At 74.5% G+C, this 57,671-nt stretch carries 44 protein-coding genes and 2 pseudogenes; 19 read left to right on the top strand and 27 right to left on the bottom strand.

Annotated features, from left to right (window positions below):
• Positions 1 to 82 precede the first annotated feature (82 nt).
• The 5 genes from ABZ444_RS24005 to ABZ444_RS24025 form a co-directional block, all read right to left on the bottom strand.
• Positions 83 to 2,047, bottom strand: coding sequence for a glycosyl hydrolase family 8 (locus ABZ444_RS24005; protein ID WP_358000749.1), 1,965 nt, complete (start codon positions 2,045 to 2,047; stop codon positions 83 to 85).
• A gap of 378 nt (positions 2,048 to 2,425) precedes the next feature.
• A complete protein-coding gene (locus tag ABZ444_RS24010) occupies positions 2,426 to 3,031 on the bottom strand; it encodes a DUF305 domain-containing protein (RefSeq protein WP_358000752.1) in 606 nt (201 codons plus the stop codon).
• An 86-nt stretch (positions 3,032 to 3,117) separates the two neighbouring features.
• Complete coding sequence (locus ABZ444_RS24015; RefSeq protein WP_358000755.1) at positions 3,118 to 3,501, bottom strand: DUF6153 family protein; 384 nt, start codon at positions 3,499 to 3,501, stop codon at positions 3,118 to 3,120.
• 132 nt (positions 3,502 to 3,633) lie between these two features.
• Positions 3,634 to 3,996: a hypothetical protein gene (locus ABZ444_RS24020; RefSeq protein WP_358000758.1), complete on the bottom strand. Its 363-nt coding sequence runs from the start codon at positions 3,994 to 3,996 to the stop codon at positions 3,634 to 3,636.
• Positions 3,997 to 4,031: 35 nt separating this feature from the next.
• Positions 4,032 to 4,502 (bottom strand): hypothetical protein, encoded by a 471-nt coding sequence (locus ABZ444_RS24025; RefSeq protein ID WP_358000761.1) that lies wholly within the window; start codon positions 4,500 to 4,502, stop codon positions 4,032 to 4,034.
• Between the two features lie 86 nt (positions 4,503 to 4,588).
• Here ABZ444_RS24025 and ABZ444_RS24030 point away from each other — a divergent pair, with 86 nt between their 5' ends.
• Positions 4,589 to 4,840, top strand: coding sequence for a hypothetical protein (locus ABZ444_RS24030; protein ID WP_358000763.1), 252 nt, complete (start codon positions 4,589 to 4,591; stop codon positions 4,838 to 4,840).
• A gap of 47 nt (positions 4,841 to 4,887) precedes the next feature.
• On the opposite strand, the gene ABZ444_RS24035 is transcribed toward ABZ444_RS24030, so the two are convergent.
• Positions 4,888 to 10,386: a carboxyl transferase domain-containing protein gene (locus ABZ444_RS24035; RefSeq protein ID WP_358000766.1), complete on the bottom strand. Its 5,499-nt coding sequence runs from the start codon at positions 10,384 to 10,386 to the stop codon at positions 4,888 to 4,890.
• A 348-nt stretch (positions 10,387 to 10,734) separates the two neighbouring features.
• Here ABZ444_RS24035 and ABZ444_RS24040 point away from each other — a divergent pair, with 348 nt between their 5' ends.
• A complete protein-coding gene (locus tag ABZ444_RS24040) occupies positions 10,735 to 11,541 on the top strand; it encodes a hypothetical protein (RefSeq protein WP_358000769.1) in 807 nt (268 codons plus the stop codon).
• 146 nt (positions 11,542 to 11,687) lie between these two features.
• Here ABZ444_RS24040 and ABZ444_RS24045 read toward each other — a convergent pair whose 3' ends face one another.
• Both ABZ444_RS24045 and ABZ444_RS24050 read right to left on the bottom strand, forming a co-directional pair.
• Positions 11,688 to 12,104: a CBS domain-containing protein gene (locus ABZ444_RS24045; protein ID WP_358000772.1), complete on the bottom strand. Its 417-nt coding sequence runs from the start codon at positions 12,102 to 12,104 to the stop codon at positions 11,688 to 11,690.
• 77 nt (positions 12,105 to 12,181) lie between these two features.
• Positions 12,182 to 13,498 carry a HAMP domain-containing sensor histidine kinase gene (locus ABZ444_RS24050; protein ID WP_358000775.1) on the bottom strand — a complete coding sequence of 439 codons (1,317 nt, stop codon included), beginning with the start codon at positions 13,496 to 13,498 and terminating at the stop codon, positions 12,182 to 12,184.
• A gap of 441 nt (positions 13,499 to 13,939) precedes the next feature.
• On the opposite strand from ABZ444_RS24050, the gene ABZ444_RS24055 reads away from it, so the two are divergent.
• From ABZ444_RS24055 to ABZ444_RS24065, 3 genes are read left to right on the top strand one after another with little or no spacing between them, the layout of a single operon-like run.
• A complete protein-coding gene (locus ABZ444_RS24055) occupies positions 13,940 to 14,917 on the top strand; it encodes an ABC transporter substrate-binding protein (protein ID WP_358000778.1) in 978 nt (325 codons plus the stop codon).
• Positions 14,914 to 15,690, top strand: coding sequence for an ABC transporter permease (locus ABZ444_RS24060; protein WP_352359971.1), 777 nt, complete (start codon positions 14,914 to 14,916; stop codon positions 15,688 to 15,690). Before ABZ444_RS24055 ends, ABZ444_RS24060 begins: the two co-directional genes overlap by 4 nt.
• Positions 15,687 to 16,493, top strand: coding sequence for an ABC transporter permease subunit (locus ABZ444_RS24065; RefSeq protein ID WP_358000781.1), 807 nt, complete (start codon positions 15,687 to 15,689; stop codon positions 16,491 to 16,493). The genes ABZ444_RS24060 and ABZ444_RS24065 overlap by 4 nt, the downstream gene beginning before the upstream one ends.
• A gap of 3 nt (positions 16,494 to 16,496) precedes the next feature.
• Here the strand turns inward: ABZ444_RS24065 and ABZ444_RS24070 are convergent, their stop codons facing one another.
• The 5 genes from ABZ444_RS24070 to ABZ444_RS24090 all read right to left on the bottom strand — a co-directional run bounded on the left by ABZ444_RS24070 (position 16,497) and on the right by ABZ444_RS24090 (position 22,069).
• Positions 16,497 to 17,489 (bottom strand): nitrilase-related carbon-nitrogen hydrolase, encoded by a 993-nt coding sequence (locus ABZ444_RS24070; RefSeq protein WP_358000784.1) that lies wholly within the window; start codon positions 17,487 to 17,489, stop codon positions 16,497 to 16,499.
• A gap of 1 nt (position 17,490) precedes the next feature.
• On the bottom strand, positions 17,491 to 17,934 hold the full coding sequence (locus ABZ444_RS24075) for a hypothetical protein (protein WP_358000787.1): 444 nt from the start codon (positions 17,932 to 17,934) through the stop codon (positions 17,491 to 17,493).
• 3 nt (positions 17,935 to 17,937) lie between these two features.
• Complete coding sequence (locus ABZ444_RS24080) at positions 17,938 to 19,347, bottom strand: aldehyde dehydrogenase family protein (RefSeq protein WP_358000790.1); 1,410 nt, start codon at positions 19,345 to 19,347, stop codon at positions 17,938 to 17,940.
• Between the two features lie 132 nt (positions 19,348 to 19,479).
• A complete protein-coding gene (locus ABZ444_RS24085; RefSeq protein WP_358000793.1) occupies positions 19,480 to 20,934 on the bottom strand; it encodes a serine/threonine-protein kinase in 1,455 nt (484 codons plus the stop codon).
• A 136-nt stretch (positions 20,935 to 21,070) separates the two neighbouring features.
• On the bottom strand, positions 21,071 to 22,069 hold the full coding sequence (locus ABZ444_RS24090; RefSeq protein ID WP_358000796.1) for a hypothetical protein: 999 nt from the start codon (positions 22,067 to 22,069) through the stop codon (positions 21,071 to 21,073).
• A gap of 152 nt (positions 22,070 to 22,221) precedes the next feature.
• Here ABZ444_RS24090 and ABZ444_RS24095 point away from each other — a divergent pair, with 152 nt between their 5' ends.
• A complete protein-coding gene (locus ABZ444_RS24095; RefSeq protein WP_358000799.1) occupies positions 22,222 to 25,179 on the top strand; it encodes a S8 family serine peptidase in 2,958 nt (985 codons plus the stop codon).
• Here the strand turns inward: ABZ444_RS24095 and ABZ444_RS24100 are convergent.
• Positions 25,172 to 25,450 (bottom strand): hypothetical protein, encoded by a 279-nt coding sequence (locus tag ABZ444_RS24100; protein WP_358000804.1) that lies wholly within the window; start codon positions 25,448 to 25,450, stop codon positions 25,172 to 25,174. The genes ABZ444_RS24095 and ABZ444_RS24100 overlap by 8 nt on opposite strands.
• A gap of 29 nt (positions 25,451 to 25,479) precedes the next feature.
• On the opposite strand from ABZ444_RS24100, the gene ABZ444_RS24105 reads away from it, so the two are divergent.
• Together ABZ444_RS24105 and ABZ444_RS24110 are read left to right on the top strand one after the other, a co-directional pair.
• Entirely contained in the window at positions 25,480 to 26,214 is a 735-nt protein-coding gene (locus tag ABZ444_RS24105) for an HAD-IA family hydrolase (protein ID WP_358000807.1), read from the top strand.
• On the top strand, positions 26,211 to 26,549 hold the full coding sequence (locus tag ABZ444_RS24110; protein ID WP_358000810.1) for a hypothetical protein: 339 nt from the start codon (positions 26,211 to 26,213) through the stop codon (positions 26,547 to 26,549). Before ABZ444_RS24105 ends, ABZ444_RS24110 begins: the two co-directional genes overlap by 4 nt.
• A gap of 9 nt (positions 26,550 to 26,558) precedes the next feature.
• On the opposite strand, the gene ABZ444_RS24115 is transcribed toward ABZ444_RS24110, so the two are convergent.
• Positions 26,559 to 28,124 (bottom strand): FAD-dependent oxidoreductase, encoded by a 1,566-nt coding sequence (locus ABZ444_RS24115; RefSeq protein WP_358000813.1) that lies wholly within the window; start codon positions 28,122 to 28,124, stop codon positions 26,559 to 26,561.
• Between the two features lie 91 nt (positions 28,125 to 28,215).
• Between ABZ444_RS24115 and ABZ444_RS24120 the strand changes: the two genes are divergently transcribed.
• The gene (locus tag ABZ444_RS24120) at positions 28,216 to 28,806 is read left to right on the top strand and encodes a helix-turn-helix domain-containing protein (protein WP_358000816.1); all 591 of its coding nucleotides are present in this window, start codon (positions 28,216 to 28,218) and stop codon (positions 28,804 to 28,806) included.
• A gap of 22 nt (positions 28,807 to 28,828) precedes the next feature.
• Here the strand turns inward: ABZ444_RS24120 and ABZ444_RS24125 are convergent, their stop codons facing one another.
• On the bottom strand, positions 28,829 to 29,284 hold the full coding sequence (locus ABZ444_RS24125; RefSeq protein ID WP_358000818.1) for a VOC family protein: 456 nt from the start codon (positions 29,282 to 29,284) through the stop codon (positions 28,829 to 28,831).
• A gap of 77 nt (positions 29,285 to 29,361) precedes the next feature.
• Positions 29,362 to 30,318, bottom strand: a complete 957-nt coding sequence (locus ABZ444_RS24130; RefSeq protein ID WP_358000820.1) for an iron-siderophore ABC transporter substrate-binding protein — start codon at positions 30,316 to 30,318, stop codon at positions 29,362 to 29,364.
• Between the two features lie 60 nt (positions 30,319 to 30,378).
• Here ABZ444_RS24130 and ABZ444_RS24135 point away from each other — a divergent pair, with 60 nt between their 5' ends.
• Genes ABZ444_RS24135 through ABZ444_RS24145 form a run of 3 tightly spaced genes read left to right on the top strand, consistent with a single transcriptional unit; the run spans position 30,379 to position 34,668 of the window.
• Positions 30,379 to 32,463 (top strand): iron chelate uptake ABC transporter family permease subunit, encoded by a 2,085-nt coding sequence (locus ABZ444_RS24135; protein ID WP_358000823.1) that lies wholly within the window; start codon positions 30,379 to 30,381, stop codon positions 32,461 to 32,463.
• 1 nt (position 32,464) lies between these two features.
• Positions 32,465 to 33,556, top strand: a complete 1,092-nt coding sequence (gene fes / locus ABZ444_RS24140) for an enterochelin esterase (protein WP_358000826.1) — start codon at positions 32,465 to 32,467, stop codon at positions 33,554 to 33,556.
• Entirely contained in the window at positions 33,553 to 34,668 is a 1,116-nt protein-coding gene (locus ABZ444_RS24145) for an amidohydrolase (protein WP_358000829.1), read from the top strand. Before fes ends, ABZ444_RS24145 begins: the two co-directional genes overlap by 4 nt.
• Here the strand turns inward: ABZ444_RS24145 and ABZ444_RS24150 are convergent.
• The 10 genes and pseudogenes from ABZ444_RS24150 to ABZ444_RS24195 form a co-directional block, all read right to left on the bottom strand.
• Complete coding sequence (locus ABZ444_RS24150) at positions 34,658 to 35,995, bottom strand: MFS transporter (RefSeq protein WP_358000832.1); 1,338 nt, start codon at positions 35,993 to 35,995, stop codon at positions 34,658 to 34,660. The genes ABZ444_RS24145 and ABZ444_RS24150 overlap by 11 nt on opposite strands.
• The gene (locus ABZ444_RS24155; protein WP_357982212.1) at positions 35,992 to 36,186 is read right to left on the bottom strand and encodes an MbtH family protein; all 195 of its coding nucleotides are present in this window, start codon (positions 36,184 to 36,186) and stop codon (positions 35,992 to 35,994) included. Before ABZ444_RS24155 ends, ABZ444_RS24150 begins: the two co-directional genes overlap by 4 nt.
• Positions 36,183 to 43,061 (bottom strand): amino acid adenylation domain-containing protein, encoded by a 6,879-nt coding sequence (locus ABZ444_RS24160; RefSeq protein ID WP_358000835.1) that lies wholly within the window; start codon positions 43,059 to 43,061, stop codon positions 36,183 to 36,185. The genes ABZ444_RS24155 and ABZ444_RS24160 overlap by 4 nt, the downstream gene beginning before the upstream one ends.
• A complete protein-coding gene (locus tag ABZ444_RS24165) occupies positions 43,058 to 43,276 on the bottom strand; it encodes a phosphopantetheine-binding protein (protein WP_358000838.1) in 219 nt (72 codons plus the stop codon). Before ABZ444_RS24165 ends, ABZ444_RS24160 begins: the two co-directional genes overlap by 4 nt.
• Positions 43,269 to 43,916, bottom strand: a complete 648-nt coding sequence (locus tag ABZ444_RS24170) for an isochorismatase family protein (RefSeq protein ID WP_352329906.1) — start codon at positions 43,914 to 43,916, stop codon at positions 43,269 to 43,271. Before ABZ444_RS24170 ends, ABZ444_RS24165 begins: the two co-directional genes overlap by 8 nt.
• 1 nt (position 43,917) lies before the next feature.
• Complete coding sequence (locus tag ABZ444_RS24175) at positions 43,918 to 45,459, bottom strand: AMP-binding protein (RefSeq protein WP_358000841.1); 1,542 nt, start codon at positions 45,457 to 45,459, stop codon at positions 43,918 to 43,920.
• Positions 45,460 to 45,527: 68 nt separating this feature from the next.
• Positions 45,528 to 46,622 carry an isochorismate synthase gene (locus ABZ444_RS24180; RefSeq protein WP_358000845.1) on the bottom strand — a complete coding sequence of 365 codons (1,095 nt, stop codon included), beginning with the start codon at positions 46,620 to 46,622 and terminating at the stop codon, positions 45,528 to 45,530.
• A gap of 90 nt (positions 46,623 to 46,712) precedes the next feature.
• The gene (locus ABZ444_RS24185) at positions 46,713 to 47,468 is read right to left on the bottom strand and encodes a 2,3-dihydro-2,3-dihydroxybenzoate dehydrogenase (protein ID WP_357982232.1); all 756 of its coding nucleotides are present in this window, start codon (positions 47,466 to 47,468) and stop codon (positions 46,713 to 46,715) included.
• A 219-nt stretch (positions 47,469 to 47,687) separates the two neighbouring features.
• Positions 47,688 to 48,029: a hypothetical protein gene (locus tag ABZ444_RS24190; RefSeq protein WP_358001045.1), complete on the bottom strand. Its 342-nt coding sequence runs from the start codon at positions 48,027 to 48,029 to the stop codon at positions 47,688 to 47,690.
• Positions 48,030 to 48,051: 22 nt separating this feature from the next.
• A pseudogene (locus ABZ444_RS24195) lies at positions 48,052 to 48,312 on the bottom strand (alkene reductase); the annotation flags it as partial.
• A 125-nt stretch (positions 48,313 to 48,437) separates the two neighbouring features.
• Here ABZ444_RS24195 and ABZ444_RS24200 point away from each other — a divergent pair.
• The 7 genes and pseudogenes from ABZ444_RS24200 to ABZ444_RS24230 all read left to right on the top strand — a co-directional run.
• Positions 48,438 to 49,838, top strand: a pseudogene (locus tag ABZ444_RS24200) (BTAD domain-containing putative transcriptional regulator); the annotation flags it as partial.
• Positions 49,839 to 50,695: 857 nt separating this feature from the next.
• The gene (locus ABZ444_RS24205) at positions 50,696 to 51,418 is read left to right on the top strand and encodes a tetratricopeptide repeat protein (protein WP_358000848.1); all 723 of its coding nucleotides are present in this window, start codon (positions 50,696 to 50,698) and stop codon (positions 51,416 to 51,418) included.
• A gap of 187 nt (positions 51,419 to 51,605) precedes the next feature.
• Positions 51,606 to 52,715 carry a S1 family peptidase gene (locus tag ABZ444_RS24210; RefSeq protein WP_358000850.1) on the top strand — a complete coding sequence of 370 codons (1,110 nt, stop codon included), beginning with the start codon at positions 51,606 to 51,608 and terminating at the stop codon, positions 52,713 to 52,715.
• 265 nt (positions 52,716 to 52,980) lie between these two features.
• Positions 52,981 to 53,991 (top strand): hypothetical protein, encoded by a 1,011-nt coding sequence (locus tag ABZ444_RS24215; protein WP_357982244.1) that lies wholly within the window; start codon positions 52,981 to 52,983, stop codon positions 53,989 to 53,991.
• Complete coding sequence (locus tag ABZ444_RS24220; RefSeq protein WP_358000853.1) at positions 53,988 to 55,097, top strand: FAD-dependent oxidoreductase; 1,110 nt, start codon at positions 53,988 to 53,990, stop codon at positions 55,095 to 55,097. The genes ABZ444_RS24215 and ABZ444_RS24220 overlap by 4 nt, the downstream gene beginning before the upstream one ends.
• 128 nt (positions 55,098 to 55,225) lie before the next feature.
• Entirely contained in the window at positions 55,226 to 56,362 is a 1,137-nt protein-coding gene (locus ABZ444_RS24225; RefSeq protein WP_357982250.1) for a hypothetical protein, read from the top strand.
• A 32-nt stretch (positions 56,363 to 56,394) separates the two neighbouring features.
• The gene (locus ABZ444_RS24230) at positions 56,395 to 57,612 is read left to right on the top strand and encodes a cytochrome P450 (RefSeq protein WP_358000856.1); all 1,218 of its coding nucleotides are present in this window, start codon (positions 56,395 to 56,397) and stop codon (positions 57,610 to 57,612) included.
• Positions 57,613 to 57,671: the final 59 nt, after the last annotated feature.

The raw sequence follows: 57,671 nt of genomic DNA on the forward strand, positions 1-57,671 counted from the left end.
GGCGGTTTTCTGGGGGTCCGTGCGTGGGGGGGGCGGGGCCGGGGCCCGCCGGGCGCCCCCACGGCTCGGGTTCCGCCGCCGGTCAGGGCACCCAGTGGTTGCCGGTCACCGTGATCATGACCTGGAGCTGGATGCTGGCCGAGTAGTAGCTGCTCGCGTCGATCGGGGTACCGAGCATCTTGTTCCACAGCGCGTCGAGCCAGGCCTGGCTGCCGGAGTCCGTCATCGCCGCCACCGCGAACGGGGCGAAGAAGGCGGCCTCGCTGCCGCTGGAGATCTGCGTGCCGTTCAGCTTGTAGCCGATGGCGATCTTGCCGGGGTCGCCGCCGGTCTTGCCCTTGATCCAGGAGTTGAGCTTCCTGGCCGAGGCGAGCGACTTGGCGTCGCCGCTGGTCACGGCGTCGTCGGCGATGCGCCACGGGGTGCGGCAGGCGTTCCACCAGTACTGGCCGTCGTTCGGGTCCTCCAGCACCTGGCCGGGGGCCGGCTTGGCGGTGGTGTTGGTGTTGACCACGAAGTCCGGCAGCAGGCCGGTGGCGGAGGCGTAGTTGGCCTGGAGGGTGGTGATCAGGTTCTGGTGGGCGGTCCTGATCGTGTCCCAGGCGCTGTTGCCGGTCGCCTTCCTGAAGGCCCTGAAGTGGTCGACCATCCAGTCGGAGGTACGGGTGATGTAGTAGTACTGGTCGCCCGAGCTGCTCCAGTCGCCCAGCTTGAGCAGGTTCGTGGACGGGTTGATCTCGTCCTTCTTGATGGCGTTGATGTGCTTGATCGCCAGGTCGAGGTAGTCGTACGTGCCCGAGCTGCCCCACTGCCGGTGGGCCAGGAGCAGGCCGTAGGCGACGTCCATGTCGCCGTCGGTGGCGCCGTCGCTGCCGTCGACGCTCTTGCAGGCGGTGTCCTGCTCGGCGGCCAGCAGGTCCGGGTTGACCGACGACGGGTGGGCGATCATCCACTTGACCATGCCGTCGAAGATCTTCTTGGCGTCGGGGTCGGCCCCGGCCATGGTCGCGACGACCACCATGCCGTAGCCCTGGGCCTCGGCCACGTACGGGTGGTCGGCGTCCGGGGAGATGACCTCGTACCAGCCGTTCCCGCAGTTCTGCCGGACGAAGGCGGCCTTCCACCGCTTGTAGTAGTCGACCACCCGCGCGTCCAGCGTGGCCTGGTCGCCGGAGGGACGCAGCATGCCCGCCGCGTACGGGATGGTGTGGCTGCCGAAGGGCACCGCGGGACCGCCCCCGCCGCCGGGCTGGGTGGTCGCCGTGACGGCGCCGCCGGCCGCCGACTGGTTGCCCGCCGCGTCGCGCGCCTTGACCGTGTAGCTGTAGGCGGTGGCGGGGGTCAGGCCGGTGTCGGTGTACGTGGTGCCCGTCACGGTGGCCACCAGGGTCGAGCCCCGGTGGACGAGGTAGCCGGTGACGCCCACGTTGTCGGTGGCGGCGTCCCAGGCCAGGGAGACGCTGGTGGAGGTGGTGCCGGTCGAGCGCAGGTTGCCCGGGACGGAGGGCGGGGTGGTGTCGGTTCCGCCACCGCCGCCGCTGCCGTAGACCTCCAGCTCGTAGAGCGAGTAGCCGTACGTCGTGCCGCGGGCGGTGCCGTACATGCGCACGTACCGGCCGCTGCCGCTGACCGTCAGGTCGTCGGTCGCACCGTTGCCGGAGGTGGTGGAGTAGACGTCGGTCCAGGTGCCGCCGTCGGGAGAGGTTTGGATCTTGTACGACTTGCCGTAGGCCGCCTCCCAGGTCAGCTTCACCCTGGAGACGTTGTACGTGTCGCCGAGGTCGACCCTGATCCATTCGGGGTCGTGGCCCTCGACGCTGGCCCAGCGGGTGGAGGCGTTGCCGTCCACCGCCTTGGCCGCCTCGAAGCCACTGCCCTCGACCGACGACGAGGTGACCGGTTTGCCGCCGGACAGGAGCGTGTCGGCGCTGGAACCGGCCGCGGCGGTGGCCGGCGGCGCCAGGGGCGCGGCCGCCATCAGGGCCGCGACCAGGGCCGTGACGAGCAGCGACGACCGCCGGGGGCGCCGCTCAGAACGTCTGATCATGCGTTGATCCTTCGGATAGGGGGTGCCATGGGGCCATCCGCAGGTGGACCGTGATCGGTGAACGGGCGTTAGGAAACTTTCCTAACCGTCATAGCGGACGGTAAACAAGAACACCCCCATCCGCAACCCTTCCCCTCAAACCAACCGCGCAGTTCACCTCCCCGACACGAACACACCACCAAAAAACCAGACAAACCCCACTCTCGGGTGGACGACCTCGCGGGTGACGATGGAGACGATCCGCCGTGCGCCGGCCGGCCGGTGGCCCGGCCGCACAAGGGGCGGCGGGTGGGCCGGTACGGTCTGCGCGGTGGCGGCGACTGGCCCGACGCGCCCGGTGCCGCCCGGACGGCGCATGCGTCCGGGCGGCGGGTGGGGTCAGAGGCGCTCGAGGAGCTTGCGGAGCTGGGCCACCTCGGCCTGCTGCGTGCTCTCGATGGCCTTGGCCAGCTCCTTGGCCTGCGGGTTCACCCCGCTCGCCTGCTCGGTGCGGGCCATCTCGATCGCTCCCTCGTGGTGGGCGATCATCTGCTCGGCGAACAGCCGGTCGAAGGCGGCCCCCTTGGCCCCTTCGAGCTTCTTCATGTCCTCGGCGGACATGATCCCGGGCATGTCATGCCCCATGCCCCCGGACGGGACGGGCTTGCCCCACTCGGTCAGCCAGCCCTTCATGGTCTGGATCTCCGGGTCCTGGGCCGCCTTGATGTCGGCCGCGAGCTTCTTGATCTCGGGGTCCTTCGCGCGCTGCGGAGCGAGGTCGGCCATCTCGACCGCCTGCTGGTGGTGCGGGATCATCATCTGGGCGAACATGACGTCCGCGTCGTTGAACGACCGCTGCGACGACGGCGCACTGGCGGTGGCGCTCTCGGTGGCGCTCGCGCCGGCGGTCGTGGCCGTGGAGGCGGTGTCGTTCGCGCCGCACGCGGTGAGCAGGACGAGCGCGCCCGCGGCGGCGGCGAGGCCGATCTTACGGTTGGTGGACATGCTGATGTGCTCTCTCGTTCGCTGGAACTGCGGGTAGGCCGATGCGCGCGGATCGCCGTCGAGGGCGTCCACGCGAACAGGCCGGCCTATATGCGCAGGATCGAGAGACGAGCCAGCCGCAGGGACGTGGGCCGCGGCGGTGGCCGCGCGACGGGCCGGAAAGCCGCACCCGGGTCGGCGCCGCCGACGGCCCGCCGCCGCACCCCGACCCAGAGGGCCAGCAGCACCACGACGAGCAGCGAGGTCAGGACGGCCAGGCACACCCCGGCCGGATCGAGCCCCGGCATCTCGTGGCCGGGAGCGAGCCCCGCCAGGGCGGCGACGGGGGCCTCGTGAGCGACCGCCGGGCCGTGCCGCGCGTCCGCCATGTCGTGCCGGGCGTTCACATGTCCGAGCGTGTGCATCCCGCACACGCCGAGGGCGAGGACGACGAGCAGGAGTGCACGCGCACCCCGCCACAGGATCCCCACCGGCCCTCCCCCGTCGCTCCGGCTCTTACGAACGTGCAGGATACGGGAGCCGCCCACCTCCGGCAACCTGAACCCGGTACGGGTATATGAGATCTGAGTCACCATAAAGGGAAGGCCGGGAATGCCGTTCCTCTACATTTCCGGCTTAACCAGAACCTCGCCCTCGCCTATTCTCGGCAGGCAGGTGAATATGTCTCCTTCGTCGACGAGATCGCGTATCACGTCGACCATTCCCGCGACACCCGCCTCCCTGATTACCACCAGGTCGAGGGCACACCAATATCGGCCACCCAGGCTTTCCCCGGACCGGGCGTGCCGGCCCATGATGCGCCCGACCTCCTCCAGGGTGAGCAGGAGAGCGCTGCATCTCTCACCGGACGGCAACGTGACTATCGCGTCGCAGCACTCCAATCGCGAGGGATCGCCATCGCCGTCACGAAGAATTTCCAGGGTGAAACCGTCTTCGGCCCAGGTGAAATAGGCGCCGTCAGTCAAAGAAACGCTCCGGGCGGCGGGGGGGCTTCAGTGTGTCAGAAGAACTGGCCGAGACGGAACGGACGTACCACGAGCGGGACCTCGGACCGGCTGATGACCTTGACCTTCCTGAGGCCGGTCAGCCAGTCGGCCGTCACCTTGACGCATTTCAGGCGCACCTCGTGTTCCCCCGGCGGCGCGTACCGGGAGATGACGACGCCCTTCTTGCCGAACCCCATCCCGCCCAGCCCGATCCCCACCTCGCGGAACATCCGCCACGACCCCTTGACGGGGAACGCCGTGGACCCGACGACGGCGTGGTTGGCCTGGGTGGGGCAGTGGATGAGCAGCCGGATGGCGTCGTTCTGGTGCGGCGCCGCCGGCGAGACCCGGAAGGACGTGAGCTTCTTCCAGGACGTGTCCCCGTCCGGCCCGGAGTCCGCCGCGGCGAGGGTGGCGGGTCCCGCGGCGACGACCGCGACGGCGACCGCCGCCGCCAATGTGATCGACCGCATCTTTCCCCTCACGCTGGGTGACCAGATGCATCCCATTCTGGCCACTTCGCCCTAGCAGGAGAGGACGCCACGCCGGGCAGGCCGACGACGTGATCCCGATGGCGTACGAAGGAGGCGTGAACCGGCCGGAGGCACGCCTGATCGCCACGTTCGTCGTCATGGGGCTCGCGTTGAGCGGGACGTTCACCGCTCTGCTGCCGGAGGGGGCCGGCGACCGGGCCGCCCCTCCCCCTCGGACGCCGCTCCCGGCGACGGCGAGGGCCGCGCCCTCCCCCACCTCCATCGGCTCCATGCCGAGCTGTGGGGCATGGAGCTGGGCGCGGCGAACGGGCAGCTCGCCGCGCGGCTGACGCCCGGCGCGCCGCCCCCGAACCGATGGCCCGGGGGCGGTGCGGGGTCAGGAGCCCTGGTGCAGGCGGGCGATGCCGCGTTCGATGGCCTCGATGATCCGCGGACGCAGCTCGGCGGCGCTGACGATCGCGTCGACCGAGCCGACCTCGACCGCGCGCTGGATGTTGTGCACCCGGTCGAACTCCGCGGCCACCTCGCCGAGCTTCTCCGCCCGTACGGCCGGCTGGACCTCGGCCAGGCGGGCGTTGAGCGCGGCCCGCTCGGCGCCGCTGGCCGCCGCGACCTGCCGCTGCAGCTCGCTCACGCGCGGGTCGGTCGCGGTGCGGTTGTTCACCTCGCCGGAGAAGACCACCGCCGCGGCCGGGGCGCCGCCGAGCACCGAGGCGAACGAGCCCTCCAGCGCCAGCACGGTCATGTTCGGGTTGAGCGCCTTGGAGAACACCACGAACGCGCCGCCGTGGTAGCGGGAGATGACGCAGAACACGATCGGCCCGTCGAAGTTGACGATCGCCCGGCCGATCTCCGCGCCGTACTCCAGCTGGAGCTTGCGCATCGACTCGGGCGAGCCGTCGAAGCCGGACAGGTTCGCCAGCACCACCAGCGGCCGGTTGCCGGAGGCGGCGTTGATCGCCCGCGCGGTCTTCTTCGACGAGCGCGGGAACAACGTGCCGGCCGTGTACGAGTCGGGCCCGTCGGCGGGCGGGAAGCCGCGCCGCGGCACCGGCCGTGACTCGATGCCGATCAGGCAGACCGGCCGGCCGCCGATGTGCACGTCCTGGACGGCCGAGGTGTCGGCGTCGGCCATGCCAGCCCAGCGTTCCAGCACCGGGTGGTCCTGGTCGGACAGGGCGCGCATCACGGTGCGGATGTCGAAGGGCTTCTTGCGGTCGGGGTTGTGCTCGGCGGAGAAGATCTGGCCGACGGTGGTGAAGTCGCTGCCCGCCACGGCGTGCGGGTAGTCGCGGACGTCCCGGTCGGCCGGGTCGGCGGTGGGGGCCCGCCGGGGGCCGCTCTCGCCGGGCACGACGTAGGTGTGGTCGTAGTGGGCCATCAGCACGTCGCGGGCGGCCGGCAGGTTGGGCGCCCAGTACTGGGCCTGGCCGTTGGGCCCCATGACGCGGTCGTAGCCGCCGATGCCGAAGTTGTCCTCGGCCGACACGCCGCCGGAGAAGTCGAGCGACTGCTTGCCGGTGAGCACCATCGCCGAGTCGGGGGTCATCACCAGGATGCCCTTGGTGTGCATGAGCATCGTCGCCTCGGCGTTCCAGTACGGCTGCGCCCCCACGGTGATCCCCGCGACCACGATGTTGATCTCGCCGCCGGCCTGGGTGAAGGTGACGATGCGCTTGAGCGCCGCCGCCACCCAGTCCATGTTCTCGGTGCCCGAGGTCATCGAGATCCGGGCGCCGGCCGACAGCGCGAACCACTCCAGGGGCACGCGCATGCGCTCGGCCAGGTCGAGCGCGGCGATCACCCGCGAGCACTCCGGCTCCGACAGCGCGCCCAGCGCCTTGGTCGGGTCGCCGAGCAGCACCACCCGGGTGACGCCTTCGGGGTGGCGCGCGGTCGGCGTGGTGACCACGCCGGCCACGATCGCCGCGGAGTTGTTGCCCTTGGGCCGGTCGACCGGGACGAGCACGCCGTCGGCGTCGAGGTCGTGCTCGACGAAGCGGCCCTGGGGACCGGTGAGCAGGCCGGTCAGCTCGTAGGGGTAGGCGTTGCCGCGCCGGGCGGCGCGCAGCACCTTCTGGCGGTAGTCGTCCAGCGGCTGGACCGGCTCGTCGGACGGCTTGCCGACGTGCAGGCTGGCGCCGTGATCGGGGCCGAGGGTGATGCGCACGGCGACCTCGCTCAGCTCGCCCGAGGGGGTGCGCTGGCGGGCCACGAACTGGACCTCCTCCAGCCCGGCGCCCGCCGTGGTCGGCAGGATGCGCTGGACCAGCATGTTGAGCTCGTCGGTGGTCAGCTCGGTCGAGGGCCAGACGTACATCATGATGCGGTTGGTGTCGAACCGCTTGTTCTGGGGGCGCTGGGCCTGGATGTTGCGGATCGCGTCGAGGCCGGCGTTGAGTGCGTCCTCGACGGCGGGCAGCGCGACCAGGCGGCCGTCGGCCTCGCGCAGCGGCGTCAGGTCGCGGACCTGGCCCATGGCGATGAGCCGCTCGTCGGCCGGGTTGCTCTTGGCGACGGCCTTGAACAGGTAGAGCTCCTCGTCGACCGAGGGCAGCCGGGTGAGGTCGAACTCCTGCAGCCGGTGCAGCTGCAGGCGCTGGGCGATCTGCGGGTGCAGGCCGCGGATCAGGCGGTCTTCGGCGAAGCCCGCGCCGTCGGGGCGGAAGGTGAAGTGGTGGTGCATGACCGCGCCGCTGGTGCCCACGACGGTGGTGGTGATCCGCCGGATGCCCGCCGGCTGCGGGCGCTCGGCCAGGACCTGCCCGAGCCGTACGGCCATCTCCTCGGCGTCGGGCTGGTCATCCCAGGTGAGGTAGAGGTCGGCGACGAGCCCGCGCCCGCCCACCCCCTTCGCCAGCGCGCCGACGGCGTCGATGGCGTCGGGCAGGGCGGCGATGTCGACGGCGGTGGTGACCAGGCGGGTCACGCCGCGCGGGCCGGTGTGCTCGGCGGTGACGAACCGGCAGCCCGCGCTGTCGCGGGTGGCGACCTGCGTCAGCCCGCGGTTGCCGTAGTAGCGGCGGGTCAGGACCTCCAGCAGGGGCGCGAGGTCGCGTTCCGGCCGGCCGATGCGCTGGCCGAGCAGCCGGACGAGCGGCTCGGAGCTGGCCACCATGGCCTGGATGCGCTCGGCGCGGTCGGGCGCGTCGGGATCGCGGTCGAGGTGGCGCAGCTCGTCGCGGACGGCGGCGTAGACCTTGGCGCGGTTACGGCGCAGCAGCGGCTGGGCGAACCAGCGGAACACGACGCCGCGGGCCAGGTCGGCGACCACGGGGAAGCGCACCTGCGTGGCCTCGACCAGGTGCTCCAGGGCGAGCCCGGCCCGCTCGCCGAGCGACTCGCGCGGCGGCGCGCCGGCCAGCCAGGTGCGCAGCAGCTCCGACACGACGGCGAGGCCGGCGGTCATCTGCTGCTGGGCCAGGAAGATCCGGAAGACCGCGGCCTCCAGCTCCGGGGTGCGGTCGAGCTCCTCGACGCCGTAATGCCTGAGCATGCGCCGCAGCTTGGCCTGGAACGCCTCGGGCAGGCCGGCGCGCTCGACGTCGAGGCTCTGCAGGTAGCTGTGGAAGTACTCGCGCGGGCTGTGCACCGGGCTGCCCGGCTCGACGTCGAGCTCGCCGCCCGGCTTGTTGCGGCTCAGCTCGGACAGGTCGGCGAAGACGGTGAGCAGGTCGAGCTCGCCCTCGATCACGCGGTCGTCGAGCTCGGCCCGCGCGGTCAGGTAGCCCGACAACATGCGGGCGCGCTCGTGGCGGTCGGCGTCGAAGCCGAGCAGCAGCTCGCGCAGGTCCTGGAGGCCGCGCTCGGCCTGCTGGGCGGCGGAGGCCCGCGGCGGGGCGGCGGGCAGGTCGATCTCGGGGGCGCCCGTCGCGGCGGCGGCCTGCTCGGCCTCGGCGCCGGCGAGGGGCTCCAGGCGCATCAGCGGCGCGCCGGCCTCGACCTGGCTGCCGACCGAGACGCCGCACTCGCGGACGCGGGCGCGGAACGGCGCGCGCAGCACCGTCTCCATCTTCATGCTCTCCAGCACCAGGATCGGCGCGCCCGCCTCGACCTCGTCGCCGGCCGACAGGGGCGTCGCCACCACCAGCGCGGGCGCCGGCGAGCGGACGACGCCGCCCTCGTCGCGGCTGATGCGGTGGGTGACGCCGTCGACCTCGACCAGGTGGATCGGGCCGTGGGTGGCCGACATCAGGCGGAAGCGGCGGCCGTTGACGGTGATACGGCCGCTGTGCTCGTCGAAACGGTCGATCTCGACGTCGAGCGGGTGGGAGAGGTCGCCGTCGGAGATGCCGACGCGGAAGCGCCGCTGCCCGGCCCTGGCCACCGTGAGCCGGTAGCCGGCGCCGCGGAGCTTGAGGGTCAGCGGGCGGCCGGTCTCGTGCTGCACCTGCGGGCGCCCGCCGTGGGCGGTGGCCAGCAGCCGGTTGCGGCTGACCTCCTCCTCGTCCTGGTACGCCTCGATCGCGGCGGCGGCCAGGGCGACCGCGGAGTGGCGGTGGCTGACCAGGCGGCCCTCGGCGCGTACGCGGTCGATCCAGCCGGTGTCGGCGACGGCGTCGACGACCTCGGGCTGGTCGAGCAGGTCGAGCACGAAGCTCTTGTTGGTGGCGCCGCCCTCGATGATCACGGTGGTGGCGGCCATCGCGCGGCGCAGGCGGGCCAGGGCCTGCTCGCGGTCGCGGCCGTAGGCGATGATCTTGGCGATCATCGAGTCGAAGTCGGCGGGGATGGTGTCGCCCTCGCTGACGCCGGTGTCGACGCGGATGCCGGGCCCGGCGGGCAGCACCAGGCGGGCGATGCGGCCCGGCGCGGGGGCGAAGTCGCGGTCGGGGTCCTCGGCGTTGAGCCGGGCCTCCACGGCGTGGCCGCTCTCGCGCGGCCGGGGGCCGTCCAGCCGCCCGCCGGCCGCGACGTGCAGCTGCAGCCGGACCAGGTCGGTGCCGGTGGTCAGCTCGGTGATCGGGTGCTCGACCTGGAGCCGGGTGTTGACCTCCAGGAAGGCGAACATCTTGTCGCCCGGGTGGTAGAGGAACTCGACGGTGCAGGCGCCGCGGTAGCCGACGGCCACGGCGAGCCGCGCGGCCGACGCCTTCAGCTCGTCGGCCTGGTCGTCGCTCAGGACCGGGGAGGCGGACTCCTCGATGATCTTCTGGTTGCGCCGCTGCACCGAGCAGTCGCGCACGCCCAGCGCCCACGCGGTGCCCTGGCCGTCGGCGATGACCTGCACCTCGACGTGGCGGGCGCCGGTGACCAGGCGCTCCAGGAAGACCACGCCCGAGCCGAACGCCCGCTCGGCCTCCTGGCTGGTGCGCTCGTAGGCGTCGGCCAGCTCGTCGGCCGAGGCGACCATGCGGATGCCGCGCCCGCCGCCGCCCGCGGTCGCCTTGAGCATGAGGGGATAGCCGATCTCGTCGCCGGCGCGCAGGGCGTCGGCGAGCGTGGCCACCTCGCCGCGGCTCCACGGCGCGACGGGGACGCCGACCTCCTCGGCGATGAGCTTGGCGCCGATCTTGTCGCCGAGCCGGCGCATCGCCTCCGCGCTCGGCCCGACGAACGTGACGCCGATCTTCTCGCACAGCTCGGCGAAGGACGGGTCTTCGGCGACGAACCCCCAGCCGACCCACGCGGCGTCGGCCCCGGTCTCGGTCAGCGCCCGCTCCAGCACGGCGTGGTCGAGGTACGGGCGCGCGGAGGCGGGCCCCAGCGGGTAGGCGACGTCCGCCTCCCGGACGAAGGTCGCGTCGCGATCGGCGTCGGTGTAGAGCGCGATCGTCTCGATCCGCTTGCCGGTCTCCGCCGAAAGATCCCGGACGGCGTGGATGAGCCGCATCGCGGCCTCTCCGCGGTTGACGATGGCGACACGATTGAACACCGGTTGAGCCTCCCACGTACCCCGTACAAGTAGGCGAAGTCCGGGATGGTCCCCGGAGCCTCGCCTGTCACTGTCTCTACCGTGCTCGATGACCACCGCGTGCACCAATGTCCGCATAGTGCACGCCGGGGCTCCTGCTTTGTGTGGATCCCACAAAAACAGGCCCCGCCACAGGGTTCGAGCGCCGGTTCCCGTGGCAGCCTGCCACAAGCCGTCACGGTACCGACGACTGTACCGGCGACCCGGGTCACGCCTGCGCAGCCCTCGCCCTCCGAGCCGCTCCTCCAGGACGGAACGTCCATGAATGTGGCAGAGTGCGGGCAACCACAAGATCGAAAGGTGTGTGCCTTGGCTGTCCCCCTCGCCGCCTCCCTCGCCGCCTTGACGCTGGCCTCCTCGCTCACCTCACCGTCCGCCGCCCTGCCCGCCGCCCTGCCCGCCTGCCCGCAGATCTTCGGGCACGGCGGCTACCCGACCGGCGCGAACGCCTGGGAGCGGGACCATGTGCGCCAGCCCAACAACCCCACCGCCGTACGGCGTTACAAGGGCTGGGGCGCCGCCGGTGTCGAGGCCGACCTCCAGCTCACCAAGGACGGCACCAAGGCAGTCATGTGGCACAACACCTCGACCTGGGGCCTGTCGGGCACGAAGAAGGACATCACCGAGATCTGGTGGGCGGCGGGCGACACCGCGCTCAAGGGGCGGACCATCGTGCGCGGCCTGTTCAAGGGCGAGACGGTCTACACCTTCCGCGAGTGGCTGGCCGCGATGAGGTCGGCCGGCATGATCGGGCTGGTCGAGATCAAGACCGAGGCCCGCCAGTCGCTGCTCAGCTCGAACGCCACCATCAGGGCGCAGGCGTGGAACGAGGTGCTCGGCCCGGTCAAGGAGAACTACCGGTCGCAGGAGATCATCCTGTACTCCCACGACAGCGCGATCGCCGCCGAGCTCAGGAGCCGCGTGACCGCCGCGGGCCTGAGCCAGGTGCTGACCGGCGGCCCGATCTGGCCGGAGATGACCAAGTGGGAGGAGCCGCCGCCCTCCTGGACGCTGAACGAGAACGCGTGGAAGTCGGCGCTCGCGAGCGGGGCCAGGCGGGTGGCCACCGACTACACGCCGGAGTTCAGCGCGTGGCTGAAGGGCAGGTGCCAGTGACCGCGTCCTGAGGACGCGGGCGAGGGCCGGGCGGCGGTGCACCCCTGAGGGACGCGCCCGCCGCCCGCGCCGCCCGGGGCGGTCCTTGGCGCCGGGTCGGTTCGTGGCGCCCGGTCCGTGGTGCCGGGTGAGTGCGTGGCGCCGGGTCAGTCCGTGGTGAGGGCGTCGAGCAGGTCGCCCACCTTGGCGTCGGGCACGGACTTGGCCACCTCGGCGAGCGCGACGATCCCGATGAGCCGGTGCCCGTCGATGACCGGCAGGCGCCGCACGCGGTGGCCGGCCATCGTCCGCAGGATCTCGCGGGCGTCGTCGTCGGCGCCGATGGTGACGGCCTCGCCCTGGGCCAGCTCGCCCGCCCGGCACTGAGCCGGGTCCTTGCCCGCGGCCAGCACCTTCACCACGATGTCGCGGTCGGTGAGCATGCCCTTGAGCCGGTCGTCGGAGCCGCAGATGGGCAGCGACCCGACGTCCATGCGGGCCATCTTCTCGGCGGCCACCAGCACGGACTCCTCGGCGCTCACGCATTCCGCGTGCGGGGTCATGATCTCTCGTGCGGTCGGCACGATGGTCCTCCTCGTCTCGGGGTCCCGCCCGACTGCCCGCCGCCCGGCACCTGAAACCGTGTTCCCGGCAGCGGTCGCTAGCGTGGCGGGGCGTCCGGCCCGGGGGCGGGCAGCGGGAGGTGCAGGGCGAAGCAGGGGCCGTCCGGGGTGTCCTCGATCTCCAGGTCGCCCTGGTGCGCGCGGGCGATGGCGCGGGAGATGGCCAGGCCGAGTCCGCTGCCCTCGGGGTCGCGCCGGCGTCCCTCCGACAGGCGGACGAAGGGGTCGAACACCCGCTCGCGGTCGTCGGGCGCGACGCCCGCGCCGTCGTCGCGGACCGAGACCACCGCCTGGCCGTCGCGGCGCTCCACCCGGACCTCGACCACCGTACGGGTGTGCCGCTGGGCGTTGACCAGCAGGTTCGTCAGTACCTCGCCGAGCTGGACGCGGTTGCCGAGCACCTGGAGCTCCTCCTCGACGTGCACGCGGATCAGCAGCCCAGCCCGCCGGCTAGCGACCTCCTCCCGGACCAGATCGCCGAGCCGCACCGGCTCCCGGTCGTGCGGCGAGGCCGTGCGGACGCGGGCCAGCAGCAACATCTCCTCGATGATCGCCTGGAACCGGTCGGCGGTGGACAGCGCGTCGCGGAGGGCGGCGCGGGCGTCCACGTCGGGGTAGGTCAGCGCCTCCTCCAGCCGGGCGCGCAGGCCGGTCAGCGGCGTGCGCAGCTCGTGGGAGACCATGGAGGAGAAGTTGCGCTGCTGCTCGACCGCCTCCTCCAGGCGGGCCAGCGTCCTGTTGGCGGTGCGCGCGAGCTCGGCGACCGCGTCGCCACCGGGCGGCTCGGGCACCCGCTTGCTCAGGTCGGTGACGGTGATCTCGGCCATCCTGGCCCGCATCGCCTCGACCGGCCGCAGCGTACGCCCGATCAGGAACGCCGCGATCCAGGTCAGCAACGCACTGACGGCCAGGCCCCCGGCGATGATGATCATCTCCAGGCGGTGGGTGGACAGCAGCGGCGGCTCCACCCGGGCGGCGTAGACGACGTGGGGCGCGCCACGCCACAGGAACCGCTCCTCCTGCGGCGAGGGCCGGGTGGCGGTGAACATCAGGCACTCGTCCTCCCGGCAGGCCACGCCGTGCCGGATGCGGTCGTCGGAGGGCGGCCAGAGCGTGCTGATGGGCGGCCTGCCCCGTGCCGCGCGGCTGGCGGCGACCACGTGGCCGCGGGCGTCCACGAGCTGGATGAGGTCGACGTACGACGTGGTGACCGGGGGCGGGAAGGTGGTGCCCATCGAGCCGATCCACTCGGTGGTGGCCCGTTGGGTGTCGGCGAAGACGTCCTGCCGCATCCTGTCGTGGATCAGCAGGTCGAGGGCGACGCCGATCGCCGTGCAGACGATGAGCGACAACACGGCGGTCGCCAGGATGAGACGCGCCTGGACCGAGAGCCGAAGCGGCCGCAGGGCCCCCACCCCCTCACCGGTCTCGCCCGGGTCCTGCCGCCCACATGCTCTCAACCCGGCTCTCATGGCACGCCCAAGGAGCGGCAACGACCTCGTCGGCGGCGATACGCAGTTCAGCAATTGATCCCGCAATCGCCACGGATATATACGAATAACCGATTTACCGTGACTTATACCGACCGTTAGGGCCGTCAATACAAATGCCCGGTTTGTTTCATGGCGGCGGCCGCGACTCCTGCTGTACGATCGCCATTCGTGGCAGCGGGGCTTTCCGGTGGCGCCGAATGGGTCGGATGGTTCGGGCGATTCGGGCCCGCGTCCGTCCGTGCGCGCGCCGCGATTCTCCCATTGCCCGGCCAGGAATCGCGCCGGCAGTCAGGAGAGAGCATCGTGAAGATCGCACATGCCGCCGCCGCGCTGGCCCTCGTCGCGGGCCTCACGGCCTGTGGCGGCGGCGCGGCCCCCACCCCCACCAGCGGCTCCGGAAGTTCCGGCGGGCTGGAGAAGACACAGCTCCTCGTCGGCGTGGTGCCGGTGCCGTCGGCGGCGCCGCTGTTCATCGCCGAGAAACGCGGTTTCTTCAAGGCCGAGGGCCTGACGGTCAAGACCGAGATCATCCAGGCCCCTCAGGCGGTCATGCCGAAAATACTCAACGGCAGCATGGACGCGTTCCTGACCTCCTACGTCTCGCTGCTGTCCATCAACGATTCCGGTGCGGCCAAGCTGAAACTGTTCCAGCACAGCCAGGAGTCGGCCCCCGGAATCGCGGGCGTGGTCGTGCCCAAGGGGTCGCCGGTCCGCTCCGCCACCGACCTCAAGGGCAAGACGGTCGCGGTCAACGTGCTCAAGGCGCTGGGCCAGACGGTCACCAACGCCCACCTCCAGCAGGCCGGGCTCGCCCCCGACGACGTCAAGTACGTGGCGATGCCGTTCAACGAGCAGCTCGGCGCGCTGGCCTCGGGCAAGGTCGACGCCGCCTGGCTGGTCGAGCCGTTCCTGACCGCCGCCAAGAAGGCGGGCGGCACGCAGGTGATCGACACCATGTCGGGCCCGACCGCGGGCATCCCGATCGACGGCTGGGGCGTGTCCGAGTCCTGGCTGGCCGCCAACCCCCGCACCGCCGCCGCCTTCCACCGCGCCCTGGCCAAGGCCCAGGGCGTCGCCGCCGCCGACCGCAAGGCGATCGACGCGGTCATCCCGACGTACACGCAGATCGACGCGGCGAGCGCGGCGGCCATGAAGCTCGGCGTCTTCTCGATGGAGCCGCCCCGGGAGGGTTTCCAGAAGCTGGCCGACCTGCTCGTCGGCTACGGCTACCTGAAGAGCAAGCCGGACGTCGGCACGCAGATCGCGACCGGCCTGGAATGATCACGCGGGGCGGGCGGCTGGTCCTCGGGGCGGCGGGGGTCGCCGGGGCGCTGGTCCTGACCGAGGCCGCGGGGCGGGCCGGACTCATCGATCCCGGGGTGCTGCCGTACGCCTCCGACGTCCTGGCCGCCGCGGCCGGGCTGGCGGCCGACGGCGCCTTCCACGCGCAGGTGCTGGCCACGCTCGGCGCGTGCGCGGCGGGCCTGCTGATCGCGATCGCGGTGGCGGTGCCGGCCGGGCTGCTGCTCGGCACGGTCCCGGTGGTGGAGCGCTCGGCGCGGCCGCTGGTGGAGTTCCTGCGGCCGATCCCGTCGGTGTCGCTGATCCCGCTGGCCATGTTCCTGTTCCCCGACAGCGCCGACGCCAAGACCTCGCTGATCGTCTACACCTGCTGCTGGCCGCTGCTCGTCAACACCATGTACGGCCTGTCCGACGTCGACCCGCAGGCCAAGGAGACGCTGCGCAGCTTCGGCTTCGGCCCGCTGGCGGTCGTGCTGCGGGTCTCGCTGCCGAGCGCCGCGCCGTTCGTCGCCACCGGCGTGCGCATCTCCGTCGGGGTCACCCTCATCGTCGCCGTCAGCGTGGAGCTCATCGCGGGCGGCGACGGCATCGGCACGTTCCTGCTCCAGGCCGGCAGCGCCAACCACGTCGACCGGGTGCTGGCCGGCACGCTGTGGGCGGGCCTGCTCGGGCTGGCGGCCAACCTGCTGGTCACCACGGCCGAGCGGCGGCTGTTCCGCTGGCACCACGCCCGCGCGCAGGTCGCGGCGTGACCCGGCCGGGGCCGGGCGGGCCCGTGGCGACCGTCTGGCGGTGGGCGCGCCGCCACTGGCTGCTGCCCGTGGTGGCGGTGTTGTGGGAGCTGGTCGCCCGGCGGGCGGCGGCCGTCTACTTCCCGCCGCCCAGCACGATCCTGGCGCGGCTGCGCGAGATGTGGTTCTCCGGCTCGCCGGGCCGGCTGTTCCTGACCGACGAGGCGGTCGCCGACCTGCTGCCCAGCCTCGGGCGGCTGGTGGCGGGCTGGGCGCTGGCCGCGCTGGCCGGGGTGGCGCTGGGCCTGGCCCTGGGCCGCCTGGAGTGGCTGGCGGCGCTGGCCGAGCCGCTGCTGCACCTCGGCCGCTCGGTGCCGCCCGCGGCGCTGCTGCCGGTGTTCCTGCTGCTGTTCAAGATCGGCACCCCGATGCAGCTCGCCTCGATCGTGTACGGGGTCGTGTGGCCCGTACTGATCAACTCGATGGACGGCGGCCGCCACGTCGACCGCGGCTACCTCGACACCGGCCGGGTCTTCCGTCTGTCGGCGGCCACCCGCCTGTTCCACGTCGTGCTGCCCGCGGCCGCGCCGAAGATCCTGGCCGGCCTGCGGCTCAGCGTGTCGCTGGCGCTGATCATGATGGTGATCTCCGAGCTGTACGGCAGCAGCGAGGGCATCGGCCACCGCCTGCTGGAGGCGCAGAGCCAGTTCGACATCCCGGCCATGTGGGCCGGCATCGTGCTGCTGGGCGTGCTCGGCGTGGCGCTCAACTCGATCTTCCTGGCGGCCGAGCGGGGGCTGCTGCGCCGCTACGCCCGCGCCTGACGCTCAGCCCCGGCCGTGCAGGCGTTCGATGACCTCGCGCTGCCGGGCGACGTGGAAGCCGCGGTCAGGGGCGGTGTCCAGGTCGGCGGGCCGTTCGACGTCGTGCGCGGCGTACTCCTGCGCCCACAGTCCCGTCTTGACCCGGCTGGGCAGGTTCGCCATGCCGGGCCTGCGGCGGGCGCGGCGCAGCGCGGCCAGGTCCAGCTCGGCGGCGGCGACCAGCGTCTCCCCCGGGCCGGCCTGGGCCAGCGCGCGGCCCTCGTGGTCGATCACCTCCGAGCCGCCGTTGACCGAGTCGCCGGGGATCGCGATGCCGGACAGCCCGGCGGTGTTGGCCGAGACGACGTAGGCCAGGTTCTCCACCGCGCGGGCGCGGCGGGCGACGGCCTTGGGGGTCAGGGCGGGCGAGTACGCCTCGGAGGTCGGGTTGCAGAACACCTCCGCACCGCGCAGCGCCAGCGCCCTGGCCAGCTCGGGCACCAGGATCTCCTCCGAGGCGAGCGCGGCCAGGTTGCCGATCTCGGTGCGCGCGACCGGCAGCACGCCGTCGAGGCCGTACCGGTCGAGGTACCGCTCCCACACGTCGTACGGCGTGGGCGTGAACAGCGAGTGCAGCCGCCGGTAGCGCAGCACCGCCTCCCCCGCGGGGGAGAGGATCACGCACGCCTGGAAGTACAGGCCGGGGAAGTGCTCGTCGCGCTCGTAGGCGTTGACGCACAGGAACACGTCGTTGTCGGCGGCGATCGCGGCCAGCGCCCGGTACTCGGGCCCGTCCACGTCGAGGGCGGCCTTCTCGCGCCACTCGGCCGGCCCCTGCCCGGCGGGGAAGCCGGTCAGGACGTACTCCGGCAGCACCACCAGCCGCAGGGCGGGGCCGAGCCACGCCTTGCTGCCGCCGACGCGCTCCGCGACGCGCCCGACGGCGGCGGCCAGGTCGGCGCGGTCGGTGACGGCCCTGGCCGCGATCTGGAGCGCCAGGGCGGTGCAGGCGGTCATGTCAGGCGGTCCTGTGCTCGTCGATCAGCGTGCGCCGGACGCACTCGCCGTTCCTGATCCACTGCCAGGTGCGGCTGCGGGAGGCGCCGTCCGGGCTCAGCACGATCAGCTCGAACAGCCGCAGGTCGTCGCCCTCGGCCTTGAAGCGCCAGGTCAGGTAGATGGTGCTGTCGTCGAGCTCCCAGAACTGGCCGGTCAGCCGTTCGGTGTCGAACGCGCACCGGCCGCCGCCCAGGTACGTGCCGGGGAACTCGTGCACCTCGGTGCGGCCGTCGTCCCAGCGGTAGCGGTTGGTCTGGTGGTAGCCGGCGTCGTCGACGATCGCGCAGGTCATCTCGACGTGGTGGCGGTCGATCACGGCACCGTCCTTGTCGACGTGCACGTACTCGCCGGCCCACTCGCCCTCGTGGCGGGCCAGCAGCGGCATCTCGGCACGCAGTCCCATGCTCTATCCCTCCCTGGGGTGCCACCACGGGTCGGCGGCCCCGGACCGGTTGATCAGGTACGCCCTGCGGCGCAGGAACCGGCCGATCGAGGCGGCGCCCATGCGCGAGCCGCCGAGCCCCGACAGGCCGAAGGAGTTCTTCTCGCCCTCGTGGACGAGCGCGGTCAGCGCGGCGTCGTTGACGCTGACCGCGCCGGCGTTCAGCCGGGCCGCGACGGCCAGCGCCGCCTCCTCGGTGGCGGCGAACACCGCGGCCGACAGCCCGTACGCGCTGTCGTTGGCCAGCGCCACCGCCTCCTCCGCCCCGGACACGGCCATGACCGGCAGCACCGGCCCGAACGTCTCCTCCGTCATGACCAGCATGTCGTGCCGCACCCGCGACAGCACGGTGGGACGGCACCACAGCCCGCCGCCGTGCCGCTCGATCGCGCCGCCCGTGTGGGTCAGCGCGCCCTTGGCGGCGGCGTCGGCCAGGTGGGCCGCGATCACGTCGGCCTGCGCGGGGTCGATGATCGGCCCGATGGGGCCGCCCTCGCAGGTCAGCCGGGTCCGCGCGGCCCTGCCGGCGAGCAGGCCGAGGAAGGCGTCGTAGGCGCCGCGCTCGACGTAGACGCGCTCGACCGACTGGCAGGACTGCCCGGCGTTGGCCGTGCCGCCCCAAAGGACGGCCTCGGCCGCCCGTTCCAGGTCGGCGCCGGCCAGCACGATCGCCGGGTCCTTGCCGCCCAGCTCCAGGTGGGCGGGGACGAACGCGCGCGCCGCGGCCTCGGCCACCCGGCGGCCCGTCGGCACGCTGCCGGTGAACACGACGGTGTCCACCAGGCCGACGAGCCGTTCGCCGGTCTCGGCGGCCCCCTCGACCAGCCGCAACGGCAGCCCGGCGGGGACCAGCCGCATCAGCGGCTCGATGAAGCGCGGCGTCACCTCGCTCGGCTTGACCAGCACCGCGCAACCGGCCGCCAGCGCGGGCACCGCGTCGATCAGGGCGAGCAGCAGCGGGAAGTTCCAGGGGCTGATCACCCCGGCCAGCTCGTACGGCACCGCGTCGCCGCCCACGACGATCCCCGGCAGCGCGGCCGGCCGTTCGGGCGGGGGCGCGAGCAGCGCGGGGGCCTGGCGCGCCCATCGTTCGGCGAGCCCGGCCGTGAGCTGCCGTTCCAGCCTGGACTCGGCCTCCCGGCCCGTGTCTGCCACCAGCGCGGCCAGCAGTTCGTCGTCGGCCGCCAGCGCCCGGCCGAACGCGGCCAGCACTTCACCCCGGTCGGCGGCCCGGTCAGGGGCCCGCCAGGCGGGGGCCATCGCGCGCAGCCCGGCCGCGATCTCCGCCAGCCGGTCGGGACCGACGGGCGCGAGCGGCCGCTCGGCCCGCCCGGTGAGCGGGTTCCTGACGACGTGCCCGGTCGAAGGCGTCACGAGGCCCATTCTGAGCACGTCGAACATCGCGGTGTCCAGCCGTACGCCACCCCGAATGATCTTCGACGCCGGAGAGCCGCCCAGGGCCACCGGCGGCCGGCCGGTGAGCTGGGCCGATGAGAAGTGGGCCGGTCAGCCCTGGAGGAGTGCCGCGATCGTGGCCAGCAGCGCGACCGGCCCCATGACGGCCACCGTCACCACGGTCGCGCTGCGGCCGGGCAGGAGGCGGGCCAGCACGCGCGCCGCCCTGCGCCGCGCGGGCGCCGCGCCGGGCAGCACGAACAGCCCCAGCGTGAACCCGCCGGCGGCCAGGGCCTCGGCGTGGCTGGTGCTCGACCCGGCCGCCTCCAGGAGGCCGGCCACGCCCAGGCCGACGGCCAGCGACAGGAGCAGGTTGCCCATGGCCACGAGCGCGGCGCGGGCCGGCGTCGGCCGCTCCTCCGAGAGGAAGTGGTCGGCGACGCGCAGCGCCAGCGAGAGCGCCACCGCCAGCAGGCCGCCGACGACCGGCGTGACGACGGTCGTGGCCGACAGCGTCACCAGCGCCAGCACGCCGACGAACGCGCTGCTGGTCACGAACCGCCGCAGGTCGAAGGGCTCGGCGGGGGCGGCGGGCGCGGGAGCGGGCCGCGGGCGTTCCCACTGCCGGTCCGCGTGGACGGTCGGGGCGGGCGGCGCCGGCTGCTCGTGGTGGCCGCGCGGCGCGTACTCGACCGGCGGGAGCAGGGCGGAGACGGCGTCCATGGTGAGCGTGCTGGCGCCGGGCCGTTCGGCCACGAACGGGCGGTCGCCCGGGTCGAGCGCCCCGGCCTGCCGCAGCAGCTCCCGGGCGACGGGCCGGGCGGCCGGGTCGACGCGCAGCGCGCCGGCCAGCCAGCCGCGCAGCCACGCGGGCGCCTCGTCGAGCCGCGCCCGTCCCTCCATGGTGTTGAAGCAGACGGCCTCGAACGACCCGGTGCCGAACGGCGGCAGCCCCGTGGCGGCGAAGAACACCGTCGAGGCCAGCGCGTGCACGTCGGCCGCCGGGGTGACCTGCGAGGCCCGGATGATCTCCGGCGCCAGGTAGCCGGGCGTGCCGACGAACATGCCCGACTGCGTCAGCCGGGCCGCGTCGACCAGGTGGGCGATGCCGAAGTCGATGACCAGCGGCTCGCCGCCGACCAGCATGACGTTGGCCGGTTTGAGGTCACGGTGGATCACGCCGGCCGCGTGGATGTCGACCAGCGCCTGGCACAGCCCCTGCGCGAGCCTGACGACCGCGCGGGCCTCCAGCGGGCCGTCGGTCAGGACGGCCTGCTCCAGCGTGCGACCATCGGCGAAGCGCGTCACGACGTAGGGCCGGTGGGCGTCGAACTCGGCGTCGACGACCTCGGCGACGTACCGGCTGCGCACCCGGCGCATGGTCTCCACCTCGCGTACCAGGCGGTCGCGCGCCTTGAGGTCGGCGGCGACGTGCGGATGCAGCACCTTGATCGCGACCTGGCGACCCGCGCCGTCGAGACCGAGGTGGGCGACCCCCATGCCACCCTCGCCGATCTTTCTGATCACCCGGTAAGGGCCGAGATGCTCCTGCGTCTGAGCACTCATCCTCGACGTCATCCTCCGTGTTCCCCCGTCGTTCCCCGCTGGCCGTGCACCGGCGCGCGGCGAGGAACATTCTCCCGCAGCGCACCCCCCGAGATGCACAGTAAGCGAAGATCGACCGAAGTGCGGCGATATGGGATCAGAGCCAGCCGCGGGCGGCCGCCTCCGCGCCCGCCTGGAAGCGGCTGGTCACGCCGAGGCTCTCCACCACGGCGGCGATCTTGCGGGTGGCCGTCCTGGGGCTGACCCCGAGGTGGCGGCCGATGGCCTCGTCCTTGAGCCCGGCGTTGAGCAGGCGCAGCACGAGCAGGTCCGCCTCCGCCGGGCGTTCCTGAGCCGCCTGCGGCAGCCCGGCCAGCGGCCGGCCGCGCTCCCAGTAGACGTCGAACAGCTCGACCAGCGCGTCCAGCAGCCGGGAGGGGTGCAGCAGGGCGATGTTGTCGTAGACGCCGTCCACCAGCGGGAACAGGCCGATCCTGCGGTCGGCGATGCGCAGCTTGAACGGCAGGTGCGCGACGAACCGGGACCGCTCGCCCTCTTCGGCCAGCCGGATCAGGGTCTCCAGGCGGCCGGGCCGGTCCAGGGACTCGGCGCAGTAGACCACCCGGATGTCCACGCCGCGCGCCAGCAGCTGCCGGGTGCCGTCCAGCTCCGACTCGTTGGTGTCGTGGGAGTCGTCGGGGCGTCCCACGTATGGAGGGCGGTCGAAGCCGAGCAGCTCCACGCCGACCGTCCGCTGGAGCTCGGTGATCACCCGTTTGACGGCCTCCTCGCCGGCCAGGACCTCCACGACGCCGGCGGGCCCGGAGCCCATCCGGCCGGAGTGGTAGAGCTGGGCGAAGTCCGACACGACCGTCCGGACCGCCGCGAGCCGCGCCTCGGTCTCCAGGCGCCGGCGGTCCACCAGCCACTCGATCGCCGCCTCCGGCGGCACGGCCTCGTACCGGCCGGGTCCGGTGCGGCGCAGCAGCCCGGCGTCGGCCAGGCGGGCCAGCCCGGCGCGCACCCGGGCGGGGCCGGTCTCCAGCGCGGCCGCGGCCTGGGCCGTGGGCAGGCCGGGTCCGCGCAGCAGCAGCCGGTACAGCCGCTCGTCGAAGTCCGACAGGCCCACCGCGCCGAGCACAGAGCCGTCCGCCACAAAACACCTTCCGAAAATGTCGTTTTTGGTCACGTGGCCGAAAATGTCAGCACTATATCTCGACACTGATCTCCACTGGACGCTTGACTCCATGGCGGCCCTCCGGTGATCCTCCCCGGACGGGTGACCAGGCTCGTCCCCCTTGAGGAGCAATGTCCCGCAACACCCGCGTTCACCGCGCACTGGCACTGGCCGCCGCGCTGGCGGTCACCGCCGCCGTCCCGGCCGTGGCCCGGCCCACGGCCGCCTCCGCAGCGGCCTCCACAGCAGCCGCCGCCCCCTCCCCCTACGTCGTCACCCTGACCGAGTCGCCCCTGGCCACCTACGACGGCGGCGTCACCGGCATCGCGCCCACCAGGGGCGGCAAGGGCAGGAAGGTGGACACCACCAGCCCCCACGCCAGGCGCTACCGCGACCGCCTGACCACCCGGCAGGACGAGGTGGCCCGGAGCGTCGGCGCGTCCGCCACCGCCCACCACGTGGTCGCCTCCAACAGCTTCACCGCCGACCTCACCCCCGCCCAGGCCCTGCGGCTGCACGCCGGCCGGGGCGTGCTGTCGGTCACCCCGGACGTCCTGCACAAGGCCCTGGACGACCGGAACTCCACCGACTTCCTGCGCCTGTCCGGCGACCGCGGCCTGTGGGCCGCACTCGGCGGCACGGGCAAGGCGGGCAAGGGCGTGGTCGTCGGCGTCGTCGACACCGGCATCTGGCCGGAGAACCCGTCCTTCGCCGGCCCGGCCCTCGGCACCGAGCCGCCCGCCGGCGCCGACCCGTACCGTCCCTATCTCAAGGACGGCGCCACGGTCATGCCGAAGGCCGACGGCGCCACGTTCACCGGCCTCTGCCAGACCGGCGAGCGCTTCACCGCCGACCTGTGCAACGGCAAGCTGGTCAGCGCCCGCTACTTCGGCGAGCAGTGGCTCCGGCAGACCCCGCCGGAGCAGCGTGACGACTTCGCCTCACCGCGCGACGCCCAGGGCCACGGCTCGCACACCGCCGGGACCGCGGCGGGCAACCACGGCGTCCCGGCCGCCGCGAACGGCATCGACTTCGGCACGGTCTCGGGCGTCGCGCCGGGCGCGGCGATCGCCGTCTACAAGGCGCTGTGGCAGGGCAAGGACGGCGGCACGACGGGCGGCTTCAGCTCCGACCTCATCGCGGCCATCGACCAGGCGGTGGCCGACGGTGTGGACGTGATCAACTACTCGATCGGCAGCGCGATGTCGGAATCGGCCGCCGACGACCCGATCCAGCTCGCCTTCCTGGCCGCCGCCCAGGCCGGCGTCTTCGTCGCGACCGCCGGCGGCAACTCCGGCCCCGACGCCTCCACGCTGGACAACACCGCGCCCTGGACGACGACCGTCGCCGCCGGGACGATCGCGCCCCGCCGGGGCGAGGTCCGGCTCGGCGACGGCGCCGCCTACCGGGGCATCAGCACCTCGGTCGTCGCGCCGCTCGGCCCCGTGCCGCTGGTCACCGCCGTGTCGGTGAAGACCGGCCAGGCGGCCGACGCCGACGCCGAGGTGTGTGCGGCCGGCTCGCTCGACCCGGCCAAGGCCGCCGGGAAGATCGTCTACTGCGCGCGCGGGACGACACCCCGCGTGGACAAGTCGGCCGAGGTCAGGCGGGCCGGCGGCGTGGGCATGGTGCTGGGCAACCCGACCCCCCAGTCCACCGACGCCGACCTGCACGCCGTGCCGACCGTGCACGTGGACGCGCCCGACGCGGGGAGGATCGCGACGTACGCGGCCACGCCGGGCGCGACGGCCACCCTGCTCCCGGCCCCCGCCGACGGCGTGGCCTATCCCGAGGTGACCAGCTTCTCCTCGCGCGGCCCCGCCCTGTCCGCCAAGGGCGACCTGCTCAAGCCGGACGTCACCGCCCCCGGCGCGGCGATCCTGGCCGCCGTGGCGCCGCCGGGCAACGACGGCAAGGACTTCGACTTCTACTCCGGCACCTCGATGGCCACCCCGCACATCGCCGGCCTGGCCGCCCTCCACCTCGGCCGGCATCCCCGGATGTCGCCGATGGCGATCAAGTCGGCCATGATGACCACCGCCTACGACACCAGGACCCCGGACGTCTTCGCGCAGGGCGCGGGGCACGTGGACCCGTCCCGCATGTTCACCCCCGGCCTGGTCTACGACGCCGGGCCGAAGGACTGGTACGGGTTCCTGGAGGGCCTCGGCGTGGCCACCGGCACCGGCGCCGCGCCGCTGGCCGCCTCCGACCTGAACTACCCGACGATCGCGGTGGCCGAGCTGTTCGGCTCGCGCACGATCACCCGCCGGGTGACGGCGCTCACGCCGGGCGTCTACCACGCCTCGATCGAGGTGCCCGGGTTCAGGGCGAAGGTCAAGCCGTCCACGCTGGTGTTCAAGGAGGCCGGCCAGGTCAAGGAGTTCACCGTCACGCTGGAGACGCTGCCCGAGGCCACCGGCGAGACCGCCACCGGCCGGCTCACCTGGAGCGGGGCGGGCACCAGCGTGCGCAGCGCGATCGTGGCCACGCCGCTGAGCGCCAGGGCGCCCGCCGAGGTGCGCGGCGCGGGCGCGACCGGCTCGCTCTCCTTCGAGGTGACGCCGGGGCTGAGGAAGTTCCAGGTCACCCCGTACGGGCCGGTCTCGGGAGCCGAGACGCCCGGCACGGTGAGCCAGGACGAGGTGTTCGGCCGCGAGATCCCGATCACGGTGCCCGAGGGCGCCCGGGCCGCCGCGTTCCGCATCAAGGCGGTGAACCCGGAGGCCCAGGTGGGCGGCCTGCTCGTCTACGACGGCGCCGGCGGGCGCGAGTACGAGGCATGGGTGTCCAGCCCGGACGGCGACCACCGCGCCGTGCTGTCCCGCCCGCGGCCCGGCAGGCACACCCTGATCGTGCTCAGCCTCGGTGACCTGCCGGGGACGACGTCCACGGCGTTCACCGCCCAGGCCGACATCGTGGAGGCGGGCCACGCGCGTGGCGCGCTCACGGTGACGCCGGCCCGCCCGAAGGTGACCGCCGGCACGCCGTTCACGCTGACCGCGTCCTGGACGGGCGCGACGCAGCGCGTCAGCACCGGCTACGTCGAGTACCCCAACGGCGCCGGGACGATCGTCACGATCAACTAGCCGCCCGCCACTCCGCCCGCCACTCCGGCCGCCACGGCAGAACCCGTCCGAACCGGGCGAGTTCCCCGTGGTGGCCGGGGTCCACCGGGCCGAGGGCCAGGTCGAGCAGGGGGACGGCGGCCCGCTCCGGCGAAGGGGCGCCGCTGACGTCCCACCACAGGCCGGACGTCGGCGTGTTGATCATTCGCGCCTCCCCGGTCCCGGCCCCGGGCCGGTCGCGGACCTGGCGGGCGCGCTGCGCGCCGCCGCCGTCGGCTCCCGACCGGGCCACCGGTTATGGTGTGGCCTGTGATCCGTGCCGTGGTGGTTGATGTCGACGACACCTTGTGCCTCACCGAGGCCGCGTGCTTCGAGCTGGAGAACGAGGTCCTGGCGCGCCTCGGCCACGGGCCCATGTCCAGGGCGGTGCACGTGGCGACCTGGGGCCGGTCCCTGCACGAGGCCATGCCGCTCCGCTCGCCCGGCCTCGACCTGACCGCCTACCTGCCCCTGCATCACGCCGTGCTGCGCGAGTACGTGGCGGCCGGGCTGGTCGACGTCGTCCCGGCGGAGAACCTGCGCGCGATCGACGAGCTCAACGCGGCCGGGCGCGAGGTCATGCTGCTGACCTCGCGCGACGAGGCCGAGATGGAGCACCTGATGGCGCCGGGCCACGCGCTCGACGGCCGGATCGCGGCGGTCTACCACGCCGGCAACACGCGCTTCGGCAAGCCCGACCCGCGCGCCTTCGACGAGCTGCTGGCCGCCACCGGCCTCGACCCCGCCGAATGCCTCTACGTGGGCGACTCCCCCACCGACGCCGAGGCGGCCACCGGCGCGGGCCTGCGGTTCGTCGCCTGCATGCAGAGTGGGCTGCGCCGGCCCGCCGACTTCGCCCCGCACCCGGTCGACGCCTTCATCGACGCCTTCCCCGCCCTGGCCGGCACCGTCGCCCTGCTGGAGGAGGCCGCCCGCGGCCCGCTGACGACGGCCCTCGACCAGCGCGTCCCGGTGGCTGGACAAAGGGGCCGGAGGGGCGTAGAGCCGATGGTATGAGCACCTCGGAACTGCCGAACGACGAGCTGCGCGCCGCCGTCGCCGCGCGCCGGGAGCTGGGTCCCGACTACGAGCAGGCCCTGGTCGACTCGTTCCTGGAGCGGGTCGGCCACGAGATCGACCGGAAGGTCGAGGAGCGGCTCGCCCAGCGCACGCCCCAGGACAGCGGCCACCGGGGGATGTCCGCGGGCCTGGCGTACTTCTCGGTGATCTTCGGTGTGGGCGGGACGATCGCGCTGGTGGGCCGGCCGGACGGGCTGATCGCCGCGATCGTCATGCTGGTCGCCCTCACTGTGATCAACGTGGCCGTCGCCCTGCGCGAGCGCCGCCGCTGACCGCGCGGGTCAGCCGCGCCGCCGGATCCTCAGCACGTTGTCGACGCGGACGGCCGGCGTGCCGCCGGGGGCGGTCTGGGCGCGTTCGAACTCCTCGGCCCGCAGCACCTCCCACTCCCCCTCGGCCAGTTCCAGCGCGTCGAGCACCTGGTCGGGCGTGGGCAGCTCGACGCGGGCGTCCGGCTCCCACGGCGGGGGGCCGGCGTGCCCGAGCACCAGGAGCTGGCCGCCGGGGGCGACGGCCGCGGCGGCGGCGCGCAGGACCTTCTCGCGCGACAGTTCGGCGGGCGAGTGCAGGTAGCTCGCGGTGACCAGGTCGTACTCGCCCTCGGGGAAGGACTCGGCCAGGTCGTGGCGCTGCCATTCGACGCGCTCGCCCACGCCCGCGTCCGCGGCGTGGGCGGCGGCGCGGGCCAGGGCCACGCCGGAGATGTCGGCGGCGGTGACCCGCCAGCCGCGGCGGGCCAGCCACACGGCGTCGGCGCCCTCGCCGCAGCCCAGCTCCAGCGCGGTGCCGGGTTCCAGATCCGCGACCTCCTCGACCAGGCGCGCGTTGGGATTGCCGCTCCAGATGCGTTCGGACTGCCCGTAGCGGTCGTCCCAGAACCGTTCGCCGGAGACCGGCGCGCCGGCGGCCGCCACCGCGCGGCGGGTCTCCTCCTCGATCAGGTCGGCGTTGATCGCCGCCGCCGCCCTGACCCCCGCGGCGGCCGCGCCGATGACGTTCTCGCCCAGGTTGGCCACGTTCCCGGCCACCCACACGCCCGGGACGCCGGTCGCGCCGGCCGGGTCGGCGGGCACGTGGGCGCCCATGACGTGCCCGTTCATGAGCTGCTCGGCCGTCTCGACGCCGAGCCCGGCCAGCAGGGCCGAGCGGGCGGTGAAGCGCGGGGCGACCACGAAGGCCCGGCACGGGACGACGTCGCCGTTCTCCAGGGTGACGCCGGTGAGCGGGCCGGCGTCCGGCGACAGGCCGGCGACCCGCCCCTCGACGACGGTGACGCCGCGCGCGGCCAGCCTGGCCCGGTCCTCCGCGCCGAGCGGCGGGGCGGTGTGCGTGAAGAGGGTCACGTCGTCGCTCCACTGCCGCCACAACAGCGCCTGGTGGGCGGCGATCGAGCCGGCGGCCAGCACGCCGATCGGCTGGTCGCGCACCTCCCACCCGTGGCAGTACGGGCAGTGCAGCACCTCCCGGCCCCAGCGCTCGGCCACGCCGGGCAGGTCGGGCAGCTCGTCCACCAGGCCCGTGGTGACCAGCAGCCGGTCCGCCACGACCGCGGACCCGTCGGCCAGCCGCACGCGGAAACCGCCGGCGTCCAGGCGTTCGGCCGCCACGGCGGAGCCGGTGACGAGCTCGCCGCCGTACCCGGCCACCTCCGCGCGGCCGGCGGCCAGCAGGTCGAGCGGCGAGGTGCCCTCCCGGCCCAGGTAGGTGTGCACGCCGTCGGCCGGGGCGTTGCGCGGCCGGCCCTCGTCGATCACCAGCACCCTGCGGCGGGCCCGGCCCAGGGTCAGGGCGCCGCTCAGCCCGGCGGCCCCGCCGCCGACGACCACCACGTCGTACTTGTCGTCCATCGTGTTCCTCCAGAGATGTGCCGATGGCACACTGTGCGTCCTGCGCGACGAGGTTGACAAATGTCGTTGCCGAAATGGCAAGCTGGGCCGCATGGACGAGACACCGGAGCTCGACGAGGTCCTGCGGGCGGTGGGGCCGCGGCTGCGCGCGTTGCGGCAGCGGCGGGGCGTGACGCTGGCGCAGCTCGCCGAGGCCACGGGGATCTCGGTCAGCACGCTGTCGCGGCTGGAGTCGGGCGGGCGCAGGCCCACGCTGGAGGTGCTGCTGTCGCTGGCGCGCGCCCACCAGGTGCCGCTGGACGAGCTGATCGACGCGCCGCCGACCGGCGATCCGCGGGTGCACCTGCGGCCGGTCTCGCGGCACGGCATGACGTACATCCCGCTGAGCCGGCGTCCCGGCGGGATCCAGGCGTACAAGCAGATCTACCCGCCGGGCTGGCCCCACGGCGAGTACGAGCAGCAGGCCCACGAGGGCTACGAGTGGCTCTACGTCCTGTCCGGCCGGCTGCGCCTGCTGCTCGGCGAGCACGACGTGGTGCTGACGGCGGGCGAGGTGGCCGAGTTCGACACCCGCGTGCCGCACGCGTTCGCCAATCCCGGCCCCGATCCCACGGAGGTGCTCGCCCTGTTCGGCCCGCAGGGCGAGCGCCTGCACGTGCGCGCCCGCCCCACCGCCGGATGAGCCGCCGCTCGGGACGTGCCGGTCAGGAGGTGCCGAAGCCGTCCAGCTGCTCGCGCTCCTCCGGGGTGGCGAGCTCCTGGAAGACGGTGATGTGCAGCCCGCCGGGCGTGTCGAGGCGGGCGTTGAGCGACTGCCAGGGGGTGAGCGTGGGCGGGGCCACCTCGTCCGCGCCGGCCGACACCAGGCGGGCGGTGGTCTCACGGGAGTCGTCCACCTCGAAGGCGACCCGGAGCTTGGGCGCCACCTGCCGTCCCACCTCGACGTCGTCGATCATCTTCTTCTGGGCCGGGTTCGCGATCTCCAGGGTGGCCCGGCCCGCGTCGAGGATGGCCACGCGGGCGCCGTCGCCGGAGGAGTAGGCGGCCTCCTCGGGCAGGCCGAGCACGTCGCGGTAGAACGTCAGCGCCGCCTCGTAGTCCTCCGCCTCGACGACCAGCCGGAGCTGTCGGACGGCCGGGGCACCGGGGTGGTCGTTCATGGGTTCTCCTCATCGGATGCGGACGATCACCCCCGCCAACCCGCGCCCCGGCCGGGAAATTCCCTTACCAGGCTCGTTCAGGCCGCACTGAGGGCCTTGACCAGGTCGTCGAGGACGACGCCGGCGGCCAGCGGGGCGCCGCGGGTGCTCCAGACCGAGCCGTTCACCGGCACCACGTGCCCCGCCCTGACCGCTTTCAGCTCCTTGAACGCGGGCGTCCGCCGCACCTCGTCGAGCGTCTTCTCGCCGTCGGCGGTCAGCGTGGAGACGAACAGCCATTCGCCGTCGATGTCGGACAGCGCCTCCAGGCTGAGCGGCATGGAGTGGGCGGTGCCGTCCTTGTCCTGGGCGGCGGGACGGGTCAGGCCGAGGTCGGTGGCGACGAATCCGGCGAACTGCCGCTTCTCCATCCAGCTCGGGCCCTGCGGGTTCCACCGCACGATGCTCACCTCGGCCGGCTTGATCCTGGCCTTGGCGGCGGCGACGCGGGCGTCGTAGCCGGCCATGACCTTCCTGGCCGCGTCCAGCTTGTTGAGCGCGTTGCCGACGCCCATGAACGACAGTTTCCAGTCGTCGGTGGGGGCCATCGTCACCACGGTGGCCGGGGTGACCTTGCGGAGCTGGTCGAGCACCTGCTGGTCCTGGAGGTCGCCGGCGAGGATGAGGTCCGGCCGGGCCTCGACGACCTTGTCGATGACCGGCTGCAGCAGGTTGCCCACGACCGGGATGCCCTTCACCTTGTCGGCCAGGTACGCCGGCGGCGTGTCGATGCCCTGGCCGTTGGTGATGCCCACGGGGGTCACGCCGAGGGCCAGGACGGCGTCCAGGTCCTCCTGGGTGAGGGTGACCACGCGCCTGGGCTCGGCCGGGACCTTGATCAGGGTGCCGGTGGCGTCCTTGACCTCCCGGACGGCCGGCGCGGCGGCGGCGGACCCGCCCGGCGAGGCGGGTGCGGAGGACGCGCCGCACGCCACGGCGGTCAGGACGGCGGCGGCGGCGACGAGCAGTCCGCCGACCCTGCGGAGAGGGGTCATACGAGCTCCCGAGCTAAGAAATTAGGAAAGGCTTACCTTTTTTTAGGTTAGCCTTACCTTATGTTTACGCAAGTCCGCGCCTTCGGACTCGGCGCCGCCGCGCTGCTGGCCCTGTGCGCGGCGTCCATGCTCACCGGCGCGGGCCGGGTCGCCCCCGGGCAGGTCCTCGACTACCTGCTCGGCGGCGGCGGGGACGGCCACCTGCGGATGGTGGTGGACACGCTGCGGCTGCCCCGCACGCTGGCCGCCCTCGTCGTCGGCGCCGCGCTCGGGGTCTCGGGCATGCTGCTGCAGTCGGTCACCCGCAACCCGCTGGCCGAGACCGGGCTGCTCGGCGTGAACGCGGGCGCCGCCCTCGGCGTCGTGACCGGGATCGTCACCGCCGGCGCGCAGACCGGCGGCGCGTACCTGGGATGGGCGCTCGGCGGCGCGCTCCTGGCCACCGGGGTCGTGCTCGCGATCGGGGCCCGGCTCTCGCCGCTGAAGCTGGTGCTGGCCGGGGCCGCCCTGTCGGCCACGCTCACCGGGATCACCACGGCCGTGCTGGTGGCCGACCCGGTGACGTTCGACCAGTACCGGTACTGGATCCTCGGCTCGCTGGCCGGGATCCCCATGGACCGGGTGCTGGCGATCGCGCCGGCGGTCACGGCGGGGCTGGTCATGGCGGCGGTCGCGGCCCGGCCGCTGGCGGCGCTGGCGCTCGGCGACGACCTCGCCGTCGCGCTCGGGCACCGGCCGGGGCGCACCCGGCTGTGGGTGACGGTGGCGGTGACGCTGCTCAGCGCCGCGGCGGTCGCGGTGGCCGGTCCGATCGGCTTCCTCGGCCTGCTGGCCGGTTACCTGTCCAGGACACTGCTCGGAGGCCGGGTCGGGCCGCGGATCGTGCTGTCGGGGCTGGCCGGGGCGGTGGTGCTGCTGGGGGCCGACGTGCTGGCCCGGGTGGTCATGCGGCCGTACGAGGCGCCCGTGGCGTTGCTGGTCGCCGTGCTGGGGGCGCCGGTGCTGGTCGTGGTGGCCAGGTCGCGGGCGGTGGCCGCCGGGCCCGGCGACCTCGTCCCGTCCCGCGCGCCGCGGCGGCGGCTCGCCCGCTGGGCCGCGCGGGCGGGTGGGACGTCGCCTTCCGACGCGTGGGTCGTGCGGGGGCGGGGCTGGTCGGTGCTGGTGCCCGTACGGTCGTCCGCGGCGGCGGCGGCGCTGCTGGGGGTCACCGCGGTGGCCGTCGTGGCGGCGGTCGCGGCCGGGCAGTCGGGCATGACGGCCGGGCAGGCGCTGGGCGCTCTGGCGGGGGCGGGCGAGGGCGGGCACGTGCTGCTCGTCCAGGAGATCAGGCTGCCGCGCGTGCTGGCCGGGCTGGTGGCCGGGGCGGCGCTCGGGCTGTCCGGCTGCCTGACCCAGGCGCTGGCGCGCAACCGGCTGGCCACCCCCGACATGCTCGGCATCAACCAGGGCGCGGTCATCGCCATCATGGTCGCCGGCATGGTGTCCGCCTCGGGCACGCTGTTCGCCCACTGGTGGATCGGCCCCGCGGGCGCGCTGGCCGCCGCCGTGGCGGTGTTCGCCGTCTCGGGCGGCGTCGGCCGGCAGGGCTACCGGTTCATCGTGACGGGGCTGGCGCTGACCACGCTGGCCGGCGCGCTCACCCAGTCGCTGCTGGCCTGGCAGGGGCTCGGCTCGGCCACGGCCGTGCACTCCTGGAGCGTGGGCAGCCTGGCCGGGCGCGGCTACTCCGTCGCCCTGCCCGTGGCCGCCGGGCTGGCGGTGCTGGTCCCGGCCGCGCTCGCGCTGGCCCGCCGGGTGGCCGTGCTGCGCTTCGACGAGGACGTCAGCGCCGGGCTCGGCGTCGCGCCGGGCCGTACCAGGATCGCCCTGCTGGCGCCGGCCGTCGTGCTGGCCGGGCTGGCGGCGGGCGTGGCCGGGCCCGTCGCGTTCGTGGCCCTGGCCGCGCCCGTCGTCGCCGCCCGGCTGGCGGGCCCGGCCCGGCTCCCCCTGGTCGGCGCGCCGCTCACCGGCGCGGCGCTGGTCGTGATCGCCGACACGGCCGGGCGCGTGGCCGCCGACGGCGCCGAGATCCCCGTGGGCGTCGTGACCAGCATCCTGGGCGGCCCCTTCCTGCTGTGGACCCTGCTGTCGGACCGGAGGTCGTGACATGACACCCGCAACCACCCCGATCGTCGAGCCCGCCGGCACGCCCGGCCGGTGCAAGGTGACGTTCCTCTGGCGGCCCAGGTCGCGCGGCGAGCAGGCGGTCGTGCTGATCAACACGATGACCGACCGCGACCGGCACGCAGGCGACATCAGCAGACATGTCATGACCCGCCGTCCGGGCAGCGACCTGCTCCACCTGACCTACGAGCTCGACGCCGATCTGCGTGCCGGCTACCAGATCCTGCCCTGCGACCGGCTGCCCGGCACCGACCGGGACTCCTGGCTCCACGTCATGCGCACGGCCGTGCCGGACCCGGGCAACCCGCTCACCGTGCCCGGACCGCCGGACCGGCGTCCCTCCTCGTTGCTGGAGCTGCCGCAGGCGCCGCCGCAGCCGTACCGGGAGCGCCGGCCGGGCGTGCCGCGCGGCCGGGTGAGCGAGGCGCGGTCGGGCGGGCGGCGGGTGTGGGTCTACACGCCGCCCGGCCCCGCCGCCGGTCCCCTTCCCGTGGTGGTGCTGCTGGACGGCGAGGTGTGGGCCGGGCGCGTCGCGGCCACCCTGGACAACCTGGTGAACGAGGGCCGCCTCCCGCCCCTCGTCGTGCTGATGCCCGACTCGGTGGACCGGCCGACCCGGCTGCGGGAGCTGGCCTGCCACGAGCCGTTCGTCCGCTACCTGGCCGACGACCTGCTGCCGTGGGCCGGGCGCACGTGGCGGGCGACGAGCGATCCTGGACTGACCGTGATCGCGGGGCAGAGCCTCGGCGGGCTGACCGCCTCCTACGCCGCGCTCCTCGCGCCCGGACGGTTCGGCAACGTCCTGTCGCAGTCGGGGTCGTACTGGTGGCCCGACGAGGATCCGGAACGGCTGACCCGCCGGTACGCCGCCGTCCCGCGGCTGCCGGTGCGCTTCCACGTCGAGGCCGGCCGGCTGGAGTGGATGCTGCTGGAGGAGAACCGCCGCTTCGCCCGCACCCTCGCCGCCCAGGGGTACGAGGTGAGCTACACCGAGTACAACGGCGGCCACGACCCGGCCTGCTGGCTCGGCGGCCTGGCCGACGGCCTCACCGACCTCGCGGCGGGCTGGCTGTGAACGTCAGGGACGCGATCCGCCGCCGCGCCGAGGCCCACGCCCCCGAACTGGTCGCGCTCAGCCACCGGATCCACGCCCATCCCGAGACCGCGTTCGAGGAGCACCGGGCGGCCGCCTGGACCGCGGGCCTGCTCCAGGAGGGCGGCTTCGCGGTGACGGCGGGCGCGGGCGGCCTGCCGACGGCCTTCTCCGCCTCCCGCGGCACCGGCCCGCTGACCGTGGCCTTCTGCGCCGAGTACGACGCGCTCCCCGGCCTCGGCCACGCCTGCGGCCACAACGTCATCGCCGCCGCCTCGACCGGCGCGGGCCTGGCGCTGGCCCCGTTCGCCGACGAGCTGGGGCTGACCGTGAAGGTCGTCGGCACCCCGGCCGAGGAGCGCGGCGGCGGCAAGGCGCTGCTGCTGGAGGCGGGGGTGTTCGACGGCGTGGACGCCGCCATGATGGTGCATCCCGGGCCGTTCGAGACCGTCCGGTTCCGCTCGTTCGCGCTCGGCACCCTGGACGCCGAGTACACCGGACGGGCCGCGCACGCGACCCTCGCCCCGCACGAGGGCCGCAACGCGGCCGACGCGGTGACGCTGGCCCAGGTGGCGATCGGCCTGCTGCGCCAGCAGCTCCCGCGCGACCTGCGCGTGCACGGCGTGGTCACCTCGGCGGGCGAGGCGCCCAACGTCATCCCGGCCAGGTCCACGGCCTCCTACGAGATCAGGGCCGCCGCCGCGGCGGACCTGGCGGAGCTGCGGGCGCGGGTGGAGTCCTGCTTCCGCGGCGCGGCGACGGCGACCGGCTGCGAGCTGCGGCTGACCCGGCCGGAGCCCGATTACCTGGACTTCCGCGACGACGCCGCGCTGGCCGGTCTGTACGCGGCCAACGCCGCCGCGCTCGGCCGTCCGGCGCCGGTGGAGCGTGAGCCGTTCGCGATGACGGACATGGGGAACGTGTCGCACGTCGTGCCGGCCGTCCATCCCATGCTGGACATCGGGGCGGGCGGGGCCGCGCCGCACGAGCCGGGGTTCGCGGCCGCGGCGGCGGCCCCGGCGGCCGACCGCGCGCTGGTGCAGGCGGCCGTCCTGCTCGCGTTGACGGCCGCCGACCTGGCGCTCACCCGGTAGTCCCGGCCTCCCGCGCGACGACGGCGGCGGGCCGCAGCAGGACCGCGGCACCGTACGCCGCCAGCAGGAACGCCGCCGCGGCCAGCAGCGCGGCACGGTACCCGGCCAGGGCCGCCGCCGCCGCGCACACGCCGACGCCGAGCCCGCCGCCGAGCATGCGCAGCGACTGGAACAGGGTCATGGCCCGGCCCATCACCTGCGGCCCGACCGCCGTGAACGCCGACACCTGCACCGCCGTCACGGCCTGCCCGAGTACCAGCCCCACGGCGAACATGACGGCCCGCAGCGTCCAGGGCCCCGGCTCGGCCAGCGCGAGGAACGCGAACAGCGCCGCGCCGCCGAGCAGCCCGGCCGCCACCACCCGCCGCTCGCCCCAGCGGGCGCAGGCGCGGTCCACCAGGAACCCGGCGGCCATGAGCCCCAGCGCCTCGGGGAAGACCACGAGGCCGGCCTCGGTGGCCGTGGCGGCCAGCGCGTCCTGGTACATCACCGGGAAGGCGAACAACATGCCGAGCAGGCCGGCGGCCGACAGGGTGGCGGTGGCCGCGCCGCGCAGGAAACCGCGGTCGGCCAGCAGCCCCAGGTGCAGCAGCGGCAGCTCGGTGCCGCGCGCCGACCTGGCCAGCGCCCCCACCAGGGCGGCTCCGGCGGGCAACGCCGCCCAGGCGAGCGGCGACATGCCGGCGGCGGCCTGGTTCAGCCCGTACATCAGCAGGCCGGAGCCGGCGCCGGCGAGCAGCAGGCCGCGCACGTCCAGCCGGCCGCCGCCGCCCGTCCCGGGGGCGGGCCGCGGCGCGGCGGACCCGGCGAGCAGGGCCGCCACGCCGAGCGGCAGGTTGACCAGGAACGCCCAGCGCCACGAGAGCGTGTCGGCCAGCAGGCCGCCGAGCACCGGGCCGAGCGCGGGCGCGAGCGCGGTCGGCACCACGATGTGCCGGGACAGCCGCATGCGCTCCTCGGGGGCGTAGGCGGCGAACAACATGGCCATCCCGGCGGGCGTCAGCACGCCGCCCGCCGCGCCCTGCAGCACCCGGAAGCACACCAGCGACCCCAGGTCCCAGGACAGCGCGCACAGCCCGGAGGCCGCCGTGAACGCGGCGAGCGCGGCCAGGAAGACGCGGGACGCGCCGTACCGGTCGCACAGCCAGCCGGCGACCGGCATGGCGATCGCGAGGCTGGCCAGGAACGCCGACTCCACGGCGTTCGCCGCGGCGGGCGGCACGCCCAGGTCGGCCGCGATGGCGAACAGCGCCGGGTTGACGATCGTCGCGTCCAGGCCGCTCACGCACATCGCCGTGACGTAGGCGGCCAGTACGCGGCCCCTCACCGGCGCAGGCTGCGGGGGCGCAGGTCGGTCCAGGACGCCTGGACGTAGGCCAGGCAGGCGGCCCGGCCGTCCGGCCCGAAGCGCACCGACCAGCCGTCGGGGACGTCGGCGAAGGAGGGCCACAGGGAGTGCTGGTCCTCGTCGTTGGCCAGGACGAGGAACCGGCCGTCCGGGTCGTCGAAGGGGTTCACGGGGTGTGCTCCTGGGTCTTGGCGGCGGCGCCGAGGGGGTCAGGGCCGCCGAGCCGGTCGAGGTCGTCGAGACGGGCGGCGACGATCGCGGCGATCTCGGCGATCGGGCCCGGCTGTGTCATGTCCTTGTGGCTGCAGGCCACGTCGTGCGTCTCGATCGTGCCGCCGACGTGCGGGCGCCAGGCGTCCGCGGTCAGGGTGTCGTCCACCGTGTCGACGGTGGCGCGGAAGAACAGCACGTCGCCGTCGAAGCGGCGGGTGTCGAGGGCGCGTACGAGACGGTTGGTGTTGAGGTAGAGGTCCTTCAGCTCGGCCAGCGTCCCGGCCGGCAGCCCGGCCAGGGGGCTGGACTCGCGGCGCAGGATCTCCGCCACCCGCTCCAGCGTGAGGGCGGCGTCGGGGGCGAAGCCGCCCATCGTGAGCAGCGCCTCCAGCGCCTCGGCCGCGTCGGAGGGCGGCAGGTCGCGCATGCCCTCGGCGGGGTAGGCGTCCAGGACGGCCAGCAGCGCGACCTCCTGCCCGGCCAGCCGGAGCTGCACCGCCATCTCCTGGGCGATGATCCCGCCGGTGGACCAGCCCAGCAGGTGGTACGGCCCGCGCGGGCGCACCAGCCTGAGCTGGGCCACGTAGTCGGCGGCCAGGCGGCGCAGCGAGGTGGGCAGGTGGTCGCGGCGGGCCTGCAGCCCGTAGATCGGGCGGTCCGGCACGTGCCGGATGAGGCCGCCGTAGCACCAGCTCAGCCCGCCCGCCGGGTGCACGCAGAACAGCGGTGGCCGGGAGCCGGACTCGCGCAGCGGCAGCAGCATCCGCAGCGGGTCGGTGCGCGCGCCGCCCTCGGCCAGGGCGGTGAGCGCGGCGGCGGTCGGCGCCTCGAACAGCGCGCCGATGGACACCTCGGCGCCGAACACCTCCTTGACCCTGGCGACCAGCCGGACCGCGAGCAGCGAGTGGCCGCCGAGGTCGAAGAAGCCGTCGTCCACGCCGACCCGGGGCAGGCCGAGCACCTCGGCGAACAGCGCGCACATCGCCTCCTCGCGCGGCCCGTCCGGCAGCCGGCCGCCGCGGATGGGCGCCTCGGGGGCGGGCAGGGCGGCGCGGTCGAGCTTGCCGTTCACGGTGAGCGGCAGCGCGGGCACCCGGACGACGGCGGCCGGCACCATGTAGCCGGGCAGCGCCCGCGCCACGAATGCCCGCACCTCCCCCGCGTCGTCGTCCCCGTCCGGGGCGGCCCCGGCGGGCGGGACGACGTAGGCGGTGAGGCGCTGGTCGCCGGGCCGGTCCTCGCGGACGATCACGGCGGCCTGGGCGACCGACGGGTGCCGCAGCAGGGCCGCCTCGACCTCGCCCGGCTCGATGCGGAAGCCGCGCACCTTGACCTGCTGGTCGGCGCGGCCCGCGTAGTCGAGCGTGCCGTCGGCGCGCCATCTGGCCAGGTCGCCGGAGCGGTACATGCGGGTGCCGGGCCGTCCGAAGGGGTCGGCGACGAACCGTTCGGCGGTCAGGCCGGGCCGGCCGAGGTAGCCGCGGGCGGGGCCGTCCCCGGCGACGTACATCTCGCCGACCACACCGGGAGGCACCGGCCGCAGGCGGTCGTCCAGGACGTAGACCCGCAGGTCGGGGATGCCGCGCCCGATGGGGCTGCCGTGCTGCTCGGCGGGCGGCAGCACGTGGTGGGTGACGTGCACGGTCGTCTCGGTGATGCCGTACATGTTGACCAGGCGCGGCAGGTCCGGGCGGCGGGCCCGCCAGGGCGCCAGCCGGGCCGGCTCCAGCGCCTCGCCGCCGAAGATGACGTACCGCAGGGCCAGGTCGCGGCCGTCGTCGGCGGCGATGAGCTGGTAGAACGCCGACGGCGTCTGGTTGAGCACGGTGACGCGCTCGCGTTCCAGCAGGGCGAGCAGGTCGCCCGGGGACCGGCTGGTCTCGTACGGCACCACGACCAGGCGGCCGCCGTACAGCAGGGCGCCCCACAGCTCCCACACCGAGAAGTCGAAGGCGTAGGAGTGGAACAGCGTCCAGACGTCGCCGGGGCCGAACCCGAACCACGCGTCGGTGGCCGACAGCAGCCGGACGACGTTGTGGTGGGTGACGACCACGCCCTTGGGCCGCCCGGTGGAGCCGGAGGTGTAGATGACGTACGCGGCGTCGCCCGGACGCAGGTCGCGCTCCGGGTCGTGGTCCAGCCAGTCGCCGAGGTCGCCCAGCCAGGACGCGTCCACGACGCACACCGGCCCGGCGTCGGCGATCATGTAGTCGGTCCTGGCGGCCGGGTGGGACGGGTCGAGCGGCAGGTAGGCCGCGCCCGTCTTGACCACCGCGAGCAGCGCCGCCACCAGGTCGGGCGAGCGGGGCAGCGACAACGCGACGACGGCACCGGGCCGGGCGCCGTGGGCGATGAGCTTGTGCGCCAGCCGGTTGGCGCGCGCGTTCAGCTCGGCGTACGTCCACGTGTCCACGGCGACGGCGTCCGGGGCGCGGCGGGCCTGGGCCTCGAACAGGCCGGGCAGGGTGCCGCCGGGCTCGCTGACCAGGTCGCCGTTCCACTCCTCGATCAAGGTGCGGCGTTCGGCGGCGTCGAGCAGGTCGTGCGCGCCGAGTGGCCGGTCCGGGTCGGCCACGGCCTGTTCCAGCAGGCGGGTCAGCCGGCCGGCGAGCGCGCGGGCGGTGGCCCGGTCGAACAGGTCGCGGTTGTACTCCAGGAAGCCGGCGCCGGACGGGCCGACGTTCAGGGTGAGGTCGAACTTCGCCGTCCCGGTGTGGACGACCTCGACGCCGGGCGGTTCGGCGGCGTCCTGGTAGACGAGCATGACCTGGAACAGCGGGTGCCGGTCGCGCGACCTGGGCGGGTTGAGCGCCTCGACGAGCCGGTCGAAGGGCAGCCCGGCGTGGTCGAACGCGGCCAGGTCGGCGGCCTTGACCCGGTCCAGCAGCTCGGCGAACGACGGGTCGCCCGAGGTGTCGGCGCGCAGCACGAGGGTGTTGACGTAGAAGCCGACGCTGCCGTCCAGGGCGCTGTCGCCGCGGCCGGCGACGGGCGTGCCGATCGGGATGTCGGTGCCCGCGCCGAGCCGGGTGAGCAGGGCGGCCAGGGCGGCGTGCAGCACCATGAAGACGCTGGCGCGGGCGCGGCGGGCGAGCGCCTCGACCTCGGCCATGAGGGCGGGCGGGAACGCCACGGGGACCGTGCCGCCCGCGCCGCCCAGCACGGCGGGCCGTGGCCGGTCGAAGGGCAGTTCGAGCCGGTCCGGCAGGCCGTCGAGCGTGGCCCGCCAGTGTTCCAGCCCGGTCAGTGGCAGGTCGCGCTGCCACAGGGTGTGGTCGGCGTACTGGACGGGCGGTGGCCCGAACGCCGGCGCCCGTCCGCTCCGGCGGGCCTCGTAGGCCGCCCGCAGGTCCCCGACCAGCGGCCCCGCCGACCAGCCGTCGCCCGCGATGTGGTGCAGGACGAGCATCAGCACGTGCTCGTCGCGGCCGAGCCGCAGCAGGTGGGCGCGGAAGGGCGGCTCGGCGGCCAGGTCGAAGCCGCGGCGGGCGATCCGCCGCATGGCCGCGGCGGGCTCGTCCGGCTGCCAGACGGGCATCGGGACGCTGTACCGGTCCAGGATCCGCTGGCAGGGGACGCCGTCGTGTTCGGGGAAGACCGTGCGCAGGATCTCGTGCCGGGCCACGACGTCGTCGAGCGCGGCCCGCAGCGCGGCGCGGTCCACGTCGCCGCCGAGCCGGAGCGCCAGCGGGATGTTGTACGTCGGGTCGGGGCCCTCCATCCGGTACAGGAACCAGAGCCTGGCCTGCGCGGACGACAGCGGCACGGGGTCGGGCCGCATCGCCGCCGGCCCGGTCCGCGGGGACCGGACCAGGGGCGGCCGGGGGGCGGCGGTGACGCCGAGCCGGGCCGCGAGCCCGGCCGGGGTGGGGGCGTCGAACACGGCCCTGATCGGCACGGCGGCGCCGAAGGTCTCCCTGATCCGCACGGTGAGGCGGGCGGCCAGCAGCGAGTGGCCGCCCAGGTCGAAGAAGCCGTCCTCGGGGCCCGCCGCCGGCAGGTTCAGCACCTCGGCGAACAGGGCGCACATGGTCTCCTCGGCGGCGTTCGCGGGCCCGCGGCCGGTGGCGGTCCTGGCCTCGGGGGCGGGGAGCGCGGCCCGGTCGAGCTTGCCGTTGGGCGTGCGCGGCAGCGCCTCCAGGGTGACGACCTGGGCGGGCGTCATCCCGGCGGGCAGCCGCGCGGCGGCGAATCGCAGCAGCTCCACGCCCGTCGAGACGTCCTCACCGGCAGGGGTGGGGACGACGTAGGCGATCAGGCGGCCGGCGTGGGCGGCGACCGCGGCCGCGGCCACCGACGGGTGCTCCTCCAGCACCGCCTCGACCTCGGCCGGCTCGATCCGCACGCCGCGCACCTTCACCTGGTCGTCGGCCCGGCCCAGCAGCTCCAGCCGTCCGGGGGCGGCCCAGCGGGCGCGGTCGCCCGTCCGGTACAGCCGCGACCCGCCGGGACCGGCGACGAACCGCTCGGCCGTCAGGTCGGGACGCCCCAGGTAGCCGCGGGCCAGCCCCTCCCCCGCCAGGTACAGCTCGCCCGCGGCGCCCGGCGGCGCCGGTTGCAGCGCGTCGTCGAGCACGTGCGCCGACGAGCCCGCGGTGGGCCCTTCCGAGCCGTCGCCGAGCCAGGTGTAGGCGTCGACGGTGGCCTCGGTGGGGCCGTAGTGGTTGACGGCGAACGTACGCTCGCGCAGCGTCCGCCACAGCGGGCCGGGCACGGCCTCGCCGCCGACCACGACGACGCGCGGCGGCTCGGCCAGCAGGCCGGGCAGCTCCTTCAGATGGGAGGGGGTCAGGTCCAGGTAGTCGACGCCGTGCTCGCGGACGTAGGAGGTCAGGGCCTCGGGGTCGCGGTAGTGGTCGTCGCCGAGCAGGTGCAGCTCGTGGCCGCCGATCATCCACAGCAGCGGGTCCAGCGAGGCGTCGAACGAGAACGACGCGGTGTGCGCGACGCGCAGCCTCCCGCCGTCCGGGAACAGGCGCTCGCGGTGGGAGTCCAGGAGGGCGGCGAGCCCGCCGTGGGTGCCCACGACGCCCTTGGGCCGGCCAGTGGAGCCGGAGGTGTAGATGACGTACGCGGCGTCGCCCGGCCCGGGGAGGGGCAGCGGGTCCGGCGTGCCGGGCGCGTCCCCGGCCCAGCCGGGGGTGAGCACGACGGACGCGCCGGCGTCGGCCAGCATGAGGGCGCGCCGCTCCGCCGGGTAGGAGGGGTCGACCGGCAGGAAGGCGGCGCCGCTCCGCAGCACCGCCAGCAGCGCCACCACCAGGTCGGCCGAGCGCGGCAGGACGACGGCCACGACCCGCTCCGGGCCCGCGCCGCCGGCGGCCAGCCGCCGGGCCAGCCGGTCCACCCGCGCGCCCAGCTCCTCGTAGGTGAGCCTGTCGCCGTCGCACACCAGGGCCGTCTCGGCGGGCGTCAGCCGGACCCGTTCCAGGAAGGCGTCCACCACTGTGCGCCCGGCGGTCCGCCCGGCGGTCCGCCCGGCGGTCCGCCCGGCGCGGCCGGTCCGCGGCGCGGCCCCGGCGGGAAGGGCCGCGCGGTCCTCGCCGGTGAGGAGGGGGAGGCGGCCGAGCGGGGTGTCCGGGGAGGCGCCGGTCAGGGTGGTGAGGAAACCGGCCAGGCGCCGGGTGTGGGCGGCCAGGGCGGCCGGGTCGTAGCGGGCGGCGTTGCCGTCGAGTTCCAGGGTGAGGCGGTCGCCGTCGGGCAGGAGGGCCACGGCCAGGTCGTCCACCGGGCCGGCGGCCAGGTTGGTGACGGTGCCGGTCGCGTTGCCGAACTTCGTCTCCGCCGGGAACGGCTTGATGTTGAGCAGCGGGCCGAACAGGGCCCGCGACGTGCCGCCGAGGCCCAGGTCGCGGCGCAGGTCCTCGATGCGGTAGCGGCCGTGGCGGCGGGCCTCGGCGATCCGGCGGGCGGCCTGGCCGACCAGCTCGCCGACCGTGCGGCCGGGCCGTACGTCGAGCCGGACCGGCAGCACGTTGACCGTCAGGCACGGCACGCGTACGGCGGCCCCCGTGCGGTTCATCAGCGGCAGCCCGACCAGCACGTCGGTGCCGCCGGTGAGCCGTCCCACGTAGCAGGCCAGGCCGGCGGTGGCGACGTCGGCCCAGGTGGCGCGGGCGGCGCGGGCGAGGTCGTCCCACCGGGGCAGGGGCGGCAGGGGGGCGCGCCGCCGGACGACCTCGCGGGCCGACAGCGCGGGGGTCCCGGCGAGCCCGGCGGGTTCCGGGGCGCCGGCCAGCTGCTCCAGCCAGTACGCCCGGTCGCGGCCCCGCCGTTCCGAGGCCAGGTACGCCTCCTCCTCGGCCAGCACCGCCGCCATCGACCCGAACGGCCCCGCCCCGGGCGCCAGCCCGTCGGCCAGCGCCGTGTAGATGTCGGCGGTCCGGCCGACCAGCATCGACAGGGCGTAGGCGTCGATGAGGATGTGGTGGGCCCGCAGGTACCAGACGTGGTGGTCGGCGGCCAGGCGCAGCAGCGCGTGCCGCGACAGGGGGCCGGTGACGACGTCCACAGGTGTGGCCAGGTCGGCCCGCATCCAGGCGTCCGCCGCGGCCGCCGGATCGGGCTCGCCGCGCAGGTCCAGCACGGTCAGGCAGCCGCGCAGCGAGTCGTAGTCGGGCAGGTACTGGGCGGGTTCGGCGGTGAAGCGCAGGCGCAGCGGCTCGGCCTCGGCCAGGCAGCGTTCCAGCGCCCGCGCGAAGAGGGCGGGGTCGAGCGGGCCGCGCAGGTCGATGCGGTCCGCGGCGTTGTAGATGGGGTTGGCGGGGTCCAGGCGCTGGGCGAGCCAGATCCCGGCCTGGGCGCCCGTGAGCGGCATGGTCTGCAGGGTCACGCGAGCAGCTCCGCCCAGGCCGCGATGGTGGGCCGGTCCACGAGGTCGGGGAAGCCGAGGTCGCGGCCCTCCCGCTTCCACGCCTCGATGAGCGTCATCACCCTGATGGAGTCCAGGCCGGCGTCCAGCAGGTCGTCGTGCAGGCCGAGCTCGGCGGGCTCGACGTACAGCAGGCCGGCGATCTGGGCGCGCAGGCGCTCCTCGGTCTCAGACACCGGCCACCGCCCCCGACAGGGCGCGGCTGACGCGCGTGGTCGTGGTGGTGACGGCACACCGCTCGGCGGCGTAGGTGAGGGCCATCTCGTGGTGCTGCCGGGAGAAGTCGGCGACGGCGTCGGCGACCACGAACGCCTGCACGTCCCGCATGAACGCCTCGCAGGCGGTCATCAGCACGCCGATGTGGGCGTACACGCCGCAGATGACGAGCTGGTCGCGGCCCTGCCCGGCCATCAGCTCGGCGAGCCCGGTGCGCTGGTAGGCGCTGTAGCGCCACTTGGTGAGCAGCACGTCGCCGTCGCCGGGCGTCAGCTCGTCGGCGATCGCGGCCTCGCGCGGGTCGGCGCCGATGCCGGTGCCCCAGAAGTCCAGCAGCAGGCCGCGCTGCTCGGCGCTCTGGGCGCCGGGCTGAGCGGAGTAGACGACGGGCACGCCCAGCTCGGCGCACCGCTCGCGCAGCGCCAGCACGTTGGCCATCAGCTCGACCATCGGCGAGCGGCCGGGGGTGAAGGCGCGCAGGAAGTAGTTCTGCATGTCGTGCACGAGCAGCACGGCCCGGCGCGGGTCGGGCCGCCAGTCCACCCGGTTGGCCGGGAGCTCGGACGGCATGGCGTACGGTTCGATCCTGGGGATCGGCATGTCATGTCCTTTCGCGGAGGTGGCGCTTGCTGACCTTGCCGACCGCGGTCTGCGGGAAGGCGTCGACGAACTCGAACCGGTCAGGGATCTTGAAGGCGGCGATGCCGCGCCCGCGCAGGAACGCGCGCAGCTCGGCCCTGCCGGGCGGGTCGCCGTGGCAGATGAGGTAGGCGCAGGCCCGCTCCCCCAGGTAGGGGTCGGGCACGGCGACCACGCTGGCGTCGTGGACCGCCGGGTGGGCCAGCAGGTGGTTCTCGACCTCCTCGCCCGCGATCTTCTCGCCGCCCCGGTTGATCTGGTCCTTGGCGCGTCCCTCGACGACCAGGTGGCCGGTGGGGGTGCGCCGGACGATGTCGCCGGTGCGGTAGAAGCCGTCGTCGGTGAAGGCGGTCCTGTTGTGCTCCTCGGCCCGCCAGTAGCCGCGGATGGTGTACGGGCCGCGGGTCAGCAGGTGGCCGTGGTCGCTGTCGCGGCCGTCGTCGTCCAGGACGCGGATCTCGTCGTCGGGCGAGATGGGACGTCCCTGGGTGGCGACGATGGTCTCCTCGTCGTCGTCCAGGCGGGTGTAGTTGACCAGGCCCTCGGCCATGCCGAACACCTGCTGGAGCGTGCAGCCGAGCTCGGGCCGCACCCGCTTGGCCGCCTCCCGGCTGAACTTGGCGCCGCCGACCTGGAGCACCTCCAGGCTGGACAGGTCGTGGCCGGTGCCGGCGGCGGCGTCCAGCCAGACCAGGGCGAGCGGCGGGACGAGGGCCGCGATCGTGACGCGCTCGCGCTCGACGAGCGGGAAGCAGGTGCCGGGGCTGGGGTCGGGGGCCAGCACGGACGCGGCCCCGGCGCTCAGCGCCCCGAACACGCCGGGCGAGCTCATCGGGAAGTTGTGCGCGGCGGGCAGCGCGCACAGGTAGACGCTGTCCGGCCGCAGCGCGCAGATCTCCGCGCTGGCGCGGAAGCTGTAGATGTAGTCGTCGTGGGTGCGCGGGATGAGCTTGGGCAGGCCGGTGCTGCCGCCGGACAGCTGCAGGAACGCGACGTCGCCGGGCGCGGGGCGGTGCGGGCCGCTCTCGTTCGGGTCGCCTTCGTCCGGACCGTCCTCGTCCGGGTCGGCCTCGGGGAGCTCGCCGAGGACGTGGGCGGGTGTGCCGGGGGCGAAGGCCCGGTGCTCGTCGTCGGGGCAGATGTAGGCGGCGGCCTCGGTGAAGGAGCAGAAGTAGGAGATCTCGGCCGAGCGGTGGGCGGGCAGCGCGAACACCGGCCAGGCGCCGATCCGGAACAGCGCGAAGCACACCTGGTGGAACTCGGGCACGTTGGGGAGCTGGACCACGACGCGGTCGCCGCGGCCGATGCCGCTCGCGCGCAGCCCGGCGGCCAGGCGGTCGGCGCGCTCGTCCAGGTCGCGGAAGGTCCAGCGGGAGGTGGGCGAGATCAGGGCGGGGCGGGGGCCGTACGCGGCGGCCAGGTCGCGCAGCAGGCCGCCGAACGTCTCGCCCCGCCAGTAACCGGCCGCCCGGTACCGCGCGGCCTCCTCCTCAGACCAGTGCACGCCGCACCTCCCGGGACCGCGGCGGGTGGAAGGGGGCGCGCGGCCGTCTTCCGGCCTGTCTGGGGTGGTCAGGCCAGGGCATCGGAGACCCCCAGGGCGCGCAGCATGGTGCGGAACTTGGCGGCGGTCTCGGCCAGCTCGGCCTCGGGGTCGGAGCCGGTGACGATGCCGGCGCCGGCGTACAGGCGCAGGGTGTGCTCGGCCACCTCGGCGCAGCGGATGGCCACGGCCCACTCGCCGTCGCCGGCGGCGTCGGTCCAGCCGGCCAGCCCGGCGTAGAAGCCGCGGTCGAACGGCTCCAGCTCCTCGATCATCCGCCGCGCCCACGACTCGGGCGTGCCGCAGACGGCGGGCGTCGGATGCAGGGCGGCGGCCAGCGCGAGCACGCGGGTGTCGGGGTCGCGCAGCGTGCCGGTGACGCGGGTGGACAGGTGCCACATGGTCTCGGTGGAGGTCAGCTCGGGCGTGACGGGCACCTGCAGGCCCGCGCAGTACGGCGCGAGCGCGTCGGCGACGGCCTCCACGACCAGCCGGTGCTCGCGCAGGTCCTTGGCGGAGGCGGCCAGCGCGGCGGCCCTGCGCCGGTCCTCGGCGGGGTCGGCGCAGCGGGCCGCCGAGCCGGCCAGCGGGTTGCTGACCACCGCGCGCCCGTGGCGGGAGACCAGCAGCTCGGGGCTGGCGCCGGTGAGCGTGCGGCCGCCCGGCAGCGGCGCGGCGAAGGAGTAGCCGTGCCCGAGCAGCGGACGCAGCAGCCCCGGCAGGTCGATCGGCTCGTCCGAGCGCAGCTCCACGGTCCTGGCGAGCACCACCTTGGCCAGGCCGCCGCGCTCCAGCTCGGCCAGCGCCCTGCGCACCGCGGCGGCGTACGCGGCCGGCTCGGGCACCCGCCTGCTCCACCAGCCGCCGCTGACCAGGGGGGCGGCGCCCGGCGGCAGCGGCGGCGACCAGGTCTCGGACTCGGGCAGGATCAGGTGGGCCGCGCCGTCGAAGCCGATGGCCCCGGCTGCCGGGCCGTCCACCCTGCCGGCCAGCGTGGCCAGGTCGCCGGCGGCGACGCCGCGCACCCCGCGGGTGAGCAGCGTGCCGCGGGCGGAGGCGAACAGCACCGACTCCGCGCGGTCGTAGCCCGCGAGCGGATCCGCCGCGGTTGTCAGCAGATGCAATGGAGGTCCAATCTCGATCGGTCCGATCTGGTTCGCCCCGATGCGGGGTCCGGGCTCGTAGGGGGTGGGCTCAGGGGCGGTACGGCCGGGTCAGGCGCGGAGGGTGGCGCCGCCGTCCACGAGGAGGTCGTGCATGGTGATGTGCCTGGCCCGTTCCGAGCAGAGGAACAGCACCGCGTCGGCCACGTCGGCCGGGTCGGCCACCCGGCCGAGCGGGATGCCGACGCGGAAGGCGGCCGGGTCGCCGTGCAGGGTGGCCGACAGCGCCTCGTCGGGGTCGGCGCCGTCCCACAGGGCGCGCAGCATGGCGGTGTCGGTCGAGCCGGGCGAGACGACGTTGCACCTGATGCCGTGCCTGGCGACCTCCAGGCCGAGGCAGCGGGTGAACATCCGGGCCGCCGCCTTGGAGGCCGCGTAGGCGGCCATGCCGACGCGCGGCACGCCGGCCGCGTTGGAGCCGACGGTGACGATCACGCCCCGCCGTCGCGGCGTCATGCGGCGGGCGACGGCGCGGGAGACGTGGAAGACGCCGTCGGCGTTGACGGCGAAGCTCTGCCTCCAGTGGTCGTCGCCGGTGTCGTCCACCTCGCCGGGCAGCAGCACGCCGGCGGTGTTGACGAGGATCGCGATCGGGCCGAGGTCCCGCTCGACCGCCGCGACGACCCGCTCGACGTCGTGGGGGTCGCGCACGTCCACGCGGTACGGCCGCCCGTCGCCGCCGGTCACCGGTCGCAGGTCGGCAGCGGCGACCACGGCCCCGGCCCCGGCCAGGGCGGCGCAGACGGCCGCCCCGATGCCGCGGGCCGCGCCGGTCACCAAGGCGATCCCGCCGTCGATCCCGTCCATTGCGGCACGTCCTCCCCGAATGCTTTAGTTAGGTAAGCCTTGCCTAATTTGACCGTAAAGAGAGCGTCTGTCAAGACCGCCTTCCGGACCCGGCGACGGCCGTCCCAAAGGCCGCGTGAGGAGCGAGATCGGGGATGTCACCGCAGGTCGGAGAGGCCAAAAGGCGGCGTGGCCACGGCTGGGAGCCGCGGCACACGCCGCCGGTACGAGAAGGTGGTTTCAGGCCAGTGCGGGCTGGCGCAGTATCGGGTAGTCGGTGTAGCCGGTGTGGTCGCCGCCGTACCAGTGCTCGATGCGGACGGGGTTGAGCGGGGCGCCGGCGGCGAGCCTGTCGGGCAGGTCGGGGTTGGCCAGGAAGGCCCGTCCCAGCGACACCAGGTCGGCGCCCGCGTCGAGCAGCCGTTCCGCCTCGCGCCGGCCGCCGTCGGCGGGCAGCGGGCCCGGCCAGGGCTGGGCCGGGTTGGCGATCAGGGCGCCCGGCCAGGCGGCGCGCAGCCGCCGGTAGAGCGGCCGGGTGGCCGATCCGGCCGCCGTGCTGCAGCTGCACGAACATCCGGCCACCGGCCTCGGCGACCGCCTCGGTGACCCGCCGCCAGCCGGCCACGTGCCTGGGCAGGTGCAGGGCGGGGATGTTCGGGTAGGTCTGGCCGACGGCGTTGGGCGTGGTGGCCTCGGCGATGATCAGCCCGGCGGCCGACCGCTGGGCGTAGTACTCGGCCATGAGGTCGGTGGGCGTGCCGTCGGCGGCGGCGCGGTTGCGCGTCATCGGCGCCATCACCAGGCGGTTGGGCAGGCTCAGCGAGCCGAGCGTCGTGGGCTGGAACAGGGGTGACGTGCCGGACATGTCAGTGCTTCCGATCTGTGCGAGGTGGATCGCCGTGATCCGTGACCGAACTCTGCATCCGGGCGCTGCGGGGATCCTGACGGTCTGCTGACGGTCCTCCTCCGGCGCGTGTGTACGGTTCTCCCATGCGGTTCGCAGTACTCGGCCCGCTCGCCGTGTGGGACGACGAGGGGAGTCCCGTCAAGATCCTCGAGAGCAAGGTCCGGGCCCTGCTCGCCGACCTGCTCGTCCACGAGGGGCGGCCGGTGTCGGCCGACCGGCTCATCGACGACCTGTGGGGCGACGAGCCGCCGGGCCGGGCCGGCAACGCGTTGCAGGCCAAGGTGTCGCGGCTGCGCGCGGCTCTGGGGCGCGACCGGGTGCCGTACCAGGCGGCCGGGTACCGGCTGCGGCTGGAGGCGTCCGACGAGGTGGACGCGGCGCGGTTCCGGTCCCTGGTCACCCTGGCCCGCCCGGCCGGCGACCCGCGCGAGCGCGCCGCGCTGCTGACCGAGGCGCTCGGGCTGTGGCGCGGGCCCGCGTTCGCGGACGTCGCCGACGAGGAGTTCGCCCGGGTCGCGGCGCGGCGGCTGGCCGAGCAGCGCCTGTCCGTGCTGGAGGAGCAGGCGGAGGCGCGGCTGGCGGCGGGCGACCACCTGCTGCTGGCCGGCGAGCTGGCGGGGCTGGTGGCCCGCCATCCGCTGCGGGAGCGGCTGCGCGCCGTCCAGCTCCGCGCCCTGTACGTGGCGGGGCGCCAGAGCGAGGCCATCGCCTCCTACGGCGACCTGCGCGACCGGCTCGCCGACGAGCTGGGCGTCGACCCGTCCCCCGCCCTGACCGCCCTGTTCGAGGCCATCCTCCGCCAGGACCCCGCCCTCCTCCCCGCCGCCGCGAGCGTCCCGGCCGCCGCCGCCGAGGAGCCCGTTCGCGCGGTCGCCGCCGCGGTGGAGCCCGGCCGGCAGGCGCGGACGAACCTGCCCGCGCCGCTCGGCGATCTCGTGGGACGCGACGCGGCGGTCGCCGAGGTGGGCCGGCTGCTCGGCGACGTCCGGCTGGTGACGCTGACCGGCCCCGGCGGGGTGGGCAAGACGCGCCTGGCGCTGGAGGCCGCCCGCCGGGCCGTCCGCACGACCGGCGACGGGGTGTGGCTGGTGGAGCTGGCCGGGTGGCGCGGCGCCGCCGGCGACCTGGCGCAGCACGTCGCCGCCGTCCTCGACGTCCGCGACGACGCCCCCGCGTTCGGCGCGGGCCCGGCGGCCGGGACGCCCGGGGCGCGGCTGGCCGCCGCCCTGCGGGAGCGCGAGATCCTGCTGGTGCTGGACAACTGCGAGCACGTCGTCGAGGCCGCCGCCGACCTGGCCGCCGGGCTGCTGGCCGCCGCGCCCCGGCTGCGGATCCTGGCCACCAGCCGCGAGCCGCTCGACCTGGCCGGTGAGCGGGTGTTCCTGGTCGAGCCGCTGCGGCAGGCCGACGCGGTCCGGCTGTTCGTCGAGCGCGCCGCCGCGTCCGCGCCCGGCTTCTCCCCCGACGACGAGACCCGCGAGCTGGTGGCCGGCCTCTGCCGCCGCCTCGACGGCCCGCCGCTCGCGCTCGAACTGGCCGCGACCCGGGTCCGTGGGCTCGGCGTGCGGGAGCTGGCGGTGCGGCTGGAGGACAGGTTCGCGCTGCTCACGCGCGGACGCCGCGGCGCGCCCGAGCGGCAGCGGACGCTGCGCGCGGTGATCGACTGGAGCTGGGAGCTGCTCAGCACGCCCGAACGCGTCGTGCTGCGCCGCCTGGCCGTCCACCGCGACGGCTGCACGCTGGAGGCCGCCGAGGCGGTGTGCCCGGGTGACGGCGTGGCCGCCGAGGAGGTCCTCGACCTGGTGACCAGGCTGGTCGACCGCTCGCTCGCCGTGATGACCGACGGCCCCGCGGGCCCCCGGTACGGGTTGCTGGAGTCGGTCGCCGCGTACGCCACCGAACGTCTGAGCGAGGCCGACGACCTCGGCGAGGCGCGCGGCCGGCACCTGCGCCACTACACGGACCTGGCCGAGCGCGCCGAGCCCGAACTGCGCGGCCCCGGGCAGCGGGAGTGGCTGGCCCGGCTCGACGCCGAGGCCGCCAACCTGCGCGCGGCGCTGGAGGAGGCGGTCGAGACCGGCGACGCCGCCCTGGCCGGGCGCCTGGCCGCCGCCCTGTCGTGGTGGTGGCTGCTGCGCGGCCGGCTGCACGAGGGCCGCCGCAGCCTGGCGCGGGTGTGCGCCCTGGCCCCCGAGGCGACCGGTGGACCGCCGCCGCCACGCTCGCCCTGCGCGCCATGCACGCGATGCTCCGCGACGACCTGGCCGGGGCCGACCGGGACGCCCGGCGCGCCGCGCAGCTCTTCCGCGAGCTCGGCGACCGCTGGGGCGAGCTGCAGACCGTGCCGCCGCTGTCGTCCGTCGCCGAGATCAAGGGCGACTACGCCGAGGCCGCCCGGCTCCAGGAGGAGGGGCTGCGCATCGCCGAGGAGCTGGGCCTGGCGGGCGAGCTGTCGGTCCGCCACTCCGGGCTCGGCCGCCTGGCGCTGCTGGCCGGCGACTGGGACCGCGCCCGCGACCTGCACGAGCGCGCGCGAGACCTGGCCGCGCGGCAGGGCCACCTCTACGGCGAGGTGCACGCGGTGATGGGCCTGGCCCTGGGCGCCCGGCGGTCGGGGGATCTCGACGCCGCCGAGTCCTTCCTGGCCCGCCTGCGCGACGTCTATCCCTCCTCACCCGCGGGCGAGCACCTGGTCCACGCCGAGCTGGGGTTCGTGGCCGAGCTGCGCGGCGATCACGAGTCGGCCGCCGCCCGCCACCGGCGCGGCCTGGAGATCGCCCGCTCGACCGGGGAGCCGCGGACCCTGGCGCTCTCCCTGGAAGGGCTGGCCGGAGCGGCGGCGCTGGCCGGGGCGGCGGAACGGGCGGCGCTGCTGCTCGGCGCGGCCGACGGGTTGCGCGGCAGCGTGGGCGCCCCGCTGCCGGCCGCCGAACGCGGCGACGTGCAGCGGATCACCGCGTCCGCCGTCGCCGTGCTGGGCCGGGACGTCTTCGCCGCGACGTTCCTACAGGGCACAAACAACTTTCTTGACATCGCCGAAAATGCCGGGTCGAACTTTTCATGAGTCCTGCTCGGGCCGATGCGATCTCATTTGCCGGGACGTAAGGCCAGGTCAGCAGCGCGCCTGAGGCGGCGGCGCCCCTTCCTTGAGCTATTACTGCCGGTCAAAAAATCAGTATGACAGCCTCTTGCCCTCCTTGGGGATTTTGTTCATATTTGCGGGCAAGTCACCCCACCCTCAGGAGGCTCCAGTGAGCATCCATGGCTTACGGATCCGGCGCGCCGCACTGATCGTCGCCACCGCCGGACTCCTCACCGGCGCGGTCACGGGCGTACCCGCCCAGGCATCGCCCGCGCCGGCCCAGCCCGCCGCCGACCCGGCCGCCGCCGCGGCCAGGATGGAGGGGCAGCTCGGCGCCCGCACCGCCGGCTCCTACTTCGACCAGGCACAGGGCAAGATGGTGGTCACCACCACCGATCCGGCCGACGCCGAGGCCATCACCGCCTCGGGCGCCGTGCCGCGCGTCGTGTCCCGCAGCGGCCCCGCACTAGAGGCCATCATGTCCTTCCTCGACCGCACGGCCGCCGTCCCCGGCACCGCGTGGGCCGTCGACCCGGCCTCCAACCAGGTCGTCGTCTGGGTGGACAGCACCGTCGCGAGCAGCGCGCGCACCAAGGTCCAGATCGCGGTCCAGCAGGCCAACACCCAGGCGGCCGCCGCCCAGGGCCAGAGCGCCGAGGCGGCCACGCCCGCGGTGCGCGTCGAGAACGAGCCCGGCAGGTTCAGCCTCTTCATCCAGGGCGGCGACGCGATCTACGGCGGCCAGTACCGCTGCTCGCTGGGCTTCAACGTGGTCAGCGGCTCGACCTACTACTTCCTGACCGCCGGCCACTGCGGCAACATCGCCTCCACGTGGTACGCCAACTCCGCCAAGACCACGACCCTGGGCAACACGACGGGATCCAGCTTCCCGGGCAACGACTACGCGATCGTCCGCTACACCAACACCAGCATCGCCCACCCGGGCGGCGTCGACCTCTACAGCGGCTCGCGTGACATCACCAGCGCGGGCAACGCCTACGTCGGCCAGTCCGTGCAGCGCAGCGGCAGCACGACGCACGTGCACAGCGGCTCGGTGACGGCGCTCAACGCCACCGTGAACTACGCCGAGGGCACCGTACGCCAGATGATCAAGACCACCGTCTGCGCCGAGGGCGGCGACAGCGGCGGCGCGCTGTTCGCCGGCGGTGTCGCGCTCGGCCTGACCTCCGGCGGCAGCGGCAACTGCTCCAGCGGCGGGACGACGTTCTTCCAGCCGGTCACCGAGGCGCTGAGCGCCTACGGGGTGAACGTCTTCTGATCGTCCGCCGACGGCGGATGCGACGAACTCCCGTGCGGGCCGCGTCCAGGCGTGGCCCGCACGTTCGCGTAAAGGAACCTATACAAAACAGACAAAACGTCCTAATGTGGGCATCGCCCCAGTCGGAAGCGACTGGGGCGCCAAACTTCCTCCGCCGGCGCGCGCGACGACCGCCCACGGCGCCCTCTTCCCGGACAATTCCCCTTCCGGCCGAGGTGCGACCCCCTCAATTACTGCTCGTAACGGCTGTGTTACTGTCCGCGTTATGAACAAATCGGCCACTGAGCGGCAGATCGAAATTCTCTGGCCCACCATCGGCGTATCGGTCACAGCAGACCTTGACGGACGCAACCGCGACCTCGCCGACGCGTTGTGGCAGACCCTGCCCTACCGCAGCCTGCAAGGCCACGCCCTCGTGGCGGGCCACCACCTCTACCATCTGGCCCCGATGCCCGAGTTGCTGCACGTCCCGGGCGTCCACAAGATCGACCGGCGGATCGCGCCCGACGGATCGGTGTTCTGCTCCCGTCTCCAGCACCTCGGCATCAAGTACGGCCCGCTGAGCGAGCCCATGCCCGCCACGCCCATCGGCACCGTCCGCGAGGAGGACCTCGACGCGCTCGCCGAGGCCGGGCAGGCGGTGTGGCAGTCGGTGTACTCCGGCGGCGAGCCGGTCATCGTCGAGGTGCGCAGGGCCGGCGACGGCGGCGGCCACCAGCTGCGCCGCCCGACGGCCCGGCACACCGAGGCCGACCAGCTCCTCGCCGAGCTGCACGACGAGATCGAGCGCATCTGGCTCGACCCGCCCCAGGAACTGGTCGACCTGCACGAGGGCCGGATCGCCTCGGGCGCGGGCAGCTTCGGCACCACGCTGACCACGATGCTGTTCGTCAACGGCGAGACCCGCCCGCTCGGCTACTGCTGCTACTCCGGCCTGGTCAGGGCAGCCCAGCAGCAGCAGCTCCCGCTGGAGTTCCTGCAGCAGATGGCGCGCATCATGGCCGCCACCCCGGCCGAGTTCCTCGGCTACTGCGGGCTGAACAAGCTGCACCAGTTCACCGAGCGCGCGCTGGAGGTCGCCGACCAGCTCCAGGACCGCGAGGACTTCGTCGCGCTCATGGCCCACATGGCCCTGTACGTCAACTGCCTGGGCGCCTGGAACCTCCAGCTCTTCCCGTGGCAGGTCGACGAGCACCTGCGCGCGGACGGCTCGGTGGCCCCGGTCTCCGGCTCGATGCTGGCGCCCTTCAAGAGCGGGACGGTGGCCCCGGCATGAGCCAGGCCGACCGGGCCGAGGTGGTGGTCATCGGAGGCGGGGTGATCGGCCTGTCGATCGCGGCCCACCTGGCCGAGGCGGGGGTCGAGACCGTCGTCCTGGAACGCGACGACCTGGCCTCCGGCGCCTCGCGGGCCACCGCGGACGTGCTGCGCGCCTACTTCTCCGGCGACCCGGTCAGCTCCGCGATGGCGGTGCGCAGCCTGTCGGCGTACCAGTCGTTCCCGCGCTGGCCCGGCGCCGAGCTGCCGATGCGGCAGGTCGGCTACCTCGTGCTGTTCACCGAACGGGAGCAGGTGAACAGGTTCGAGGCCGAGCTGCCGGCGCAGCGGGCCGCGGGCGTGGACGTGTCGCTGATCGGCGCGGAGGAGGCCCGGCGGCTCAACCCGCTGGTCGAGGAACCGTCGCTGCTGGCGGCCGCGTGGTCGCCGCAGGCGTTCGTGAGCGACACGGCCGCCATCGTGGAGGCGTACGCCGAGGGGGCGGCGCGGGCGGGGGCCTCGCTGCGCACCGGCTGCCCGGTCACCGCCGTCGATCCGGCCACCGGACGGGTCGAGACCGCGGACGGCACGCTCACCGCGCAGGCGATCGTGTGCGCGGCCGGGGCCTGGTCGGGCTGGATCGCGTCGGCGGCGGGCGTGGACCTGCCGCTGACCGGGCCGGCGGTGCAGGAGTTGCTCACCACCGGCCCGCTGCCCGAGGTGCCGGACATGCCGGTCACCCTGCACGCCGCCAGCGGGCTGCTGATCCGCCGGCGCGGCGACCGGATCCTGATCGGCATGGGCAACCCCGGCACCGACCGGGACGCCTGGTTCGTCAAGGCCAGGACGCAGCTCGCCACCACCTATCCCGGCCTGGACCTGTCCGGGCTGGAGACGGCGGTGCGCGGCCCCAGGGACGCCAGCCCCGACCGGTCGGCCTTCATCGGCCGGCTGCCCGGATCGCCGGCGTTCCTGTACGCCACCGGGTTCTCCGGCCACGGGCTGTGCAACGCCCCGGCGGCCGGCGAGCTGGTCCGTGACCTGTACCTGGGCCACGACCCGGCCGACGCGTTCGGCTTCGACCCGATCGAGCTGTCGGCCGGGTCGCGACGACGCTCGCGCTGACACCGTGCCGGGAACCGTGCCGGGAACCGTGCCGCCCGCGCCGACGCCGCATCCTTTCCGTGATCGAGGTGTGGCGTTGCCGCGGGTTGGCACGGCAGCGGGTACGACCGGCACCGGGGGAGACAACGATGACCACGAATCCGTACGCCACTGCGCCCTTCGGCTACGCGGCCGAGCCGACGGCCGCGCCGTACTCGATCGTCGAGCTCATGCCCGGCGCCCGCAACCTGGTGCACTACCTGCGGGTGGCGCCGGGCGAGCGGGTGCTGGTGCTGGCCGAGCACACCGTCGACCCGGTGGTCGTCCAGGCCATCGCGGCCGCGGCGGCCTACCGTGACGCCGACGTGCACATCCTGTCGGTCGCGCCGTTCAGCCCGGGCGGCTGGGACAGCGGGGCCGGGCACCACGTCGAGCGGGCCGCCGTCGGGGCGTCCGACGTCGTCATCGCCTGCACCTGGTGGGGCGAGGTGCACACCGCGCCGCTGTTCTTCGACGAGATCGCGGCCCTGCCGGTCAGGTTCGCGTCCCTGCACATGAGCGCCACGGCGGGCGCGCTGCTCACCGGCGCCCGCCTGCCCAACGAGGTCTTCTACGCCCTGGCGCACCGCACGCTGGAGAAGCTGGCCGCGACCACCAGGATCCGGGTCACCTCGACGGCCGGCACGGACCTGACGCTGTCCGGGCTGACCCTCATGCCGGACGCCGAGCCGCCGGGCCCCGGCCAGTGGCGGCCCTTCCCGTACGGGGGCGTCAACTTCTGGCCCGCCGACACCGAGGGCGTGCTCGTCGTCGAGGACTGCACGGTGACCGGCGTGCCCGAGGAGCCGCTGAGCGTGCACCTGGCCGGCAACGTCGTGCAGAAGATCGAGGGCGGGACGGCCGCCGACCGGCTGCGCCGCTTCTCCCCCGGCGGCTTCTACCTGCGGCACGCCCTGATCGGGCTGAACCCGAAGGTGCGGGTGGCGGGCGGCAGCCAGTTCGAGCGGGAGAAGCACGCCGGCGCGTTCTACTGCGGGCTCGACGCGCTCACCGACGGCGTGGCCGTCACCACCGCGCCCGGCTTCGCCCACTGCGACTGCCAGGTCGACCGGCCCACCCTGTACGCCGACGACGAGCCGCTCGTCCTCGACGGCCGGCTGCTGCTGCTCGACGACCCCGAGATCCGCCGGGTGGCCGAACGTTTCGGGCCGCCGGACGTGATCCTCGACGACAACCCGGTCATGGTCCTCCCCCGCCGCTACAGCGGGGCGACGTCGAGCCGATGACCGCCCGACCGCACCAGACAGACAGGATGACCATGGAACCCGAGTTCGTCCTCGACCCGGCCACCCTCGACCTGCACGACAGCGACGAGCGGCTGCGCCGGGCCGGCCCGCTCGTCCCGGTACGGGTCGAGGGGGTGCTGGCCTGGGCCGCCACCAGCCACGCGACGCTGGAGGCGGTGCTGTCGCACCCGGCGATGACGCGCGACATCCGGTACTGGGACCCCGAGGCCCGCGCCGCGGCCCCCCAGGGCACCTCGCTGATGCGGCTCGTCACCGACGCGTCCATGCTCAACGCCGACGGCGAGGAGCACCGGCGGCTGCGCGGCCCGCTGGTCAAGCTGTTCAGCGCGCGCCAGGTGCAGCGGATGGAGCCGTGGATCACCTCCATCGTCGGCGACCTGCTGGAGGAGCTGGCGGCCCGGCCGCCGGGCGAACCGGTCGACCTGCGCGCCGAGTACGCCTACCCGCTGCCGTTGCGCGTCATCGTCGAGATGCTGGGCGTGCCCGACTCCCACCGCGAGCGCCTGCGCGCGCTCACCGACGAGGTGGTGCAGCTCGACCAGAGCCCGCCGGACAGCCCGCAGGGTCGCAGGGCCCTGTTCGAGCTGGTCGGCGAGATCATCGAACTGCGGCGCGACACGCCCGGCGAGGACCTGACGAGCGAGCTGATCGCGCTGCACGCCCAGGGCCGGCTGGACGACGCCGAGCTGCGGGACACCGTGCAGGTGCTGCTGATCGCCGGTCACGTCACCACGATCAACCTCATCGCGCACGCCGTGCGCGCCCTGCTGGGCCGGCCCGAGCAGCTCGAACTGCTGCGCTCGGGGGCCGTGCCGTGGAGCGCGGCGGTCGAGGAGGCGCTGCGCTGGGAGTCGCCCAACGCCTACTTCCCGATGCGTTACGCCATGGAGGACCTGGAGATCGAGGGCGTCCGGCTGCGGGCGGGCGAGGCGGTGCTGGCCTGCTTCTCCGCCGCCGGGCGCGACCCCGAGCGGTTCGGCGAGAACGCCGCCGACTTCGACGTGACCAGGCCGGCCGTGCCGCATCTGGCCTTCGGGCACGGGCCGCACTTCTGCCTGGGCGCGCCGCTGGCCCGGCTGCAGGCCGAGGTCGCGCTGCCGGCCCTGTTCGCGACGTTCCCCGGCATGCGGGCCGCCGGGCCGCTCGACGACCTGCCCCGGCTCACCTCGCTGCTGGACAACGGCGTGCGCGCCCTGCCGGTGCTGCTCGGCCCGCGCGCCTCCGGCTGAGCTCCGTCGTGCGCGGGCGGCCGGTTTCTCCGTGATTGCGGATCTTCATGGGCTGCTTT

Origin of the sequence: Nonomuraea sp. NPDC005730, from assembly GCF_040630865.1 — a bacterium.
Taxonomy (GTDB): Bacteria; Actinomycetota; Actinomycetes; order Streptosporangiales; family Streptosporangiaceae; genus Nonomuraea.

Coding starts and splice junctions, on each gene's coding strand:
- ABZ444_RS24060 (WP_352359971.1), top strand. CDS start 14,914: ATGATCACGCGGGGCGGGCGGCTGGTCCTCGGGGCGGCGGGGGTCGCC.
- ABZ444_RS24095 (WP_358000799.1), top strand. CDS start 22,222: ATGTCCCGCAACACCCGCGTTCACCGCGCACTGGCACTGGCCGCCGCG.
- ABZ444_RS24220 (WP_358000853.1), top strand. CDS start 53,988: ATGAGCCAGGCCGACCGGGCCGAGGTGGTGGTCATCGGAGGCGGGGTG.
- ABZ444_RS24230 (WP_358000856.1), top strand. CDS start 56,395: ATGGAACCCGAGTTCGTCCTCGACCCGGCCACCCTCGACCTGCACGAC.
- ABZ444_RS24010 (WP_358000752.1), bottom strand. CDS start 3,031: ATGTCCACCAACCGTAAGATCGGCCTCGCCGCCGCCGCGGGCGCGCTC.
- ABZ444_RS24120 (WP_358000816.1), top strand. CDS start 28,216: ATGGACGAGACACCGGAGCTCGACGAGGTCCTGCGGGCGGTGGGGCCG.
- ABZ444_RS24110 (WP_358000810.1), top strand. CDS start 26,211: ATGAGCACCTCGGAACTGCCGAACGACGAGCTGCGCGCCGCCGTCGCC.
- ABZ444_RS24225 (WP_357982250.1), top strand. CDS start 55,226: ATGACCACGAATCCGTACGCCACTGCGCCCTTCGGCTACGCGGCCGAG.
- ABZ444_RS24115 (WP_358000813.1), bottom strand. CDS start 28,124: ATGGACGACAAGTACGACGTGGTGGTCGTCGGCGGCGGGGCCGCCGGG.
- ABZ444_RS24085 (WP_358000793.1), bottom strand. CDS start 20,934: ATGAGTGCTCAGACGCAGGAGCATCTCGGCCCTTACCGGGTGATCAGA.
- ABZ444_RS24130 (WP_358000820.1), bottom strand. CDS start 30,318: ATGACCCCTCTCCGCAGGGTCGGCGGACTGCTCGTCGCCGCCGCCGCC.
- fes (WP_358000826.1), top strand. CDS start 32,465: ATGACACCCGCAACCACCCCGATCGTCGAGCCCGCCGGCACGCCCGGC.
- ABZ444_RS24030 (WP_358000763.1), top strand. CDS start 4,589: ATGGCGTACGAAGGAGGCGTGAACCGGCCGGAGGCACGCCTGATCGCC.
- ABZ444_RS24170 (WP_352329906.1), bottom strand. CDS start 43,916: ATGCCGATCCCCAGGATCGAACCGTACGCCATGCCGTCCGAGCTCCCG.
- ABZ444_RS24135 (WP_358000823.1), top strand. CDS start 30,379: ATGTTTACGCAAGTCCGCGCCTTCGGACTCGGCGCCGCCGCGCTGCTG.
- ABZ444_RS24005 (WP_358000749.1), bottom strand. CDS start 2,047: ATGATCAGACGTTCTGAGCGGCGCCCCCGGCGGTCGTCGCTGCTCGTC.
- ABZ444_RS24185 (WP_357982232.1), bottom strand. CDS start 47,468: ATGGACGGGATCGACGGCGGGATCGCCTTGGTGACCGGCGCGGCCCGC.
- ABZ444_RS24125 (WP_358000818.1), bottom strand. CDS start 29,284: ATGAACGACCACCCCGGTGCCCCGGCCGTCCGACAGCTCCGGCTGGTC.
- ABZ444_RS24215 (WP_357982244.1), top strand. CDS start 52,981: ATGAACAAATCGGCCACTGAGCGGCAGATCGAAATTCTCTGGCCCACC.
- ABZ444_RS24075 (WP_358000787.1), bottom strand. CDS start 17,934: ATGGGACTGCGTGCCGAGATGCCGCTGCTGGCCCGCCACGAGGGCGAG.
- ABZ444_RS24070 (WP_358000784.1), bottom strand. CDS start 17,489: ATGACCGCCTGCACCGCCCTGGCGCTCCAGATCGCGGCCAGGGCCGTC.